Origin of the sequence: Caulobacter hibisci (assembly GCF_016135805.1) — a bacterium.
Classification (GTDB): Bacteria; Pseudomonadota; Alphaproteobacteria; order Caulobacterales; family Caulobacteraceae; genus Caulobacter; species Caulobacter hibisci.
The window spans coordinates 395702-451378 of sequence record NZ_JADWOX010000002.1; the positions used below are offsets into that span (position 1 = coordinate 395702).

50 protein-coding genes and 2 pseudogenes (2 of these 52 only partly in view) are annotated in these 55677 nt (G+C 69.0%); 29 read left to right on the forward strand and 23 right to left on the reverse strand.

What is annotated here, in order from left to right; all coding sequences use genetic code 11:
* The 3 genes from I4Q42_RS04920 to I4Q42_RS04930 form a co-directional block, all read right to left on the reverse strand.
* On the reverse strand, nt 1-1286 hold the 5' portion of the coding sequence (locus I4Q42_RS04920) for an enoyl-CoA hydratase-related protein (protein WP_198574947.1). It extends 1039 nt beyond the left edge of the window; 1286 of the gene's 2325 nt are visible here — the first part of the coding sequence; its start codon is at nt 1284-1286; the stop codon falls past the left edge of the window.
* Nucleotides 1287-1375: 89 nt separating this feature from the next.
* Nucleotides 1376-2605, reverse strand: a complete 1230-nt coding sequence (locus I4Q42_RS04925) for a flavin monoamine oxidase family protein (RefSeq protein ID WP_198574948.1) — start codon at nt 2603-2605, stop codon at nt 1376-1378.
* 106 nt (nt 2606-2711) lie between these two features.
* Nucleotides 2712-3344 (reverse strand): hypothetical protein, encoded by a 633-nt coding sequence (locus I4Q42_RS04930; RefSeq protein WP_198574949.1) that lies wholly within the window; start codon nt 3342-3344, stop codon nt 2712-2714.
* Between the two features lie 311 nt (nt 3345-3655).
* Here I4Q42_RS04930 and I4Q42_RS04935 point away from each other — a divergent pair, with 311 nt between their 5' ends.
* Together I4Q42_RS04935 and I4Q42_RS04940 are read left to right on the forward strand one after the other, a co-directional pair.
* Complete coding sequence (locus I4Q42_RS04935) at nt 3656-4885, forward strand: class I SAM-dependent RNA methyltransferase (protein WP_198574950.1); 1230 nt, start codon at nt 3656-3658, stop codon at nt 4883-4885.
* Between the two features lie 102 nt (nt 4886-4987).
* On the forward strand, nt 4988-5974 hold the full coding sequence (locus tag I4Q42_RS04940; protein WP_332873020.1) for a class I SAM-dependent methyltransferase: 987 nt from the start codon (nt 4988-4990) through the stop codon (nt 5972-5974).
* A gap of 151 nt (nt 5975-6125) precedes the next feature.
* Here the strand turns inward: I4Q42_RS04940 and I4Q42_RS04945 are convergent, their stop codons facing one another.
* The 3 genes from I4Q42_RS04945 to I4Q42_RS04955 form a co-directional block, all read right to left on the reverse strand.
* Nucleotides 6126-6908, reverse strand: a complete 783-nt coding sequence (locus tag I4Q42_RS04945) for a VOC family protein (protein ID WP_198574952.1) — start codon at nt 6906-6908, stop codon at nt 6126-6128.
* 92 nt (nt 6909-7000) lie between these two features.
* A complete protein-coding gene (locus I4Q42_RS04950; RefSeq protein ID WP_232792856.1) occupies nt 7001-7426 on the reverse strand; it encodes a GFA family protein in 426 nt (141 codons plus the stop codon).
* A gap of 221 nt (nt 7427-7647) precedes the next feature.
* Entirely contained in the window at nt 7648-8754 is a 1107-nt protein-coding gene (locus I4Q42_RS04955) for a PA0069 family radical SAM protein (protein WP_198574953.1), read from the reverse strand.
* A gap of 80 nt (nt 8755-8834) precedes the next feature.
* Between I4Q42_RS04955 and I4Q42_RS04960 the strand changes: the two genes are divergently transcribed.
* Together I4Q42_RS04960 and I4Q42_RS04965 are read left to right on the forward strand one after the other, a co-directional pair.
* The gene (locus tag I4Q42_RS04960; protein ID WP_198574954.1) at nt 8835-9326 is read left to right on the forward strand and encodes a cell wall biosynthesis glycosyltransferase; all 492 of its coding nucleotides are present in this window, start codon (nt 8835-8837) and stop codon (nt 9324-9326) included.
* A gap of 121 nt (nt 9327-9447) precedes the next feature.
* A complete protein-coding gene (locus I4Q42_RS04965) occupies nt 9448-11214 on the forward strand; it encodes a chloride channel protein (protein ID WP_198574955.1) in 1767 nt (588 codons plus the stop codon).
* 152 nt (nt 11215-11366) lie between these two features.
* Here I4Q42_RS04965 and I4Q42_RS04970 read toward each other — a convergent pair whose 3' ends face one another.
* Entirely contained in the window at nt 11367-12935 is a 1569-nt protein-coding gene (locus I4Q42_RS04970) for a lytic transglycosylase domain-containing protein (protein WP_198574956.1), read from the reverse strand.
* Nucleotides 12936-13000: 65 nt separating this feature from the next.
* On the reverse strand, nt 13001-13822 hold the full coding sequence (locus tag I4Q42_RS04975) for a uracil-DNA glycosylase (RefSeq protein WP_198574957.1): 822 nt from the start codon (nt 13820-13822) through the stop codon (nt 13001-13003).
* Between the two features lie 167 nt (nt 13823-13989).
* Between I4Q42_RS04975 and I4Q42_RS04980 the strand changes: the two genes are divergently transcribed.
* The 5 genes from I4Q42_RS04980 (at nt 13990) to I4Q42_RS05000 (ending at nt 20542) form a co-directional block, all read left to right on the forward strand.
* Nucleotides 13990-15663: an electron transfer flavoprotein-ubiquinone oxidoreductase gene (locus I4Q42_RS04980; RefSeq protein WP_198574958.1), complete on the forward strand. Its 1674-nt coding sequence runs from the start codon at nt 13990-13992 to the stop codon at nt 15661-15663.
* Between the two features lie 216 nt (nt 15664-15879).
* Nucleotides 15880-17616: a tetratricopeptide repeat protein gene (locus I4Q42_RS04985; RefSeq protein WP_198574959.1), complete on the forward strand. Its 1737-nt coding sequence runs from the start codon at nt 15880-15882 to the stop codon at nt 17614-17616.
* 32 nt (nt 17617-17648) lie between these two features.
* On the forward strand, nt 17649-18530 hold the full coding sequence (locus I4Q42_RS04990) for a 4-(cytidine 5'-diphospho)-2-C-methyl-D-erythritol kinase (RefSeq protein ID WP_198574960.1): 882 nt from the start codon (nt 17649-17651) through the stop codon (nt 18528-18530).
* 308 nt (nt 18531-18838) lie between these two features.
* Nucleotides 18839-19786: an IS110 family RNA-guided transposase gene (locus tag I4Q42_RS04995; RefSeq protein ID WP_198574961.1), complete on the forward strand. Its 948-nt coding sequence runs from the start codon at nt 18839-18841 to the stop codon at nt 19784-19786.
* A gap of 111 nt (nt 19787-19897) precedes the next feature.
* The gene (locus I4Q42_RS05000; protein WP_198574962.1) at nt 19898-20542 is read left to right on the forward strand and encodes a peptidylprolyl isomerase; all 645 of its coding nucleotides are present in this window, start codon (nt 19898-19900) and stop codon (nt 20540-20542) included.
* Nucleotides 20543-20740: 198 nt separating this feature from the next.
* On the opposite strand, the gene I4Q42_RS05005 is transcribed toward I4Q42_RS05000, so the two are convergent.
* Nucleotides 20741-22273: an ammonium transporter gene (locus tag I4Q42_RS05005; RefSeq protein ID WP_198574963.1), complete on the reverse strand. Its 1533-nt coding sequence runs from the start codon at nt 22271-22273 to the stop codon at nt 20741-20743.
* A gap of 25 nt (nt 22274-22298) precedes the next feature.
* Nucleotides 22299-22637 (reverse strand): P-II family nitrogen regulator, encoded by a 339-nt coding sequence (locus I4Q42_RS05010; RefSeq protein ID WP_035046383.1) that lies wholly within the window; start codon nt 22635-22637, stop codon nt 22299-22301.
* A gap of 320 nt (nt 22638-22957) precedes the next feature.
* On the opposite strand from I4Q42_RS05010, the gene I4Q42_RS05015 reads away from it, so the two are divergent.
* The 4 genes from I4Q42_RS05015 (at nt 22958) to glyS (ending at nt 27663) form a co-directional block, all read left to right on the forward strand.
* Nucleotides 22958-23308, forward strand: coding sequence for a DMT family protein (locus I4Q42_RS05015; RefSeq protein ID WP_198574964.1), 351 nt, complete (start codon nt 22958-22960; stop codon nt 23306-23308).
* Nucleotides 23309-23410: 102 nt separating this feature from the next.
* Complete coding sequence (locus tag I4Q42_RS05020) at nt 23411-24388, forward strand: fasciclin domain-containing protein (protein ID WP_198574965.1); 978 nt, start codon at nt 23411-23413, stop codon at nt 24386-24388.
* Nucleotides 24389-24486: 98 nt separating this feature from the next.
* Entirely contained in the window at nt 24487-25383 is an 897-nt protein-coding gene (locus I4Q42_RS05025; RefSeq protein WP_198574966.1) for a glycine--tRNA ligase subunit alpha, read from the forward strand.
* Between the two features lie 6 nt (nt 25384-25389).
* The gene (gene glyS, locus I4Q42_RS05030) at nt 25390-27663 is read left to right on the forward strand and encodes a glycine--tRNA ligase subunit beta (protein WP_198574967.1); all 2274 of its coding nucleotides are present in this window, start codon (nt 25390-25392) and stop codon (nt 27661-27663) included.
* Nucleotides 27664-27835: 172 nt separating this feature from the next.
* Here the strand turns inward: glyS and I4Q42_RS05035 are convergent, their stop codons facing one another.
* On the reverse strand, nt 27836-28216 hold the full coding sequence (locus tag I4Q42_RS05035; protein WP_198574968.1) for a hypothetical protein: 381 nt from the start codon (nt 28214-28216) through the stop codon (nt 27836-27838).
* A 50-nt stretch (nt 28217-28266) separates the two neighbouring features.
* On the opposite strand from I4Q42_RS05035, the pseudogene I4Q42_RS26555 reads away from it, so the two are divergent.
* Nucleotides 28267-28348 (forward strand): annotated as a pseudogene (locus tag I4Q42_RS26555) (hypothetical protein); the annotation flags it as partial.
* An 8-nt stretch (nt 28349-28356) separates the two neighbouring features.
* Here the strand turns inward: I4Q42_RS26555 and I4Q42_RS05040 are convergent.
* Nucleotides 28357-29383, reverse strand: a pseudogene (locus I4Q42_RS05040) (NUDIX hydrolase); the annotation flags it as partial.
* Nucleotides 29349-29990: a YfbR-like 5'-deoxynucleotidase gene (locus I4Q42_RS05045; protein ID WP_198574970.1), complete on the reverse strand. Its 642-nt coding sequence runs from the start codon at nt 29988-29990 to the stop codon at nt 29349-29351. The pseudogene I4Q42_RS05040 and the gene I4Q42_RS05045, both read right to left, overlap by 35 nt.
* Before the next feature lie 181 nt (nt 29991-30171).
* On the opposite strand from I4Q42_RS05045, the gene I4Q42_RS05050 reads away from it, so the two are divergent.
* Nucleotides 30172-30984, forward strand: coding sequence for a universal stress protein (locus tag I4Q42_RS05050; protein ID WP_198574971.1), 813 nt, complete (start codon nt 30172-30174; stop codon nt 30982-30984).
* A gap of 35 nt (nt 30985-31019) precedes the next feature.
* Nucleotides 31020-31391 (forward strand): hypothetical protein, encoded by a 372-nt coding sequence (locus I4Q42_RS05055; protein WP_198574972.1) that lies wholly within the window; start codon nt 31020-31022, stop codon nt 31389-31391.
* A gap of 149 nt (nt 31392-31540) precedes the next feature.
* On the opposite strand, the gene I4Q42_RS05060 is transcribed toward I4Q42_RS05055, so the two are convergent.
* The 7 genes from I4Q42_RS05060 to I4Q42_RS05090 form a co-directional block, all read right to left on the reverse strand.
* The gene (locus tag I4Q42_RS05060; protein ID WP_198574973.1) at nt 31541-33880 is read right to left on the reverse strand and encodes a TonB-dependent receptor; all 2340 of its coding nucleotides are present in this window, start codon (nt 33878-33880) and stop codon (nt 31541-31543) included.
* A gap of 156 nt (nt 33881-34036) precedes the next feature.
* A complete protein-coding gene (locus I4Q42_RS05065; protein WP_198574974.1) occupies nt 34037-34876 on the reverse strand; it encodes a hypothetical protein in 840 nt (279 codons plus the stop codon).
* Between the two features lie 76 nt (nt 34877-34952).
* Nucleotides 34953-36110 (reverse strand): hypothetical protein, encoded by a 1158-nt coding sequence (locus I4Q42_RS05070; protein ID WP_198574975.1) that lies wholly within the window; start codon nt 36108-36110, stop codon nt 34953-34955.
* A gap of 79 nt (nt 36111-36189) precedes the next feature.
* Nucleotides 36190-37056 (reverse strand): AAA family ATPase, encoded by an 867-nt coding sequence (locus I4Q42_RS05075; RefSeq protein ID WP_198574976.1) that lies wholly within the window; start codon nt 37054-37056, stop codon nt 36190-36192.
* A gap of 96 nt (nt 37057-37152) precedes the next feature.
* Nucleotides 37153-37296, reverse strand: a complete 144-nt coding sequence (locus tag I4Q42_RS05080; protein WP_198574977.1) for a hypothetical protein — start codon at nt 37294-37296, stop codon at nt 37153-37155.
* A 78-nt stretch (nt 37297-37374) separates the two neighbouring features.
* A complete protein-coding gene (locus I4Q42_RS05085; protein WP_198574978.1) occupies nt 37375-37761 on the reverse strand; it encodes a primosomal protein in 387 nt (128 codons plus the stop codon).
* Nucleotides 37762-37837: 76 nt separating this feature from the next.
* Nucleotides 37838-39631: a tetratricopeptide repeat protein gene (locus I4Q42_RS05090; protein WP_198574979.1), complete on the reverse strand. Its 1794-nt coding sequence runs from the start codon at nt 39629-39631 to the stop codon at nt 37838-37840.
* Nucleotides 39632-39822: 191 nt separating this feature from the next.
* On the opposite strand from I4Q42_RS05090, the gene flbT reads away from it, so the two are divergent.
* The 12 genes from flbT to I4Q42_RS05150 all read left to right on the forward strand — a co-directional run bounded on the left by flbT (nt 39823) and on the right by I4Q42_RS05150 (nt 52676).
* Nucleotides 39823-40248: a flagellar biosynthesis repressor FlbT gene (gene flbT / locus I4Q42_RS05095; protein ID WP_198574980.1), complete on the forward strand. Its 426-nt coding sequence runs from the start codon at nt 39823-39825 to the stop codon at nt 40246-40248.
* Complete coding sequence (flaF, locus tag I4Q42_RS05100) at nt 40208-40570, forward strand: flagellar biosynthesis regulator FlaF (RefSeq protein ID WP_198574981.1); 363 nt, start codon at nt 40208-40210, stop codon at nt 40568-40570. Before flbT ends, flaF begins: the two co-directional genes overlap by 41 nt.
* Before the next feature lie 257 nt (nt 40571-40827).
* Entirely contained in the window at nt 40828-41652 is an 825-nt protein-coding gene (locus tag I4Q42_RS05105; protein WP_198574982.1) for a flagellin, read from the forward strand.
* A 360-nt stretch (nt 41653-42012) separates the two neighbouring features.
* The gene (locus I4Q42_RS05110; protein ID WP_198574983.1) at nt 42013-42834 is read left to right on the forward strand and encodes a flagellin; all 822 of its coding nucleotides are present in this window, start codon (nt 42013-42015) and stop codon (nt 42832-42834) included.
* A gap of 144 nt (nt 42835-42978) precedes the next feature.
* The gene (locus tag I4Q42_RS05115) at nt 42979-43293 is read left to right on the forward strand and encodes a hypothetical protein (RefSeq protein ID WP_232792860.1); all 315 of its coding nucleotides are present in this window, start codon (nt 42979-42981) and stop codon (nt 43291-43293) included.
* A gap of 200 nt (nt 43294-43493) precedes the next feature.
* On the forward strand, nt 43494-44330 hold the full coding sequence (locus I4Q42_RS05120) for a flagellin (protein ID WP_198574985.1): 837 nt from the start codon (nt 43494-43496) through the stop codon (nt 44328-44330).
* A 170-nt stretch (nt 44331-44500) separates the two neighbouring features.
* Complete coding sequence (gene pseH / locus I4Q42_RS05125) at nt 44501-45055, forward strand: UDP-4-amino-4,6-dideoxy-N-acetyl-beta-L-altrosamine N-acetyltransferase (RefSeq protein WP_198574986.1); 555 nt, start codon at nt 44501-44503, stop codon at nt 45053-45055.
* Between the two features lie 106 nt (nt 45056-45161).
* Nucleotides 45162-47999, forward strand: coding sequence for a hypothetical protein (locus I4Q42_RS05130; RefSeq protein WP_198574987.1), 2838 nt, complete (start codon nt 45162-45164; stop codon nt 47997-47999).
* Nucleotides 48000-48056: 57 nt separating this feature from the next.
* Entirely contained in the window at nt 48057-48740 is a 684-nt protein-coding gene (locus tag I4Q42_RS05135; protein ID WP_198574988.1) for a hypothetical protein, read from the forward strand.
* A gap of 91 nt (nt 48741-48831) precedes the next feature.
* Nucleotides 48832-49221: a hypothetical protein gene (locus I4Q42_RS05140; RefSeq protein ID WP_198574989.1), complete on the forward strand. Its 390-nt coding sequence runs from the start codon at nt 48832-48834 to the stop codon at nt 49219-49221.
* Between the two features lie 160 nt (nt 49222-49381).
* Complete coding sequence (ssb, locus tag I4Q42_RS05145) at nt 49382-49915, forward strand: single-stranded DNA-binding protein (protein WP_198574990.1); 534 nt, start codon at nt 49382-49384, stop codon at nt 49913-49915.
* Between the two features lie 433 nt (nt 49916-50348).
* The gene (locus tag I4Q42_RS05150) at nt 50349-52676 is read left to right on the forward strand and encodes a TonB-dependent receptor family protein (RefSeq protein ID WP_198574991.1); all 2328 of its coding nucleotides are present in this window, start codon (nt 50349-50351) and stop codon (nt 52674-52676) included.
* Here I4Q42_RS05150 and I4Q42_RS05155 read toward each other — a convergent pair.
* Genes I4Q42_RS05155 through bioF form a run of 3 tightly spaced genes read right to left on the reverse strand, consistent with a single transcriptional unit; the run spans nt 52673 to nt 55379 of the window.
* Complete coding sequence (locus tag I4Q42_RS05155) at nt 52673-53560, reverse strand: Gfo/Idh/MocA family protein (RefSeq protein ID WP_198574992.1); 888 nt, start codon at nt 53558-53560, stop codon at nt 52673-52675. The genes I4Q42_RS05150 and I4Q42_RS05155 overlap by 4 nt on opposite strands.
* Before the next feature lie 5 nt (nt 53561-53565).
* The gene (bioD, locus tag I4Q42_RS05160; protein WP_198574993.1) at nt 53566-54228 is read right to left on the reverse strand and encodes a dethiobiotin synthase; all 663 of its coding nucleotides are present in this window, start codon (nt 54226-54228) and stop codon (nt 53566-53568) included.
* Nucleotides 54225-55379, reverse strand: a complete 1155-nt coding sequence (bioF, locus tag I4Q42_RS05165; RefSeq protein ID WP_198574994.1) for an 8-amino-7-oxononanoate synthase — start codon at nt 55377-55379, stop codon at nt 54225-54227. The genes bioD and bioF overlap by 4 nt, the downstream gene beginning before the upstream one ends.
* Before the next feature lie 81 nt (nt 55380-55460).
* Here bioF and I4Q42_RS05170 point away from each other — a divergent pair, with 81 nt between their 5' ends.
* Nucleotides 55461-55677 carry the 5' portion of an adenosylmethionine--8-amino-7-oxononanoate transaminase gene (locus I4Q42_RS05170; protein ID WP_198574995.1) on the forward strand. The gene runs 1070 nt beyond the window's last position, so 217 of the gene's 1287 nt are visible here — the first part of the coding sequence; the start codon lies at nt 55461-55463; its stop codon lies off the right edge, out of view.

Genomic DNA, 55677 nt, shown 5'->3' on the forward strand with positions numbered 1-55677 from the left:
CCGTCATAGCGCTCGACCAGGGGCGGGACGGGACCGCGCGCGGCGTCGGCGGCCGCCTGCACCGAATAGTCTTGCGCCAGGGGCTGCGGCGGCGGGCGCACGCCGACCACCAGGGCGTGGTGCTTGTTGACGTAGCCGCCCTGGCCGTAGAGCAGGCCCAGGTCTTCGGGGTTCTTCCGCAGCCGCCGGACCATCGCCGCCGCCGCATGGCCCATGTAGTTGTTGAGCGGCGCCCCGAAGAAGGTCAGGCCGCCGGTCACCGTCGGGCTGACCTTGGCCGGGTCGAGCCCCAGGGTGCGCAGCGCCATCTTCGGCACTACGGGGAAGCAGCTGTAGAGCTCCAGATGGGCGAAGCGCTCGGCCCCGCCGACCTGGGCCGCCGCTGTCTCCAGCACGGTCTGCTGAGCGGTGGAGTGGGCGTAGGTGTCGCGCAGCAGGTAGTCCTCGGGCTCGCGCGCGGCGGCCCCGCCCCACAGGTGGACGATCCGGTCTTCGGGGACGCCCAGCTCGCGGGCCAGGGCCAGGCTGGTGACCAGGATGGCGGCGGCCTGGTTCACCTGCGGATTGGCGACCATCAGCTTGGGATAGGGCCAGTTGATCAGCCGGTTGCCGGGGGTGACCGCGCCGATGGCCTCGGCGTCGGGCGCGGTGCGGATCCAGGCCGAGGGATTGTCCCGCGCGACCTGCGCGTAGCGCGCCCACAGCTGCGCGGACTCCGCCTGGCCCTCGGCCGGCGTCTGGCCCCAGGCGGCCTGGGCGGCCATTTCGTAGAACGGATAGACCTGGGCCGGGTCCTGCATGCCCAGCGCCACGGCCGGCGGGCTCATGGCGAAGCGGCTGGAGGGGAAGCGCACGGCGTCCTCGCGCGAGGCCAGCGGCGTCCAGGGAGGAACAACTTTATCACGCCGGGCGCGGGCGGCGCTTTGGCCGGCCTCGCCGCCGACGATCGCGGCGGCCTGCACCTCGCCCAGGGCGATGGCGACAGCGGCGTCGTGGATCAGGCGGATCGGCGTCTCGCCGCCCATGCTGGCGTTGGTCTTGCGGGCCGGATCGACGCCCAGGCGCTGGGCTAGCAGGGCCACTGGATCGGCGTAGCGCCAGGAGACCAGGCCGACCAGGTCCAGCGAGTCCAGCCGCGCCAGCACCGGCCCGCCGGCGTCGGCCTCGGCCGCGCGCAGGGCCGCCTCCATCAGGGCGACGGGTTCGAGCGCCTGGATCAGGTCGTCCTGGCGATCGACCGCTTCGCCGACGCCGATGATGACCGGAACCCGCCGAGGATCTTGCATCGGATTTCCCCCTGATCGTTGGTCGCGCGCTCGTGCCGGCGGCGTACAAACTAGGTAATCGATCGGACGGGGACCGGCGAGGGTGCCGTTCAGGCAAGCGCCGCCAGGGCCGCGCGGCCGGCGGCCTGGCCGGTCAGCCAGGCGCCGTGCGCGGTCGAGAAGGCGTCGGGCGAGCAGGCCTCGCCTGCGAAGAACAGCCGGTTGTCGATGGGCGTCGCCAATCGAGCCCGATCGCCGGCGCGGCCGGGCAGGGCGTGGGAATAGGAGCCGCCGGCGAAGGGATCGGCGGCCCAGGCGGTCTGGGCCAGCACATGCACCCGCGACCGCAGGCCCGAGCCGTAGAGGGCGACCAGTTCCTCGATCGCGAAGGCGGCCGCCGCCCCGGGGCCTTCGCCCTCAAGGGAGCGGGCATGGGCGCCGCCTAGAAACACCTCGATCATCGGCCGGTGCAGCGGCCGCAGGTGATAGGCTCCAGTGGCCGTCTTGCGCGGATCGCCAAACAGCTGGCTCTCGGGCGGGAAGGCCTCGGGCTCGTCGAGCTGGAGGAACACCTTGTCGGCCAGGCCCAGCGGCAGGCCGGCGGCGGCGTTCAGCGTGTCGGGCAGTTCGGGAACGAAGCGTAGAGCCCCCGAGGTCAGGATGGCGGTTGGCACGCAGACAATGGCTGCCCGGGCCGAGATCGCGCCGCGCGGCGTTTCCAGCACCAGGCGCGGCCCATCGTGGCGGATCGTCGTCACCGGCAGGGACAGGTGCGTCGGCAGGGCGGGCGCCAGGCGGATCAGGCCCGTCCCGTAGCCCTCGGCCACCCGCCAGTCGACCTCGCTGTCCTGATAGGCGGCGTAGTCGTGGAGCGAGACCTCGTCGAACTCCGCGCCATTGTAATAGGCGCTGAAGGCGTTCAGCAGCGGGTTCCAGGGATCGCCGGGCGCGAGCAACTGCGCGGCCGGGCGGTCGGGGCCGCCATCCTCGGCGGCCGCCGCGAGACGCTCGTCCAGGGCCATGAAGGCGTCGCCGAACGCCGCGCGTTCCTGGGCGCTGAGGCCGGGACTGTCGGCGATGTCGGACCAGGGCGGCGGGGTGCGGTCGATGGTCAGGCCGATGGCCTCGAACCGGGCGACCAGCGGATTGCGATCGGCCGAATGCAGCCACTCGCAGCCGAGATCCAGCGGGCCGACGGGGGAGGGAATGGTCCAGCCGCGACCGCCCAGGCGGTCGCGGGCCTCGAGCAGCACGCCCGAGCATCCGCTGGCGGCGACTTCCCCGGCGGCGGCCAGGCCGGCCGCGCCGGCGCCCACGATCGCGATGTCGACTTCGGTCATTGGAGGCTCAATCGCGGCGGCGGGCGGTGGTTCCGGCCAAAGAAAAAGGCCGTCCGCGCGGGGCGGACGGCCTTCAGTATCGGATTCCGGGGAGGGGATCCTAGAGCTAGTCGACGACCTGGTAGCGGCCCGAGGCGTCGGGGCAGACGCGGACGAAGCGCTTCTGGGTGCGGCCGTCGGGCAGGTAGATCGGGCTTTCGGCCAGGGTGCAGCCGTTGGCGTCGGCGCGGCCCTCGGTCACCCGGTAGGAGCGCTCGGACTCGTAGCTGTAGCCGCCGCGACGGTCGTACTGGGCCTCGTCATAGGCGCCGCTGCGGTCGTAACCGCGGTCATAGTCGTCGTAGCGGTCGTTATAGGCGCGCGGCGGGGGAGGCGGCGGCGGAGTCGCGCCGGGGGCGCAGGCGGCCGAGCTCTTGCCGATGTTGCCGCCGATGACCGCGCCGAGCAGGCCGCCCAGCACCGCGCCTTCGGTCTTGGCGCCGCGGGCCGCGACGCCGCTGCCGATCGCCGCGCCGATGCCCGCGCCGGCCAGGCCGCCGCCGGTGGCGCGGTTGGTCGTGCTGCGACGGCAGGGATCGTAATAGTAGCCGCCCTGGTCGTAGGCGCCGCCACCCTGATAGGCGCCCTGGTACGAGCCCTGGCCGTAGCCATAGGCCTGGGCCGAGGCCACGGTCGGCAAGGCCGCGCCCGCGAGGGCCGCGCCGGCGACGAGGGCGCTGATGGCGGTCCGGATCATCATCGAAATACTCTCCCTGAAGGCGGGGCCAGAAAGCCGGGCCAGAAAGCTTGCCTGACGATCGGGGGACCGTCCGTTGTTCGCACCATGCCAAGCGCTAGCTGAACGGCCGTTGACCGGACCGTTCATCTTCGTTCACGCACCAGTTCGTCCACGCACGCGGGCGCCGAATAGGGTATGGACGCGCTCGAACAGGCTTCTTCGGCGTCGAACTTGGCGCGGACGAGGCGAAATTGCGGCCACGCCCACGGCGAGGCTTGAACGGATCGGAGCCCGAAGCGGTTCCCCTGAGGCGATTGCCAAGGCGACTTTGAATGCGTGAACTGACTATCGACGCCATCGGCGGCCAGGGCGACGGCGTGGCCGCCGGCCCGGCCTTCGTGCCGCTGACCCTGCCGGGCGAGAAGATCACCGCCCGGATGGAAGGCCCGCGCGGCGAGCTGGTCGACATCCTCGAGGCCAGCCCCGAGCGCGTCGCGCCGCCCTGCAAGCATTTCGGCCACTGCGGCGGCTGCGCCCTGCAGCACTGGGACATGACGCCCTATCTCGACTGGAAGCGCGACCAGGTGCGGTTCGAGCTGAAGCGCGAGCGGATCGAGACCGAGATCCTGCCGACCATCGCCTCGCCGCCGGCCTCGCGTCGCCGGGTGGCGCTGCACGCGCGCGGCGGCAAGGGCGGGGTGCGCCTGGGCTTCAAGGAGCGCCGCTCCTGGAACCTGGTCAAGATCGAGGAATGCCCGGTCACCCACCCGAAGATCGTCGCCGCCCTGCCGGGCCTGGCGCGTCTGGCCCAGCCGTTCCTGGAGCACCCCAAGTCGGCCCCGACCCTGCACGTCACCCTGACCGGCACGGGCCTGGACATCGACGTCACCGGCGTCGAGCGCAAGAGCGGCGGGCTGTCGGCCGACGCCCGGGTGCAGGCGGCGATGATCGCCGGCGAGTTCGACTTCGCCCGCGTCACCCTGGCCGGCGAGGTGCTGTACATGGCCCGCCAGCCGCTGGTGAAGCTGGGGCCGGCCATCGTGCCGCTGCCGGCCGGCTCGTTCCTGCAGGCCGTGCCGGCCGCCGAAAAGGCCATGGCCGACTTCGCCGTGCAGCACGTGGCGGGCGCGGCGAAGGTCGCCGACCTCTTTAGCGGCGTGGGCACCTTCACCTTCCGCCTGGCCCAGGAGTCGGGCGTCTATGCCGCCGACTTCGCCGAGCCGGCCATCGCAGCGCTGAAGGCGGCCGTGGGCTCGGCCCCGGGCCTGAAGGCCATCGTCGCCGAGGCCCGCGACCTGACCCGCCGGCCGGTGCTGTCGAGCGAGCTCAACAAGATGGACGCGGTGGTCTTCGACCCGCCGCGCGCCGGGGCGCTGGAGCAGACGCGGGAGATCGCCATCTCCAAGGTCTCGCGCGTGGTCGGGGTGTCGTGCAATCCGGCCACCTTCGCCCGCGACGCCGGCATCCTGATCGACGCCGGCTTCAAGCTGGAGAAGGTGTTGCCGGTGGACCAGTTCCTGTGGTCGCCGCATATTGAGCTGGTCGGGGTGTTCTCGCGATGAGGCGACATGAGCCGAGGCCGGAGCGATAGGGACTTAGGCGAGAGAGAAGGGGGCGGGCGAGGAGCCTTCGCGCTCGACGCCGCCGCCCAGCGGAGCAAGGCCGTGGCCAAGGCCGCCTGGTGGACCGCCGCCGGGGGCCTGGCCAAGTTCATGACCCGGCCGACCGAGGGCAAGGCCGCGCCGCGCTTTGCCTCCGACGCCCCGCCGGTGTCGCAGGGCCGCCTGCGCCGCGCCTATTTCGCCGCCTTCGAGAAGGACGCCGCCGACGTCGCCGCCGGCCTCTATCCGCCGATGGAGGACGCGCCGGTCGATCCGGCCGCCTCGATCCTCAAGGCCTGGGACTTCCTGGCCGACGCCCGCGAGGTCGACCAGCGCCGCCGGCGCGGCGACGGGGTCGAGGTGCGCGACGATCCTAAAAGCCAGGGCTATCCGGCCTATTACCGGCAGAACTTCCACTATCAGTCGGGCGGCTGGTTCACCGCCGAGAGCGCCCGTCGCTACGACGCCCAGGTCGAGGCGCTGTTCTCCGGCGCGGCCGGCGCCATGCGCCGCCGGGCGCTGTCGCTGCTGGCCAGGCATTGGCGGGGGCGAGACCAGCGGGTCCTGGCGGCGGTCGATGTCGCCTGTGGTTCTGGCGCGTTTCTGCGCGATCTCGCCCAGGCCTTCCCGCGCGCGGCCCTGGCGGGCGTCGACCTGTCGCCGGCCTATCTGAGCGAGGCGCGCACGCGCTCTGGCCGGGGTACGGTGCAGGCCAATGCCGAGCATCTTCCCTTCGGGGACGGCAGCCTGGACGCCGTCACCTGCGTCTACCTGTTCCACGAACTGCCGCCGCGCGTGCGCCCGATCGTCGCCGCCGAACTGGCCCGGGTGCTGAAGCCCGGCGGCGTCATGGCCTTCGCCGACTCCGTCCAGCCCTCCGACGAGCCGCAGCTGGCCCGGATGCTGGAGGCCTTCCCGGCCTATTTCCACGAGCCGTTCTACGGCAGTTATGCAGAGGAAGACCTGCCGGCCCTGTTCGCCGCGGCGGGGCTGCGGGTGGTGGGGCAGGACAAGGCGTTCCTGACCAAGGCGTTGCTGCTCGCCAAATGATCCTTCTCCCCTTGCGGGAGAAGGTGTCGTCCGAGGGACGACGGATGAGGGGTAGAACTTGGACGCCACGCCCGGTCGTTCCGCCTTGGCGGCTGATCGGCCCCTCACCCGACCCGCTTCGCGGGCCACCCTCTCCCGCAAGGGGAGAGGGCTATTGGTTGGTGCTCACCACGGCGAACCCCGCCCCCTGCGGGTCGCTCCCCATGTAGATCCAGCTGCCGTCGGGCACCTGGTGGACGTCCATCATCGTGGTGGCTCCGGCGGCCAGGGCGCGGTCGCGGGCGGCCGAGGCGCTGTCGACCTGGGCGTAGTAGTTCCAGAACGACACCGGCAAGTCGGCCGGCTTGGTCATCATGCCGCCGGCGTCCGGACCGCCGGCCTCGTAGGCGAACAGCTGGTAGGTGCCCATCGGACCCATGTCGATGGCCTGGGTCTTCACCCAGCCGAACAGGCCCGAATAGAAGGCGAAGGCGCCGTCGAGGTCGCCGGCCATCAACTCGCGCCAGCCGAAGGTTCCCGGCGTCAGGTCCGGCGCTTGCGGCGGGGCCTGGTCCTGCGGGAACGGCTTGAACAGGGTGAACACCGCGCCGTACGGGTCGGCGACCACGGAAAAGCGGCCGACCGCGGGGATGTCGTCGGCGGGGATGAACACCGAGCCGCCGGCGGCGGTGACCTTTTCCACATAGGCGTCGACGTCATCGACGAAGATGTAGCCGATCCAGCCGGGGCGCGAGCCCTCCGGGCAGCCGCTCTCGGGCGTGAAAACGCCGCCGACCGGGGCCGCCCCGGCATTGAGGATGGTGTAGGGCGTGGGGCCGGGCAGGCCGGAGTCGGTCGGCGTCCAGCCCACGACCTTGGCGTAGAAGGCGCTGGCGGCCTCGACGTCGGTGGTCATCAGCTCGTACCAGCCGAACTTTCCGCTCGTTTCCGTCATGCCCGTTCTCCCTTTTCTGGCGCCCCGACTCGGGCGGTTCTTGGCCAGGACGAACGGGGCGCGTCCGTCCCGAAAGCTGTGTTGATGATTTTCTAGTCCGGCATGGTCTCGAAGGTCGCCAGGCCCTCGGGCAGCGCCACCCAGGCGGGTTTGTCGCGCAGGAAGAGGGCCATGGTCGGCGCGAACTGCGTCGCGTCGTCCAGCGAGCCGGCATAGATCGTGTGGCTGGCGTCGACCCCGACCTCGCCGCCGAACACCAGGCCGCCGCAGGTCGGGCAGGCGTTGCGCAAGGCGATCCCGCCCTTGAAGGTCGGCGACCGGACCTTGAGGGTTTCGCCGGTGATGGTCACGACGGCGGCCGGGAAGCCCATGAACGGCACAAAGCCCGAGCCGGACGCCTTGCGGCAGTCGGCGCAGCAGCAGAAGCCCTGATACAGCGGCGCGCCCGTGGCGCTCCAGCGCACGGCGCCGCACAGGCATCCGCCAGCGTAACGGTGTTCGGTCGTCATGGTCGGCATTGGTGGGCCTCCGTGTGACAGACGCAAGCGTGGACGTTCATCCTCCGCTCCCTCCACCGTCGTCATCCCGGCCGGAGCGCAGCGTAGAGCCGGAACCCAGGGGACTGGGCGCGGCGCTGGGACTGGCCACCAGCGAGATGGCCGGTACACTGCGGCGGCCCCTGGGTCCCGGATAAGCGCCATGCGCTTTCCGGGATGACGCGGGAGGGTGGATACGCGACCTAGAACAAACTCAGCTGGTCCCCCGCCTTGGGCGGGACGCGAAACTGGGTGATGTCGAGACGGGGCAGGGGCCTGTCGAGTTCGAAGCGGCGCAGGGCGGCGTGGAAGCGCTGGTTCAGCACCTCGGCGATCGGGCCTTCGCCGGTCATGCGCTTGCCGAATTCGCTGTCATAGGCCGCCCCGCCGCGCATCTGGCGCACCAGCGACATCACCCGCTTGGCGCGGTCGGGATGGTCGGAGGCCAGCCACTGCTCGAACAGGCCGTGGATCTCCATCGGCAGACGGATGGCGACATAGCCGGCCGCCACCGCGCCGGCCGCCTTGGCCTTTTCCAGCACCGCCTCCATCTCGTGATCGTTCAGCGAGGGGATGGCCGGGGCGAACATGACGATGGTCGGCACGCCGGCTTCGGAGAGCTGACGCACGGCGTCGAGCCGGCGCTCGGGCGTGGCGGCGCGGGGCTCCATGCTGCGGGCCAGGCGGCGGTCCAGGGTGGTGATCGACACGGCCGCCCGGGCCAGGCCCGCCTTGCCCATCTCGCCCAGGATGTCGAGGTCGCGGGTGATCAGGGCCGACTTGGTGATGATCGAGAACGGGTGGCGAAAGCGGCTGAGCGTCTCCAGCACGCCCCGGGTGACGCGAAGCCCCCGTTCCTGCGGCTGGTAGGGGTCGGTGTCGCCGCCGATATGGACGCTGCCGACCTTGTAGGTCGGCTTGGACAGCTCGCGGTCGAGCAGCTTGCCGGCCTCGAGCTTGAAGAACAGCTTGCTCTCGAAGTCGAGGCCGGGCGAGAGGCCGAGATAGGCGTGGGCGGGCCGGGCGTAGCAGTAGATGCAGCCATGTTCGCAGCCGCGATAGGGGTTGATCGAGCGGTCGAAGCCGACGTCGGGGCTCTTGTTGCGGGCGATGACGGTCTTGGACTTCATGGCCAGGACGCTGGTGGTCAGCGGCCTGGCGGCGTTGTCCTCCTCGGTCCATCCGTCCTCGAAGGGCTCGGAGGTCTGGCTCTCGTAGCGGCCGGTCTCATTGCTGCGCGCCCCGCGACCGCGCAGGGCGGTCGTGCCGGTCTTGTAGGCGGTGTCGGTGAAGGAGCGGCGCGACAGCATGGACGAATGCTACGCCCGAAATGAGAACATAACAAGAACCAAGCTTGACGCCTTTCGACGCGGGCCGCAAAGGCGAGTGCATGATCTCCGTGATCCTTCCCGCCGTCGCGCCCGACTCAGCGTCAGTGCATGCGCTCGCCCAACTGCTGGCTCAGTTGGTCCCGGCCGCTGTCGACGGCCTGGTCAAGGAGGCCGTGATCGTCGGCGTCGCGGAGCCGGGGCTCGACGCCCTGATCGAGGACAGCGGCGCGCGGTTCGTGGCGGCCTCGGGCGACCGGGGCGCGCTGTTGGCGGCGGGCGCGGCCGTGGCGCGGGGCGACTGGATCCTGACGCTGGATCCGGCGCGCGCGCTGCCCGACGCTTGGCGCGGGCCGGTCGAGGCGCATCTGGCCGGCGGCGCGGGGGCGGCGGCCCTGCTGGTTCCGGCTGGCGGGATGCTTGCGCGGCTGACGGCGGCGCCGCTGGGGGTGCTGGTGCGGCGGCTGGACTATGCGGCGGGGGTCGGGTTCGCGGGTTTGGCGCCGGAGAAGGCGTTGGCGGGACGGCTGAAGGCGCGGCGGATCGTTCTCTGATCCCTCTCCGAAGCTTGCGGACAGGGCTTTCGACCCCTCATCCGTCGACTTCGTCGACACCTTCTCCCGCAAGGGGAGAAGGGGCGTTGCAGTCGATATCGTCCCCGCGTTATCGAAGCTCATGTCGCTCGCTCACGCCTCCGCCGCCGTTTCCGTCAAGGGCGTCGGCTGGCTGAGGCGGCGAATCCGGTCGAGCGAGCTATGGCTGATCGCCGTGGCCACCCTGATCGGCATGGCGGCCGGGACCTTCGCGGTCGTGCAGGCCCAGGTGGCCCACGGCCTGCAGATGCTGCTGTTCCAGATCGACGTCAACGAGCGGCTCAGCGCCCAGACCCATGTCGCGCCCTGGCGGCTGCTGGCCATCCCGATCGGCGGCCTGCTGCTGGGCGCGGCGGGCTGGGCCTGGGCGAAGTACCGGCCGCGTCCGGCCGTCGACCCGGTGGAGGCCAACGCCCTGCACGGCGGGCGGCTGTCGATGAAGGACAGCGCCTTCATCTGCGGCCAGACCATGCTGTCGAACGGGGTGGGGGCCTCGGTGGGGCTGGAGGCGGCCTACGCCCAGGCCGGCGCGGCGGCGGCCTCGTTCGCCGGCCAGCGGCTGAACCTGCGCCGAGCGGACATGCGCACCCTGGTCGGAGCCGGGGCGGGGGCGGCGATTGCCGCCGCGTTCGGGGCGCCCCTGACCGGAGCCTTCTACGCCTTCGAGATCGTCATCGGGGCCTATACCGTCGCCAACCTGGCCCCCGTGGCCGCCGCCGCCCTGGCCGCGGTGCTGGTGGCCGGCAAGATGGGCGCGATCCCCTATCTGCTGAAGACCGACACCCAGGCGGTGCAGTCGTGGACCGACTACGGCCTCTACGCCCTGCTGGGCCTGGTCAGCGCGGTGCTGGGCATCGCCCTGATGCGGCTGGTCGCCAATGCCGAGCGGCTGGTAACCCGCTCGCCGATCCCGCGCTGGCTGCGGCCGGCGATCGGCGGCGTCGGGCTCGCCGCCCTGGCCCTGGTGACGCCCCAGACCCTGTCGGCGGGGCACGGGGCGCTGCACCTGAACCTGATGACGGACCTGCCGCTGAAGATGCTGGTGCTGCTGCTGGCGATGAAGGCCCTGGCCTCGGTGATCTCGCTGAGCTTCGGCTTCCGGGGCGGCCTGTTCTTCGCCTCGCTGTTCCTGGGGGCGCTGATCGGCCAGGTGTTCTCGGCGCTGTCGCTTCTGATCCCCTGGGCGCCGAGCCTGGACCCCACGGTGGCGGCCCTGGTCGGCATGGCTGCGCTGGGCGTTGCCGTGGTCGGCGGCCCCTTCACCATGTCGTTCCTGGTGCTGGAGGCGACCGGCGACTTCACCGTGGCGGCGGCGGCCCTGGTGGCCTCGATGATCGCCAGCGCCATGGTCCGCGAGACCTTCGGCTATTCGTTCTCGACCTGGCGGCTGCACCTGCGCGGCGAGACCATCCGCAGCGCCCACGACGTCTCGTGGATGCGGCCGCTGAGCGCCGGGCGGATGATGCGCAAGGACGTCCAGACCGTGCCGGCCTCCACCACCCTGGCCGAGTTCCGCCGCCGCTTCCCTCTGGGTTCGACCAAGCGGGTGATCATGGTCGACGAGGCAGGGCTCTATGCCGGCCTGATCCCGACCGCCAAGGCCTATGTCGAGGGCGGCGACGGCGACAAGGCCGTGTCGAGCCTGGCGATCAACGCCGACACGGTGCTGAAGCCCGACCAGACCATCAAGGACGTCATGCGCGCCTTCGACCACGGCGAGACCGACGAACTGGCGGTGATCGACGACAAGCGCAACGTCCTGGGCGTGCTGTCGGAGGCCTACGCGACGCGGCGCTATGCAGAAGAGCTGGAGAAGGCGCGGCGGGAGCTTACGGGGGAGGCGGGGTAGATCATCAGGAACCTCTCCCTGTGGGGGTAGGCGGCCGAAGGCCGGTGGGGGGACGTTTTCAGCTTCCGCTGTGGTGGAAGTTCAGCGGTCACGCCCCCCACCGATCTCTTCGCGATCACCTCCCCCCACAGGGAGAGGTTCCTTTTGGCGTTCTACATATCCAGCCGGAAATCGATCACCCGCTGGCCGCTGGCCACCGCGTCCAGCGTCTTGGTCTCCGCGCCGAGCAGGCGGCGGTAGGTCCAGTAGGAGGCCATGACCTTTTCGACGTAGTTGCGGGTCTCGACGGCGGGCAGGCTTTCGATCAGCAGCAGGCTGTCGCAGTCGGCGCCCAGCTGCTGCTGCACCTTCAGCAGGGTGCCCGGGCCGCCGTTGTAGGCGGCGACGGCGCGCAGGATGTCGGGGCTCTGCAGGCCGCGGTCCATCAGCCAGGTAAAATAGTCCTGGCCGACCCGCAGGTTAAAGGCCGGGTCGAACAGCGGGGTGTTGTCGGCCAGCAGCTTGTCGTCGCCGGCGGCGCGGGCGGCGGCCACGGGCATCAGCTGCATCAGGCCCACGGCCCCGGCGCCTGAGACGGCCATCGGGTCGAAGCGGCTTTCCTGGCGCACCAGGGCGTAGACCAGGGCCTTGCTGATCGTGAAGCCGCCCTTGGGGGCCAGCTCGGGCAGGGGATAGTCCTCGCCGCCGATCTTCTTGACCGGGCGGCCGGCGTTGAACGGGGCGCGGGCGTTGAGCGCCAGGGTCAGGGCGCTCCAGTCGGCGCGGGCCTTGTCGTCGGCGGCCAGGGAAAGGCCTGCGCGCAGCTCGGCGCCGGCCTCGTTCCAGCGGCCCAGCTGGGCCAGGGAGGCGGCGCGGCGGGCGCGGATGTCCGAGGCCAGCAGCTTGCTGAGCGAAGCCGGATCGGGGCCGCTGTAGGAGACGCGGGTGATCAGGGCGGCGATCGGATCGTCCGGATCGTTGGCGACGGCGAGGCCCGCCATGGCCAGCTGGCGGCCGGCGATCATGCCGTAGAAGGTCTGAGGCGCCTGGGCGGCCTGGTTCAGCAGGGAGCGGACGCCGTCCTTGTCGCCGACCATGCCGGCCGAGCGCGCGGCCCAGAAGGCGGCGGCGGCGCGCAGCCAGTCGTCTTGGCCCTCGTCGTGGGCGACCTGCTCGAAATAGCCGCGCGCGTCGGCGTAGGATTCCAGGCGGAACGACGACAGGCCGGCGATCCAGCGCTCGCCCGACAGCTTGGCCAGCTTCAGGGCGGTCTTCACGTCGCCGGAATAGTAGGCCTCGCGGGCGGCGCGGCCCTTGTCGGCGGGGCCGGCGGCGATCTTGCCGCTCTGGGCGACGCCGACGAACAGTTCGGGGGGCTTGGGCTCGGCCGCGCGGGCCGGCTTGCGCTTCAGGGCCAGGGCGTAGACGCGGTCGGCGCCGGCCTCGTCGCCATAGAGCTTCAGCCAGCCGGTCAGGTCGTCGTAGCTGGCCGAATAGGCGCTGGGGTGCATCAGCCGGGTGAACGACAGCTTGCCGATCAGGCTGCGGTCGCGGGTGTTGGCGAAGGCGGCTTCGGCGGCGTCGAAATCGCCGCGCTCGGCGGCCCCGAAGGCGGCCTGGTAGTAGCGCTGGTCGTTGTCCGACAGGGGCTCGAGCCCCGCGGCCCGCACCGCGGGCGCGGCGAGGTTCAGGCAGAGCGCAAGGGCCGAGACAACGGCCAGAGGGCGAGCGAAAAGCTGCAAATCGTATCCGCGCAAGGCCTCAAGAAGGCGGCGCGCGTCCCCGTTCCGACTGGTCAGCGGTTTGTTTAATGGGGCCTTTCGGGCCGATCAAGCCTTTCGGCCAGCATCAGCAGGTCCTGCCAGGCCTTCTTCTTGGCCGCCGGCTGGCGCAGCAGGAAGGCCGGATGCAAGCTGGGCAAGGCCGGAACGGCGTTTGCGCCGTCCTCGGAGCGCCATTCGAACCAGCGGCCGCGAAGCGACAATATGCCCTCCTCGCGGCGCAGCATGCTCTTTGCCGAGGCGCCGCCGACCAGCAGGATCAGCTTCGGCTTGACCAGAACGATGGCCCGCTCGACGAACGGGGCGCAGACGGCCTGCTCCTGGGGCGTGGGCGTGCGGTTGCCCGGCGGGCGCCAGAAGACGGTGTTGGTGATGAAGGCCCGCTCCTGCAGGCCGGCGGCCTTCAGCATGCGGTCCAGCAGTTGGCCGGCCCGGCCGACGAAGGGCTCGCCGCGAGCGTCTTCTTCGGCGCCGGGGCCTTCGCCGATGACCATGACCGGCGCGTCGCCGGGACCGCGCGAGAACACCGCCTGCTTGGCGCCTTGCGTCTTCAGCGGACAGCCGTCGAAGGCGGCGATGGCGGCGGCCAGGCTTTCGAGGTCGTTGCAGGCGGCGGCCAGTTGCTTGGCCTCCGCGACGGCCGCGCCGATGTCGACGCCGCCGAACGCGCCGGGGCGCGGGGGAGGGGCGGCGACCACGACCGGCTGAGGTTGGCTACGGGCCCGCAGCAGGGCCGCGCCCTCGGCCAGGCGGTCGATCGGCTCGTCGGCGTAGCAGGCCTCGACGCCCGCATCGGCCCAGAAGGCCAGCAGGCTTTCGACGGCGCGCGGATCGACGGCGAGGCTCATGGGGTTTCTCTAGCGAGTATAATGGGCTGCGTCACCGATCTGTCCGCGCTGCGGTGCAACAAAAACTATCCGGTTTTCCTTGACCGCCGTGGCGTCACGTTCGGATAAGGTTCGACTCAAACAGGAAGAAGGCAGGCTCCACTCAAGAGCCTGGGGCGGGAGAAGCCATGAGTGAAGTCCTCGAACGCGAGTCGATGGAATACGACGTCGTCATCGTCGGGGGCGGCCCGGCGGGCCTGTCGGCGGCCATCCGTCTGAAGCAGCTGGCCGCGACGGCCGGAAGCGAAATCAGCGTGGCCCTGGTCGAGAAGGGCTCGGAAGTCGGCGCCCACATCCTGTCGGGCGCGGTCATCGATCCCAAGGCGCTGAACGAGCTGTTCCCCGACTGGAAGGAACGCGGCGCGCCGCTGGAGACGCCGGTCACCAAGGACAAGTTCCTGCTGCTCGGCCCGCAGGGCGAGGCCAGCCTGCCGATGTTCGCCATGCCGCCGTTCATGCACAACCACGGCTGCTACATCGCCTCGCTGGGCAACGTCACCCGCTGGCTGGCCGCCCAGGCCGAAGAGCTGGGCGTGGAGATCTATCCGGGTTTCGCCGCCTCGGACACGGTCTGGCGCGAGGACGGCTCGCTGAAGGGCGTGGTCGTCGGCGTGGTCGGCATCGCCAAGGACGGCCATGAGAAGAGCGACTACCAGCCGGGCATGGAGCTGCACGGCAAGTACGTGTTCATCGCCGAGGGCGTGCGCGGCTCGCTGGCCAAGCAGCTGATCGCCAAGTTCGAGCTCGACGCCGGCAAGTCTCCGCAGAAGTACGGCATCGGCATCAAGGAGCTGTGGCAGATCCCGGCCGACAAGCACCAGCCCGGCCTGGCCCAGCACACCACCGGCTGGCCGCTGGACAACCAGACGGGCGGCGGCAGCTTTATGTACCACTTCGGGGACAACTACGTGTCCATCGGCTACGTGGTGCATCTGAACTACAAGAACCCGTGGATTTCGCCGTTCGACGAGTTCCAGCGCTTCAAGCAGCACCCCTCGGTCAAGCCGCACCTGGAAGGCGGCAAGCGCATCGCCTACGGCGCGCGGGCCATCACCGAGGGCGGCTATCAGTCGATCCCGAAGCTGTCGTTCCCGGGCGGCGTGCTGATCGGCTGCTCGGCGGGCTTCGTCAACGTGCCCCGCATCAAGGGCAGCCACAACGCCATGAAGACCGGCATGCTGGCCGCCGAAGAAGCGTTCAAGGCCATCGCCGCCGGCCGCGAGGGCGACGCCCTGGTCGAGTACGAGACCGCCTTCGAGAACTCTTGGGTCGCCAAGGAACTGAAGGTCGTCCGCAACGCCAAGCCGCTGCTGGGCAAGCTGGGCACCGCCCTGGGCGGCGCCGTCGGCCTGTTCGACATGTGGTGCACGCACCTGCTGGGCGGGTTCTCGTTCTTCGGCACGCTGAAGCACGAGAAGACCGATGCGGCCTCGACCGGCCTGGCCAAGGACTACAAGCCGATCGTCTATCCCAAGCCCGACGGCGTGATCAGCTTCGACAAGCTGTCGAGCGTGTTCCTGTCGGCCACCAATCACGAGGAAGACCAGCCGGCTCACCTGAAGCTGAAGGATCCGTCGATCCCGATCTCGGTCAACCTGCCCAAGTACGGCGAGCCGGCGCGTCTCTACTGCCCGGCCGGCGTCTACGAGGTGCTGTACGACGAGCAGGGCGCCAATCCGAAGTTCCAGATCAACGCCCAGAACTGCGTCCACTGCAAAACCTGCGACATCAAGGATCCGTCGCAGAACATCGTCTGGACGACGCCGGAAGGCGGCGGCGGCCCGAACTATCCGAATATGTAGGGCTCTTTCCCTCTCCCCTTGCTGGAGAGGGTGGCCCCCGCGAAGGCGGGGGTCGGGTGAGGGGTCTCTCAAAAGCAAGACGCCGCGACAGCCGATCAGCTGTCGCGGCGTTTTTCGTTCGTGCGACCCCTCATCCGTCATCCTTCGGATGACACCTTCTCCCGCAAGGGGAGAAGGACGCTTGAACGAGGCCCTGAAACCGAACAGGGTGGCCGGATGATGCGTCTTCGAGTCCTCCTGTCCCTGGCCTCCACCGCCGTGCTGGCCGCCTGCGCAACGTCGGGGCCGACCTTGCGCGGTTCCGCCGACGGGTGGAGCGCGCCGTGGGAGGGGCGTTCGGCCTACGGACAGTTCCTGGCCGGCCAGGCCGCGCTCGAGGACGGCCGCAGCGACGAGGCCGCCGCCTATTTCCAGGCCGCCCGCAACCTGGGCGAAGACCCCGGCCTGCTGGGCGAGCGTGCCTTCACCGCCTCGCTGCTGGCCGGCGATGTCACCCGCGCCGCACAACTGGCGCCGGTCGCGCCGGGCGGGACCGAGGGCGTGCGCCGCCTGGCCCTGCTGACCCAGTCGGTCGACTTCCTGTCGCGCGGCAAGGGCAAGGAAGCCCAGGCCCTGCTCGCCGATCCCGGCCTTGGGTTTCCGCACCGCCCGGCCGTGACCCTGCTGACGCCGTGGGCCGCCGCGGCCGCCGGCGACGCCGCCAAGTCCCAGGTCCAGCCCGAGCTGCGCAACGATCGTCTCGTGCAGTATTTCGGCCGCCTGGGCCGCGCCGAGATCCTGGAGCGGGCCGGCAAGACCGCCGAGGCCGAAACCGAGTTCAAGGCGCTGATGGACATCGAGGCCGTGCGGCCGATGTTCGCCATCGACTACGGCGCGTTCCTGGAGCGCCGCAAGCGCCGCGACGAGGCCGTGGCCCTCTATGATTCCCTGCTGGCCCAGGCGCCGACCGACTCGGCCCTGCTGGATGCGCGCGCCCGCGCCGCCGGCCGCAAGGCTCCGCCGCCTCTGGCCACCGTCCGCCAGGGCGCGGCCAACGCCCTGGTCGCCTGCGCGGCGGTGTTCAGCAACGAGCGGCAGAGCCAGTTCGCCCTGGCCTATCTGCGCCTGGCCCTGCACCTGGATCCCAAGCGCGAGGACGCGCTGCTGATGGTCGGCGACCTGCTCGACCAGGGCGGCGATCCCGAGGCGGCCCGGGCGGCCTACGCCAAGGTGCCGGCCGGCTCGGCCCGCTATGCCGCAGCCCAGGGCAAGATCGCCTGGACGCTGCAGAGCGCCGGCGACAAGGACAAGGCCCTGGCCATCGCGGAGGCCGCCGCCAAGGTTCTCGGCGCGGGCCGCAGCGCCCAGCTGGTCTATGCCGACCTGCTGCGGGCCAACGACCGCTGGGCCGACGCGGTGGCGGTGATCGACCCGCTGGTCGCCGCCGAGAAGGATAAGCCCGACTGGCGCCTGCTCTACATGCGCGGCGTGTCGCTGGAGCGGGCCGGGCGCTGGCCCGACGCCGAGCGCGACTTGCAGCAGGCCCTCAGCCTCAATCCCGAGGAGCCGGAGCTGCTGAACTATCTCGGCTACTCGTGGATCGACCGCAACGAGCGCCTGCCCGAAGCCCTGGCCATGGTCCAGAAGGCCGTGAAGGCCAATCCGCAGTCGGGGGCCATGCTCGATTCCCTGGGCTGGGCCTATCACCGCCTGGGCGACGATAAGGCCGCCGTCGAGATGCTGGAGCAGGCCATCGAGTTCGAGCCCGGCGATCCGGACATCAACGATCACCTGGGCGACGTCTACTGGCGCCTGGGCCGCAAGACCGAGGCCCAGTTCCAGTGGCGTCGGGTGCTGAGCCTGGAGCCGACGCCCGAGCAGAAGGCCGCCGCCGAGGCCAAGCTGAAGGACGGCCTGGGGTCCAAGGGTCCCGCCAAGGCCCCGACCGTGGCCAACGGCGCCGACGCGCTGTAGGGCTTGGCCCTCGAATTCTTCTGGATAGCCCGATGCGCCGTTCCGCCTTCGCCCCGGCCAAGGTCAATCTGTTCCTGCACGTCGGCAGGCCCGATGCGGAGAACTATCATCCGCTGTCGAGCCTGATGGTGTTCGCCGACGTCGGCGACACGGTGTCGATCCAGCCGGCCGATGCGCCGAGCTTCGAGACCACCGGCCGGTTCGGCGGCGAGATCCCGGTCGACGGCGGCAACCTGGTGGTCCGCGCCGCCCGCGCTTTGCACGAGGCGGCCGGCGGGCCGGTCCCGCCGGTGCGGCTGATCCTCGACAAGGCTTTGCCGATCGCCGCCGGCCTGGGCGGCGGCTCCAGCGACGCCGGCGCGGCCCTGCGGCTGCTGCGCGAGGCCCTGGAACTGTCGGTGTCGGACGCGCAGCTCGAGGCGGTGGCCGGATCGCTCGGCGCCGACGGCGTGCCGTGCCTGTGGGGCCGGCCGGTGATCGCGCAGGGCAGGGGAGAGCGGCTGTCGCCGGCTCCCGAGCTGCCGCAGTTGCACGCGGTGCTGGTCAATCCGCTGGTCCCGTCGCCGACCGGCGCGGTCTATCGCGCCTATGACGCCGCCGTCGATCCGCGCGGCGAAGCGCCGCCGCCGACGCCCGACGCCTTCGAGAGCGCCGAAGAGGTCTGCGCCTGGCTGGCGGCCCTAACCCGCAACGACCTGCAGGCTCCGGCCGTGGCGCTGGAGCCGCGTATCGGGCAGGTGCTGGACCTGTTGGCCGGCGAGCCCGAGGCGCTGCTGACGCGGATGTCGGGCTCGGGCGCGACCTGTTTCGCGCTCTGCGCCGGCGACATCGAGGCCGAGGGCCTGGCCGAGCGCATCGAGGCGATGCGGCCCGACTGGTGGGTGAAGCGCTGCCGCCTCGGCGGGCCGTTCTAGCTCATCCCGTCCATCCTCAGCCCGTCATCCCGGGCGAAGGCGCGCGGCGCCGCAGACCCGGGACCCAGAGGGACTGGGCGCCGCGCCAAGGTAGCCGCCCGGCGTGTAGCCCGTGTTGTGCGGCGACCCCTGGGTCCCTGTGTATTGTGATGCATGTCGAGCGCGAGCTTGATGGGTGTCGGGCGTAGCTCGCTGGGTCCCTGGCCTTTAGGCCGTTAGCCGGCAAGGGCGCGCCCGCCAGTCAGCTTTTCCGAACAGTCGCACGGGCGGGACGCCAGGCGTCCGAGCTCGAACACAGGAGCGGAGCCATGACGCATGCGTGCGCGGCCGGCGTGGATGTCGGACGTGATTGGCTGGACGTGGGCCTGGCCCCGTCCGGCAAGGTGTTTCGACTGGCCAATGCGCCAGCGGGCGTGGCCGAGCTGGTGGCGAGGCTGACGCGCGAAGGCGTGGCCAAGGTGGTGCTGGAGTCGATCGGGACCTACGGCGCGCGCCTGGTGCGCGGCCTGGCCCAGGCCGGCTTCGAGGTCGGGGTGGTCGATCCCAAGCGGATCGCGGCCCTGCGGACGGCCGAGGGACGGCGGGCCAAGACCGACAGGCTGGACGCGGGGCTGATCGCGCGATTTGCTCTGCTGATGCAGGACGCCGCTCGACCCGTTCCCAGCGCCAGGGCCTTCGAGATCCGGGCCTTGTCGACCCGCCGCCGCCAGTTGGTGGAGATGGCGGCCATGGAGAAGACCCGCCTCAAGCAGTCCCTCGACGAAGCCGTCGCCGACAGCTGCCGTCGGGCGATCGCCTGGCTGGCCCAGGAACGCGCCGACATCGAGGCCCGGTTGCAGGCCCTGATCCTGGAGGCTCACGACGGTCCTGCCCGCCAGGCCCTGCTGCAGACCATCCCCGGCGTCGGCCCGGCCGTCAGCATGACCCTGCTGGCCGACCTGCCCGAGCTTGGCAGCCTCGACCGCAAGGCCGTCGGCAGCCTGGCGGGCCTGGCGCCCCATCCCAACCAGAGCGGAACCCGAACCGACCAGGCTCACATCGGCGGCGGCCGGCCCTGCGTGCGCGCCGCCCTCTACATGGCCGCCGTCAGCGCCGCTCGTTCCGACAAGGGTTTCAAGCGCGAGTACCAAGCCATGAGGCAAGCGGGAAAACCCGCCAAGGTCGCCCTCGTCGCCCTCGTCGCCATCGCCAGGAAGATCGTCGTCGCCGCCAACGGCATGCTCAAGTCCGGTAAGCCATGGCTCAAGCCTGCTTGAACAAACACAGTCGCCGGCTCTTCGCCGCGCTTCGGCCGGGATGACGATGCTTTTGAGATGGGGTGGTTTCCGCCTAGTCTCCCGGCGTTTGTGTCGTACTGGAGCCAACATATGGACCGTCGCCTGTTCCTCGCCGCCGCGGCTGCGGCCGCCGCCACGTCGGCGCACGCCCAGGAAACGACGCCCGCGCCTCAGCCCGCCGTACCGCCGCAGCCGGCCCCAAAGCCGCCGACCCGGGTCGCCATCGAGACCGCGCTCGGCCGGATCGTCATCGCGCTGCACACCAAGGAAGCGCCGATCACCACGGCCAACTTCCTGCGCTATGTCGACCAGAAGCGCTATGACGGGGCGACCTTCTTCCGGGCTTCGCGGGCCCCGGGCGCGCCGGAATACGGGCTGATCCAGGGCGGGGTGCAGGGCGACCCCAAGCGGGTGCTGCCGCCGATCGCCCACGAGTCGACCACCAAGACCGGCCTCAAGCATGTCAGCGGAACCGTCTCGATCGCCCGTAACGCGCCGGGCTCGGCGACCTCGGACTTCTTCATCCTGATCGGCGACGCGCCGGGGCTGGACGCCAACCCGGCCGCCTCGGGCGACAACCTGGGCTTCGCCGCGTTCGGCACAGTGGTGGAGGGCATGGACGTGGCCCAGAAGATCCTGGCCCTGCCTACACCCGGCAAGGCGATCAATCCGGTGATGAAGGGGCAGATCATCGACCCGCCGCTGAAGATCGTTTCGGCCAGGCGGGTTCCGTAGGGCGGTTTCCCTCTCCTCCGAGGGTCATCGCCCGCTTCATGCGGGCGACCCAAGCTGACTTTGCAGCCTCGGCTTGGGTCGCCCGGACAAGCCGGGCGATGACTTCTTGTGGTGGGGTAACGACAAAGAAAAAGGGCGCGGAGGCCGAAGCTTCCGCGCCCTTCTTTTTCGGACCGCTTACCGGCCGAGCCGTCAGGCTCAGCTGTGGTAGGCGCGTTCCCCGTGTTCGGAGATGTCCAGGCCTTCTTCTTCGGCGTCCGGCGAGGCGCGCAGGCCGATCACCAGCTTGATGACGAGGAAGACGATGGTCGAGGCGATCGCCGACCAGAGGATCGTGACGCCCACGCCCTTCAGCTGGGCGATCACTTGCGTGGCCAAGCTGTAGACGGCGGTGTCGCAGGTCGAGATGTCGCCGTCCTTGGCGCACGAGGTGTAGTCGACGACGCCGGCGCCGCCCCAGGCGGGGTTGACCACCAGGCCGGTGCCGATGGCGCCGACGATGCCGCCGATGCCGTGGATGCCGAAGGCGTCCAGGCTGTCGTCGTACTTCAGGGCGTTCTTAACGGCCGAGCAGAAGACGATGCAGATCGGCGAGACCACGAGGCCCAGGATCAGCGCGCCCATCGGACCGGCGAAGCCGGCGGCCGGGGTGACGGCGACGAGGCCGGCCACGACGCCCGAAGCCAGGCCCAGGGCCGACGGCTTCTTGCGGGTGATCCACTCGACCAGGATCCAGGACAGGCCGGCGCCGGCGGTGGCGATGAAGGTGTTGACCATCGCCAGCGAGGCGTAGCTGTTCGACTCGAGGTTGGAGCCGGCGTTGAAGCCGAACCAGCCCACCCACAGCAGGCCGGCGCCCACCAGGGTCAGGGTCAGCGAGTGCGGGGGCATCGGCTCCTTGCCGAAGCCTTGGCGCTTGCCGAGGATGATGGCGCCGACCAGGGCGGCGATACCGGCGTTGATGTGCACGACGGTGCCGCCGGCGAAGTCGAGGGCGCCGAAGCTCCAGATCAGGCCGGCCTTGACGGGCGCGGTCGGATCAAGGGCGATGGCGTTCGGACCCGGCCACCACCAGACCATGTGGGCCATCGGGTAGTAGGAGAGCAGCGGCCACAGCACGGCGAAGGCGACGATGGCGGCGAACTTCATGCGCTCGACCAGCGAGCCGACCACCAGGGCCGCGGTGATCGCGGCGAAGGTCGATTGGAAGGCGATGAAGGTCAGTTCCGGGATCACGACGCCGGTCGAGAAGGTGGCGACCACGCTGGATGGCGTGACGTCCTTCAGGAACAGACGGCCCAGGCCGCCGACGAAGGTGTCCCAGCCGCCGCCGTCGGTGAAGGCGAAGCTATAGCCCCACAGGAACCAGGCGACGAAGCCGATCAGGGCCACGGTCGAGACCTGCATCATGACCGACAGCATGTTCTTGGAACGGACCAGGCCGCCGTAGAACAGGGCCAGACCCGGCAGGATCATCAGCAGCACGAGCAGCGACGAGGTCAGCATCCAGGCGTTGTCGCCCTTATCCTGCTTGTCGACGATGGTCGGAGCAGCGGCTTCGGCGGGCGCGGCGGCGACCGGAGCAGCGGCGGGAGCCGGCGCGGCCTCGGCGGGCGCGGCGGCGGCCGGCGCGGGCGCGGCCTCCTGGGCGAAGGCGGTGACGCCGATCGGCGCCCCCGCGAGAGTCGCGGCGAGCATCAGCCCGGCCAGCGGCTTAAAGGTAAGTTTCATCGTTGGTATCCCCTTTCCCCGACGATTACAGAGCGGCCGGGCCAGTTTCGCCCGTCCGAATGCGCACGGCTTCTTCGACATTGAGGACGAAGATCTTGCCGTCGCCGATCTTGCCCGTGGCCGCGGCGGCCTTGACCGCTTCGACCGCCTTGGCCGCGGACGCATCGTCCACCACGGCTTCCAGCTTCACCTTCGGCACGAAGTTCACTTGGTACTCCGCGCCGCGATAGATTTCGGTCTGGCCCTTCTGGCGGCCGTAACCCTTCACTTCCGACACCGTCAGGCCTTCGACGCCCGCGGCGACGAGCGCCTCGCGGACTTCATCGAGCTTGAAGGGTTTGACGACCGCTATGATCAGTTTCATCCGCCTTGCTCCGGCCCGCCGCTGCAGGCAGGCCCCCCTTGTTTGGTTGCTAGAGCGCGTTCGCTCACTCGATCACCGCGACGCCGCCGGAATGCGGCCGCGTCGTTTCCCCGGCGCTCGCACGCTATCGGCCACGGTTCCGGGAACGGGGACGCGGGTTAGGGTTTGGGAAACGAAAGGGACGAGGCGCCGTCAAAATGATCATCGAACACTGATATTGCATTTTTATTTGGCAGAATGAACGTCCAGCGGCGCCGTGGCGCGGGGCGTCGCTCAACGTCTACAATCGGGCTTCCCATCTCCCGTTCGGAGGATTCTCCATGCCGCCCCTATGGGCCAAGATCGCCCCCTGGGCGCTGCTGATCTGCTCCAACGTCTTCATGACCTACGCCTGGTACGGCCACCTGAAGGGCAAGCCGCTGGCGCTGCCGGTGGCCATTCTCAGCAGCTGGCTGATCGCGCTTCCGGAGTACATGCTGGCGGTTCCCGCCAATCGCATCGGTCACGGCGTCTATTCCACGGCCCAGCTCAAGACCGGCCAAGAAGCGATCACCTTGATCGTCTTCACGTTGTTCTCGTATTTCTATCTCGGCGAGGCGATCCGCTGGACGACGGCGCTGGGTTTCGTGCTGATCTTCGCCGGCGCGGCGCTGGTTTTCTTCTTCAAGTAACAGCCAAGTCTGGATCACGAGCCCGTGAGGGGCTGCAACGGAGTCGCAATCTGGAGCGTACAGCCGGCCTGGAATTCGAGCGAAAGGACCAAGGCCATGTACGTGACGCGTCTCCTCTCCGCAGCCGCTGCCGTTGCTCTGCTCTCCGGCGCCGCCGTCGCCCAGACCGCGGCTCCGGCCCAAGCCCCCGCCGCTGCTCCGCCGGCGACCAAGGTCTCGCCCAATGGCGACCTGATCGCCACGGCCCAGGCTTCGGGCCAGTTCACGACCTTCCTCAAGGCCCTGGACGCCACCAACCTGACCAGCGTGCTGAAGACCAACCCGAACCTGACGGTGTTCGCCCCGACCGACGCGGCCTTCGCGGCCCTGCCGGCCGGCGAGCTGGATCGCCTGATGCAGCCGGCCAACGCCGCCCAGCTGCAGAAGGTGCTGACCTACCACGTGATCAACACCAAGGTGGACTCCAGCAAGATCAACGGCGCCAAGGGCGAGGTGAAGACCGTCGAAGGCTCGTCGGTCACCCTGGATGGCAGCGGGACCACGGCCATGGTCGACGGCGCCCATATCGTCCAGGCCGACGTGGTCGCCACCAACGGCGTGCTGCACGTGGTCGACAAGGTGCTGATCCCCAAGGACGTGCCGATCCAGGCCGCCGCCGCCACCGATGATGCGGCCACCAGCATGGCCTCGACCACGGCCAGCGCCGACGTGATGTCGGCCACCGACGCCGGCAGCGATGTCGCCGCCCAGGCTGCGCCCGCCGCCAGCCCCGCGCCCGATCAAGCCACGACGCCGTCGGCCACTGACGCCCCGGCCGATCAGGCCCTGAACCCGACGGCCTCGCCGGCCCCGGCCGATCCGACCGCCGCCACGACCGCTCCGGCGGCGACGGGCGCGGCCGCCCCGGCCTCGGCGACCCTGCCGGCCTCGACCTCGACCCCCGAGGAGCAGGCGACCCTTAAGGCCGGCGACCCGAACGTGGTCTCCAACCCGCCGGTCGCCGACACGCCCGAGAACCGCAAGGCCTATGGCAAGCCGATGTCGAACGCCGGCAAGCGCTCGGCCGCCAAGGGCAATTAAGTCGGCAGGCGGTGCAATAAACGACGTCCGCTTCGCTTGAAGCACCGGTCGGCGGGCCCTATGGTCCGCCGACTTTTTCAGGCCCTTGTTCGGACGTCATGCCCGCCGCCCCCAAATCGTTTCAAAGCCTCATCCTGACGCTCCACAACTACTGGAGCGAAAAGGGCTGCGTCATCCTGCAGCCGCACGACGTCGAAGTGGGGGCGGGGACCCTGCACCCGGCCACGGTGCTGCGCGCGCTCGGTCCCAAGCCGTGGAACGCGGCCTACGTCCAGCCCTCGCGCCGTCCGGGCGACGGCCGCTACGGCGAGAACCCCAACCGCCTGCAGCACTATTACCAGTACCAGGTGATCCTGAAGCCGAACCCGGCCGACATGCAGGACCTGTACCTGGGCTCGCTGGAGGCCATCGGCCTGGACCTGCGCACCCACGACATCCGCTTCGTCGAGGACGACTGGGAAAACCCCACCGTCGGCGCCTGGGGCCTGGGCTGGGAAGTCTGGTGCGACGGCATGGAGGTGTCGCAGTACACCTACTTCCAGCAGGTCGGCGGCCTGGACGTCTCGCCGGTGGCCGGCGAGCTGACCTACGGCCTGGAACGCCTGGCCATGTACGTGTTCGGCGTCGACAACGTCTACGACCTGCCGTTCAACGATCCGGATTCGCCGTTGGGCGCCCTGACCTATGGCGACGTCTTCCTGGCCAACGAGCGCCAGCAGTCGGAAGCCAACTTCCACGGCTATGACGTCGCCGTGCTCAAGCAGCAGTTCGAGCAGATGGAGCAGCAGGTGCCGCTGATGCTGGCCCGCTCCTACAAGAACGAGACCCTCGTCCTGCCCGCCTACGACATGGTCCTCAAGGCCAGCCACCTCTTCAACCTGATGAACGCCCGCGGCGCGATCGCCGTCGCCGAGCGCGCCAGCTACATCGGCCGCATCCGCGACCTCTGTAAGATGTGCGCCCAGAAGTGGGTCGAGCTGCAGGAAGCCGCGTAAGTCACGATGCCCCAACTCCTTCTCGAACTGTTCTCCGAAGAGATCCCCGCCCGCATGCAGGGCCAGGCCGCCAAGGACCTGGAACGCCTGGCGCGCGAACACCTGGCCGCCGCCGGCTTCCTGCCCGAGGCCCTGAAGACCTTCGCCGGCCCGCGCCGTCTGACCCTGGTGGCCGAGGGCCTGCCGCTGGCCCAGGCCGACCGCAAGGAAGAGCTGAAGGGCCCGCGCGTCGGCGCCCCGCAGCAGGCCATGGACGGCTTCCTGCGCAAGGCCGGCCTGACCCAGGACCAACTGGTCGAGCAGAACGGCGTCTGGATGGCCTTCGTCGAAAAGAAGGGCCGCCCGACCGCCGAGATCGTCGCCGAGATGGTGGAAGCCATCGTCCGCGGCTTCCCCTGGCCCAAGTCGATGACCTGGGGCACGGGCAAGCTGCGCTGGGTGCGGCCGCTGAAGCGCATCCTCTGCGTGCTCGACCGCGAGGTCGTGCCGTTCGCCATCGACGGCATCCAGAGCGGCGACGTCAGCGAAGGCCACCGCTTCATGGGTGAAGCCAAACCCTTCGTCGCCAAGGACTTCGACGAGTACGCGGCGGGCCTGGAGGCCCACTTTGTCGTGCTCGACGTCGAGGAGCGTAAGGCTCGCATCCTCGAAGGCTGCAAGACCCTGTGCTTCGCGCGTCACCTGGAGCTGGTCGAGGACATCGGCCTGTTGGAAGAGGTCGCCGGCTTGGCCGAATGGCCGACGCCGGTGCTGGGCGACATGGACCCGTCGTTCCTCGACCTGCCGCCCGAGGTGATCCGCACCTCGATGCGCACCCACCAGAAGTATTTCGCCGTGCGCAAGCCGGGCGAGGCGGGTCTGGCCCCGCACTTCATCACCGTGGCCAATATCGAGGCCAAGGACGGCGGCAAGGTGATCGCCGCCGGCAACGCCAAGGTGCTGTCCTCGCGCCTGTCGGACGCCCGCTTCTTCTGGGACGAGGACGTCAAGACCGGCTTCGAACCGTGGCTGGCCAAGCTGGACGGCGTGACCTTCCACGCCAAGCTCGGGACCATGGCCCAACGCGTCGAGCGCATCGTCGCCCTGGCCGGCGAGATCGCGCCGCTGGTCGGCGCCGATGTCGACAAGGCCAAGGAAGCCGCGCGCCTGGCCAAGGCCGACCTGACCTCGCAGATGGTCGGCGAATTCCCCGAGCTGCAGGGGATCATGGGCGGCTACTACGCCCGCCACTTCGGCCTCGACCCTGAGATCGCCGCGGCGATCCAGGACCACTACAAGCCGCAGGGCCCCTCCGACGCCGTCCCGACCGCGCCGCTGAGCGTGGCGGTGGCGCTGGCGGACAAGCTGGACACGCTGGTCGGGTTCTTCGCGATCGACGAGAAGCCGACGGGGTCGAAGGACCCGTTTGCGCTTCGTCGCGCGGCGTTAGGCGTGATCCGGATTATTCTTGAATCTGGTCACGCATTCGCTCTGAGCGATCTTTTGCGCGGGCAGGCGGCGCTTCTGCTGCGTGCAGAAATGCAAGAGGTTTTCAACAGCGTAAGGGCGGGCGTTGTGAACGCTCAATTGGCCGCGCGGGTGTCGGACGCCGAGGTTCAATTGGCACTGACGGATGAAGCTCTTCACGCTTTTGCAATTCTGGACGTGGCGGCGACGGTGCCGGATTCTGCGCCGGAAGCAATCTTGGTCGCGGCCGAACGTATCGCTGGGGCATTTGTTGACCAACGCAGCGGGGTTGAGTGGCGCAACGCTTACCTGCCAGCCATGGACCACCTTCTTGCCTTCTTCGCCGACCGCCTGAAGGTGACCCTGAAGGACCAAGGCAAGCGCCACGACCTCGTCGACGCCGTGTTCGCCCTGGGCGACGACGACCTCGTGCGGATCGTGGCGCGGGTCGAGGCCCTGGACGGCTTCCTGAAGACCGACGACGGCAAGACCCTGCTGGCCGGCTACAAGCGCGCCGCCAACATCCTCAAGGCCGAGGAGAAGAAGGGCGCGCTGCCGGAGGGCGAACCGGAGGAGCCGGCCGCCGACAGCGCCGCCGAGGTCGGGCTCTACCAGGCCCTGCGCCTGCTGAAGGCGCCGCTGGCCGAGGCTCTGGCCAAGGAAGACTTCACCGGCGCCATGGCCCAGCTGGCCGCCCTGCGCGAACCGGTGGACGCCTATCTCGACGGTGTCTTCGTCAACGACCCCGAGCACCGCGACAACCGCCTCAAGACCCTCGCGGCCGTGCGCTCGGCCATGGGCCAGGTGGCGGATTTCGGACTGGTGGCGGGCTGATCCCTGATCCTTCTCCCCTTGCGGGAGAAGGTGTCGGCGACAGCCGACGGATGAGGGGTCTCTCAGAAATGAAACGCCGCGACGGCTTATCGGCTGTCGCGGCGTTTTGCATTCGTGCGACCCCTCACCCGACCTCCTTCGGAGGCCACCCTCTCCCGCAAGGGGAGAGGGGTCATTCACATACATCCGCCCACTTGGCGTTCACCGCGTCGCTGCCGTCGGCTTCCTCGATCACCAGCGCGCCATCGGACCAGACGAAGCGCTCGGGACCGTCGAAGCTGTCCTGCTCCTCCTGGATGTCGACCTGACCGCAGACCGAGATCACCTCGCCGTCCTGATGGGTGAAGACGTGGCCGAAGACGACGGCGGCAGCTTCGGGGAAGCGGTTCTGGACGGCGATCTTGCCGCCGGCGATGGCCAGCTGGTCATCGCCCTTGTCCTGGACGACCTCGGTCTCGGTGTCGCGGAACACGTAGGCGACGAGGCCCACGCCGACGCCGAGCAGGACCACGGCGGCGGCCGCCACGGCGATGATGCGCTTGTCGATGTTCATGGTTGTAGTCGGCCGCAGGTTGCGGGCGCGGTCAACCGTGGCGGCGAAACCTCGTCCTTCGACAAGCTCAGGATGAGGTTTTTGAACGATCTCGCATTTGATCCTCACCCTGAGCCTGTCGAAGGGCGAGGATCAGCCCCTCAGTCCCTAAGCAGCGGCAGCGACAGTCCGCCGGCCTGCCGCGCGCCGAGGATTTCCCGCCGAAATCGAAACAACTCGGCCGGGCGGCCGCCGGTTTCGCTGTCCAGGCGCCCCAGGCCCTCGACCAGATCCTCGCGCTCGACCACGCGGCGGAAGTTCTGCTTGTGCAGCGGCACGCCGGCGATGGCCTCGACGGTGCGCTGCAGGGTCGAGAGGGTGAATTCGGCGGGCGTCAGTTCGAACACCACCGGGCGATACTTGATCTTGCCGCGCAGGCGCGAAAGCCCGGTGGCCAGGATCCGCCGGTGGTCGGAGATCATCGGCTCGCCCAGGGCCGCCGACAGGGCCTCGGGCTCGGCCGGGTCGTGGCCGTCGGCGCGGGCCCGGTCGCGGGCGGCCTCGGGAGCCAGGCCCGCCTCATAGAGCAGCTCGTAGCGCTCCAGCACCCGTTCCTCGTTCCACGGCGCGCCGTCCAGGGCGAAGGCCAGGCGGGCGCGGGAGAGGCGGTCGGCGTCGTCGCCGGCCCAGCGGCGCAGGGCTGGGGCGATGGCCTCGTCGAGCAGGGCGGGGCGGCCGGCGCGCCAGTCTTCCCACGGGAAGAAGCGGGTCCACGGCGCCCAGACGGTGTCGGGCGCCTGGGTGTCGGTGGCCTTGGGCGTCAGGCCCAGATAGCCGATCGAGACGACGCGGGCCGCGCCGGCCCCGACCTCGGCCCGGGGGGCGTCGCGGCCCTTGTCGCCGAAGGTGTAGAGCTGCTCGACATAGCCCAGCTGGAAGCGGGTCTGCTCGGTGACGAAGGCGCGCAGGGCCAGCTCGAAGGTGCGGTGGCCGGCCGGGTCGAACGGGCCGAACGGCAGGCCGGGCAGGGGCGAGGCGATGTCGGTGACGGCGTCGTGCGGCCGCACGGTCAGGACCACGACCTCGCCGTCGCGCACGGCCACGACCACGGCCGACAGGCCGATGACGATCGCGGAGGCGCCGGTAAGGTCCGTCATTCCGTCTCGAACGCGGCGCTGGGCGAGGATTCGTAGCCGGCGGCCTTCGACAGCACGTGGAAGCGCTGGACGTAGCGGGCCTGGGCCTCGAACGGCGGCTGCGGCGTGATCTTCAGGTCGTAACCGGCCGGCGGGGCGCCGAAGATGGCTAGGGACTCAGCGTGTTCGAACCCGGCCAGCTGGGTGGCCTCGAAGAAGGCGCAGGCGCGGTCGGCCTGCTTGATCAGCTTCTTGATCGGGGCCGGGGTCTTCACCGGCAGGCCGAAGCGGATGTGGATGGCGTCTTCAAGCCGGGCCTCGAAGTCCTTGTACGACACGCCCAGCGCCGCCTTGAACGGGCTGATCATGTCGCCGATCACGTATTCGGAGGCGTCGTGCAGCAGGGCGGCCAGGCGCCAGCGCGGCTCCAGGTCGGGCTTGATGTGGGCGGCGATCTCCTCGACCACCAGGCTGTGCTGGGCCACCGAGAAGCCGTGCTCGCCGATCGTCTGGCCGTTCCAGCGGGCCACGCGCGCCAGGCCGTGGGCGATGTCCTCGATCTCGATGTCCATGGGCGAGGGGTCCAGCAGGTCCAGCCTGCGCCCCGACAGCATGCGCTGCCACGCCCTCGGCGGGCCTTTATGCAGCCCTTTGGCCACGAGATCGTTCCTCACGGTGAAGGTGGTTTGAGTGCCGCATCGCTTGATGAAGATCAATGATGGCCCGGCCCGACGCCTGTGGAAATGCGTTTTGTCAGAAAGCGCCCCCGAAGGGCGCGAGGGCTGGACGTTCAAAACGGTTTCGGCGCGCAACCCGCGCCGACGATTTGGAGGACTGATCATGAGCTGGGCGAGAATCATGGCGCCGCTGGCCGGGTCCAAGGCCGATGAGGGCGTGCTGCGCGCCGCCGCCGTGCTGGCCGGCGCCTTCGACGCCGAACTGGCCGCCATCCATGCGCCGGCCGACGTGGCCGACCTGATGCCGTGGATGGGCGAGGGCTTCATGGGCGGGGTGCAGGTTACCGCGCTGGAAAGCCTGAAGGAAGCCGCGGTCGAGGGCGCCCACGCCGTCGAGGCCCTTGTCGCTTCGGTCGGCTATGCCAAGGCCCGCGTCACCACGCTGGAATCGCCGGTCTGGGCGGGCCTGGCCATGGAGTGCCGGCTGTCGGACGTCATCGTGTTCGACGACGCGGCCGCGCGCGGCAAGGGCCCCCTGGCGGAAGCCTTCCAGCAGATGATCGCCGACGAGCAGCGGCCGGTTCTGGTGGCGCGTCCGGGCCTGAAAGTCGGCGGCACGGCCCTGGTCGCCTGGGATGGCGGCAAGGAGGCCAGCCGCGCCCTGCGCACGGCCTTGCCGCTGCTGCAGAAGGCCTCGCGGGTGGTGGTGGCCGGCGCGCCGGGCGCCTCGTCGCGCAGCTTCGAGCTGGCGCGGATGGTCGATTTCCTGGCCGCGCGGGGCGTCAGCGCCCAGGTGCGCGTGCTGGAGGGGTCCAGCGACGCGGCCAAGCTGCTGCTGGAGACGGCGCGTGACGAGGGGGCCGACGTGCTGGTCGCCGGCGCCTTCGGCCACCCGCGCCTGCAGGAGTTCATCTTCGGCGGCACGACCCGCAGCCTGCTGAACGCCGACGGCCCGTCGCTCTTCCTGTCGCACTGAGTTTTACCGTTCAACCAAGAAGAAGGAGGCAGTCCATGTCCCTGTCCCGCATCGTCATGCGCCTGGCCCGCAATCCGGGCACCGAGTTCGCCGGCGGCGACGACCACCGTGGCTACGCCCTGACCGCGCCCCTGACGGCCGACGGTCACCTGGACGAGGCCGAATACGCCAAGGCCAAGAAGGACTGCGCCGTCCGCCGCTTCGCCCCCGACGACGAAATCGCTGACGGCCGCCTGGCCCGTCGCGGCGAGCGCTGGTTCTTCGACTATGACGAGGACGACCAGATCGACGACGAGCCCGTGCATCGCCTGGGCCAGCATCGCTTCGCCATCGGCGAATATGTCACCGTCACCGACGAGGACGGCCGGCCCCTGACCTACAAGGTCATGGAGGTGACGCCGATCTGAGGGGGGAACCTCGTCCCCCCCGGGTCGCGCCGCTGGCGCGGCTCGCCCGAGGCCAGGCTGCGACAGGCTCAGGATGAGGTTTTTCCAATGCCCGGCTGAAAATCGTCCTCACCCTGAGCTTGTCGAAGGGCGAGGACGACGCACCAAGGCTAGTACCGATACGCCAAGCTCACCCCCACCTTCCGCCGGTCCCCCAGGATCGGGATGTAGGTCGTGCCGCCGGTCACCAGCAGCAGGAAGGCGCTGGAGACGTATTTCTCGTCGAAGAGGTTGTCCGACCAGAGCCGCAGGTCGAGCCCGCCCTTGGTGAGGCCGACCGACAGGTCCGAGACCGTGCGCGGCGCGATCCGGGCCAGGTTGGTGGCGTCCACATACTGCGCCCCGACATAGGACGTCGTCCCGTGGGCGTAGGCGGTGTAGCCGCCGGCCAATGACTTTTGCCAGTCGAAGCCGACATGGGCGGTCCAGCGCGGCGAGCGCTCCAGGTCCTTGCCGCCGATCGCGCCGTTGGCCGCGCAGACCAGGCCGTCGCAATAGGCCGTGGTCGCGCTGGCGGCCAGGGCCTTGGAGATCACCCCGTCGCCGTACTGGGCGTCGTTGTAGCTGGCCGAGCCGTGCAGGGTCCACGCGCGGCTGGCCCGGAAGGCGGTCTCCAGCTCGAAGCCCGTGGTCTCCGTCGAGCCGAGGTTGCCGGTCACCGTCGCCGAGGCGGCCGCGGGCGGAGCGACGCGGCGGGCCTCGGTGATCTGGATGTCCTCGGCCTCGATCCGGTAGAGGGCGGCGTTGACCATCAGCCGGCGGTCGACGAGCAGGTTCTTGAAGCCCAGCTCGATCGTGGTGTTGGTCTCCGGCGCGTAGGTGGCCTGGCTGGGGTCGTAGAGCGTGCTGGCGCTGGCGACGTTGAAGCCGCCCGACTTCACGCCCCGCGCGGCCGACAGATAGAGGTTGCTGGTCGGCGCGATCTTCCAGGTCACCGTGGCGCGCGGGGTGAAGTAGTCGAAGTCGGTCGAAGCGCTGGCCGCCGCCGGATAGCGATCGGCGATGGTCTGTTCCTCGTGTGTCTGGCGCAGTTCCAGCGAAGCCTTCCACAGTGGATAGTCGGCCTCGACCAGGCCGAACACCGCCTGGATCTTGGTGGTCGTGGTGCTGTCGGCCTGGAAGGCGACGCCGCTGAGCGACCGGGGCGCGGTCAGGGCGCCCGAGGTCTGGGCGCTCACCGCCTGCGAGCGGTAGAGGGTCAGGTCGTCGGTCTCCGAGGCGTAGACCCCGACAAACCCCCGCAGCGGGCCGTCGCCGTCATGGGTCAGGCGCAGCTCGTGCGAGCGAGCCTCGATCCCGCCATTTCCCGACAGGTCGAGCAGGTTGGAGCCGGCCAGGCCGAACAGCCCGGCGAACAGGCCGGTGTAGCCCAGGGTCTGGTTGCGGGCCGAGGCGCCGCCGCCGATGAAGCTGGCGTCGGTCCAGCCGTAGAGATAGCTCAGCGTCGTGCTGGGGGAGAGCTTCCAGTCGGCGGCGGCGGTGAACACCTGGCTTTCCGTCTCGCCGCCGTCGCTGCGCGGATCGATGACCAGGCCCTCGGGGCGCGGCTCGCCGGCGACCAGGGCGGGCATGACCGGCAGGGCGCCGCAATAGAGCTTGTTGGCGCCGGCCACGGTCGAGCAGTTGAGGCTGTTGTAGCGCTCGAGCACGCTCTGGCTCAGCGTGTAGCCGGCGGCGGCCTCCTGTTCGCGGCGGCTGTCGGAGAAGGTCAGGGCCAGGGTGAAGGCCTCGACGGGCTGGACGTCGAGCGCGGCCAGCACGGCCTTGGTCTCGTAGCCGCCCAGCTTGCCGCTGGTGCGGCCGCCGGCGTTGGCCAGCGGATGGGCGTTGGTCCAGCCGCCGTCATATTCGCCATAGGTTCCGGCGAGGCGGCCGGTGAGCTTGTCGCCGAGCAGCGGTCCCGACAGGCTGGCGACGTACTTGCGGTAGTCGTCGCTGCCGGCCGACGCCGAGGCCTTGGCCGTGAGGGTCGAGGCGGGGCGTTCGGTGACGAAGTTGACCGCGCCGGCGAAGGCGTTGCGGCCCAGGGCCGCCGACTGCGGACCGCGCAGCACCTCGACCCGTTGCAGGTCCAGGAAGCTGGCGTCGACCTGATAGCCCTTCTGCAGATAGACGCCGTTGTAGAAGCTGGCGACGTTCTGCACTGGGTTGGTCAGACGGGTCTGGCTCTGACCGCGGATCACCGGCGTGCCGAACGGGCCGCCGTAGTTCTCGAAGGCCAGGCCCGCCAGCTGGCCGGCTACGCCCTTCATGTCGTCGACGCCGCGGGCCTCCAGCTGAGTCGCGCTGAGCACGCCGGCCGACACCGGCGTCTCCTGCACGGTCTCGGCCAGCTTGCGGGCGGTGATGACCACGGCCTCGACGGCGGTGGGATCGCTTGTCGTCTGAGCGTAGGCCGGCGCAGCGGCGAACAGGGCCGCGCCGGCGAGGAACCAGGTCCTGCGGTTCATGACTTCCCCCTTGGCCCGATCAGGGGAGGCGGCGCCTCGTCGGGCCGAGGGGTATTCCGAACGGCGGGGTCCACGGTCCGTGGACTGATTTCAGTCTGCTCGACCTGCGGTTAAGTCGGCTCGCGCGAGGGTGGCGATGCTTCGAAAACGGGCCTCTCAGCCGCCGACATTGTGGCGCACCAGGGCCTTCATGGCCTTGAACAGGTCGCCGTCCTCGCTGTCGCGGCGCTTGGCGCGGACCACGGCCACGGCCAGGGGACCGCCCTGCGGGCCGCGCGCCTCGTAGCCGGCCAGGTGATAGCCGCTGGGGGCCTTGTCGCTGGCCAGCACCAGGGTGGCGCGCACGCCGTCCTTGGCCTTCTGGCGCTGCTGGATCACCGCGCCGTCGTCATTGGCGTGGATCGAGACGTCGCCATCGCCGTCGCCCTCGTCATGGGCGGTGACCTGGACGGTGCGGCTCTCGTGGCCGCCGTCCTTGCGCTCCTCGACCTTGGTGGTCTTGCCGCCGCCGCTTTCGCTGACGTTCTTGGTGACCCGCACCTGGGCATTGCCGTCGTCGGCGTTGATGGTCATGCCGCCGATACGGATGTCGGCGCCCTCGTCGCGCGCGTCGATGCTGAGGCCGGGCAGCTTGATGTGGGCGTTGTTCTTGCCCTTGCCGCCGGTGGGCGGCGCCGGCGGCTTCAGCTGCGGCATCAGGGCCTTGAGCTCGGCCTCGATCGGGCTGAGCGCGGCCTCGGCGTTCTCGCCCTGGAAATCGACCAGACGCAGGCTGACCTCGGCCCGGTCGCCCTCGTACTGGCACGAGCGGCCGTCGGCGGCGACGCTGACCCGGTGCAGGCTGCCCTGCTTTTCCGGGCAGTCCAGGCGCGAGATGGCCCGCAGCGGCTCGCGCTTGAGCGCGACGCGCTCGTGCTTGTCGCCCTTGACCGAGACCTGCGGCGAGCAGGCGGCGAGCGCCAGGGCGCTGGCGGCCAAAACGAGGATCAGGCGCATCGAATAGGGTCCTTCGGGTTCGGCGCGAAGGTGTGCAAACCGGCGACCGACGTCCAATGAAATCGCGGTAACAGGCTCAGGCGACCGGCGGCTTGACCTGCTCGTCGACGGCGCCCAGCAGGTCCGTGGCCAGGTGCCGGATGTCCGGGGCGGCGGCGTCGGAATAGGTCACCCGCAACTTTGCGAACCAGGGACCGATCTGCATCAGCCACAGGCCCTCGTTTCGCCCCTGCGGATCGCGCCAGAACTTGCCCAGGCGACGGGGGCCGCCGTCGGCCGCGGGATAGGGGTCGGTCACGTCGCTGGCCGCCGGGGTGTGGGCCTTGGCCTGTTGCACATAGGCGTCGAACACCCGGGTCAGGGTGTACTGCTCGGGCAGCTTGGTCAGGTACAGGGTGGCCGTCGCGCCGGACGCGCCATAGCCGCAGCTGACGTCGCGGCCGCCCTGGGCGGCGTCGTAGACTGTCAGGCGGTCGCGCTTGAAGCCGTCCAGCGTGACGGGGCAGGCGAAACCGCTGGCCGGATGCAGGGCGGCGCCGCCAGGCTGCTCCTGGAAGCTGGCGTTCTGCGGCACGGGGCTGGTGACCGGCGGGGCGACCGCCGAGCCCGGCGGCGGCGTGAAGCCGGGCTTGGACTTGGGGCCCTCGTAGGCGTCCATCATGAGGTTGATGCGCACGTTCTTGGTCTTCTCGTCGCGGCTGACCAGCGGCGGAAGCTTGCCCTGCAGCGCGGCCAGGACGTCGGCCTGGAGCGCCGCGCCGTCGGGCGCCGAGCGGTAGACCCGCAGGGCCGAGGCGCCGGCCTTGGTCGAGATCACCAGCAGATAGTTGGCCTCGGCCGCCGGTACGGGGCGCTTCTCGACCTCGGCCATGACGACCGACATGATGTTGGCAAAGGGAACGACGAAGAAGATCGGCGCGTCGGCATCGGCGCTGCGCGCCACCAGGATCGGAGAGGCTTCACCGGTCTCGAACACGGCATAGGGTCGTCCGCCGGCCTCGAAGCCTGGTGCGTCGCACTTGGCCTTGGCCTTCAGCAGGGCCTTGCGTTGGGTGGGCTTGTCCTGAAGCGCCGGGCCCATCGACAACAGGGCGGCCAGGTCGGCCTGCATGTTGCCCGAGGGCAGGGCGATGGCCTGGGTCGCCGGGCGGACGGCGCAAGCCTCACGCGCCGCGGCCGGCGTCGCCGCCAATGCCGCACCCAGCACCACGCCCGCGATCACCAGGAACTTCATGTACGCGCCCTCCACAGCCGGCCGAGCTTGGCCGACGGTAGCGCGGACGTCCAGGCGCAATCTCCCGGCGAGCGAGCCCCTACTGGCCGGGGCGGGCGCCGCCCTCGCGGCGGGCCAGGAAGGCCAGGCGCTCGAACAGGTGGACGTCCTGTTCGTTCTTCAGCAGGGCGCCGTGCAACGGCGGGATCAGCTTGGTCGGATCCTTCTCGCGCAGGACTTTCTCGTCGATGTCCTCGACTAGCAGCAGCTTGAGCCAGTCCAGCAGTTCCGAGGTCGAGGGCTTCTTCTTCAGGCCCGGAACCTTGCGCATGTCGTAGAAGATGCGCAGCGCCTCGGCGACCAGCTTCTGCTTGATGCCGGGGAAGTGGACGTCGACGATCGCCTGCATCGTCGCTTCCTCGGGGAAGCGGATGTAGTGGAAGAAGCAGCGGCGCAGGAAGGCGTCCGGCAGCTCCTTCTCGTTGTTCGAGGTGATGATAATGATCGGCCGCACCTTGGCCGAGATCGTCTCGTTGGTCTCGTAGACGTAGAACTCGTTGCGATCGAGCTCCTGCAGCAGGTCGTTGGGGAACTCGATGTCGGCCTTGTCGATCTCGTCGATCAGCAGCACCGGGCGCTGGGGGCTCTCGAACGCCTCCCAGAGCTTGCCCTTCTTGATGTAGTTGCGGACGTCCTTGACCCGTTCATCGCCCAGCTGGCTGTCGCGCAGGCGGGTGACGGCGTCGTATTCGTAGAGACCCTGCTGGGCCTTGGTCGTCGACTTGATGTGCCAGGTCAGCAGCGGGGCGTTCATCGCCTTGGCGACCTCGTAGGCCAGCACCGTCTTGCCAGTGCCCGGCTCGCCCTTGATCAGCAGGGGGCGTTCCAGGGCCACGGCGGCGTTGACGGCGACCTTGAGATCCTCGGTGGCGACGTAGTCGGCGGTGCCTTCGAAGCGCTGGCTCATGCGGTTTTCCTGACGGCGCGCCCGTCCCCTCCGGGAGAGCGCGCCTCGAACAAGTGTTCAAATCTTCAGGCTAACCTACAGAGCCGCGCCGCGCGATCAAGCCGGGTTCTGCGGCGGCTGGCGGTGACGGCGGGTCACGGACGGCGGATCGCTGGCCGGGAAGCTCTCTTCCAGGCCTTCCTCCAGCTGGTCGTCGAGGTTTTCGGCGTCTTCGACAGGCTCGGGCTTCGGATCGGACATGCGGGCGCTCTCCCTGACCGCAAGTATGGGGCGTGATGATGCGGCAGCTGGCCAGAGCCGGCTAGGACGGATCGACCCTTACCCGCGCTTGTCGTAGCCCAGGGCCTCAATGTCGTCGTCGGCCAGGCGGGTCGACTCGTAGTCGGAGGGCTCTTCGTCGTCGTCGGAGACCAGATCCTCGTCCGACAGGCCGCCGCCGACCGGGTCCAGCGGCTCGCGCTCGACGTCCAGGCCCTCGTCGTCGCGGCCGCCTTCGAGTTCGTCCTCGAGCTCGATCAGCTCGGACTCGTCGAGGATATCAACGTCCTCGTCTTCATCCTCGGCGTCGTCGCCTTCGGCCTGGGTGACGTCGAAGACGTCTTCGATCTCGTCGAAATTGGCGATATCGCCGCCGTCTTCGGTCAGGTTGGTCTCGTCCAGGACCTCGGCGACATCCTGGGCGTCGAAGTCGGTTTCGGCGGGCATCGGGCGTCTCCTGCGGGGACGGCGCGATCGCCGTCCGTCACGGAATCAACCCGTCCCGGCGAAGGGCGTTCCGGGCCTATTTCGCGAACTCGCCCAGGGCCTGGGCCACGTCGGCCATGATCGGCCGCCAGTCGTCGTAGTTCGGCGCGATGAAGCAGCGGGCCTGCGGGTACCAGGGGTAATGGTCGGTGCCCAGCCGCGTCCAGGCGGCCGCGCCGGTCAGCAGCCAGGTCGCGGCGCCGCAGGCCCCGGCCAGGTTGATCGTGGCGTTGGCGAAGCCGATGGTCAGGTCCAGGGCGCAGGCCAGGGCGGCGACGTCGTCGAGGTCCTGCTTCAGGTCGATGCCGGGCGGGGTCCAGATCTCGACGCCCAGCTGCTCGCGGGCATAGGCGATCTCCTCGTCGCAGTCGCCGTATTGCAAGTTCACGAACGAGACGCCGGGGGTCTTCAGCACCGGCTCCCACAGCTCGAACGGCGAGAACTGGCGGGCGCGCTCGGCATTGAGGCGCAGGCTCTTCCACAGGAGGCCGACCTTGGGCCCGGGCGGGGCGTCTTGCAGCACGCGCTTCCAGTGGGCGACGCGCCCGGGACCGGGCGTCAGGAAGCGCTCGCGCGGCGGGAAGGCCTCGGCGGTCGGGCGGAAGGCGCGCAGCAGCGAAGCCATCGGAACCCAGCAGTCGATCTTCGACCAGTCCTCGACGAAGGGGGCGTTGCGATAGGTGCGGCCCTCGTAGGCGACGGTGCGGTGCGCCGTGACGTCGATGCCCGGAAAGCTGCGCTCGAACAGCGGGATCAGGCGGCGCTCGACCACCAACGACAGGGCGCCGTCGGGCCCCAGGGCCTCGATGACGTCGGGCAGGGTGTTGGCGAACATCACCTCGTCGCCCAGGCCCTGTTCGGCCAGCACCAGCAGGCGCTTGCCGGCCAGGTCCTCGCCCGTCTCCCAGGCGCGGACGGGCATCGGATAGTGCGGCGCGCCGGGCAGGTCGGGGTCGAGGCGGGCCTTGTAGGCGTCCCAGCCGTCGGCCACGCGGCCCAGGGCCAGCAGGATGGTCGAGTGGGCGAAGCGCATGGTCGCCAGGTCCTCGACCGAATCGGCCGAGGCGATACCGGCCTCGCAGTCGGCCAGGGCGCCTTCGACGTCGCCGAGGTCCAGGCGGGCGAAGGCGCGGTTGTGATGGCCCTTGCCGAAGTTCGGGGCCAGGCGAAGCGTCTCGTCGAAGAAGGTGAGGGCGGTGCGGCCCTCGCCGAGGCTGCACATCACCGTGCCCAGGGTGTTCCACAGGGCCGGAACCTCTGGGTTGGCCTGGATCGCGGGCTTGAGCACGTCGATCGCCGCCGATTCCTGGTTCAGGTCGCGTAGGGCGCAGGCCAGGTTGTTGACCCCCTCCAGGTCGCCGGGGCGCTCCTTGAGGTAATGCATGAACAGCTTGGCGGCGATGTCGGGCATCTCCAGCCGGAAGGCCAGGCGGCCCAGATCGCCCGCCACCGCGCCTTCGCTGGGCAGAAGTTGCAGCGCCGCCTCGTAGCACTGCATCGACGAGGCGAAGTCGCCGAGCTTCTCGCGGGCCACGGCCAGGACGTGCCAAGCCACGCCCGTGCGTTCGTCCTTTTTCAGAGCCTTCAGCGCCTGCTTCTCGGCGTTGGCGTAGTCGCCGTTCTGCACGGCGACGATGGCCTTGTTGAGCAGCTTTACGCTCTGCTGGTCGCGGACCGCGCGGGCTTCGCGATTCAGCCGGGCGATCGAATCGGAGGAGGCGGAATCACCCAGTTGCGCGGCCCGCAGGCCCAGATGCACGCCTTGACCGGCCGCCTCGTCGGCGGCGGCGAGGGCGGCGGCCGAGATTCCTGAGCCGAGATTGCGGGTCATGCGGTCACCTTGGCGATTGGGAGGCTTCATCCACTGGGCGAGTATGCTTAATTGAGTCCTAAGCTGCGACTTACGGTCGCGCGGTCGGCAATAGGGCGTTAACCCACGGCGACCTAGGGTCCGATCCGAACGCCATTCCGGCGAACCGCCACTATGGCGGACGGGCGCAGCGATGGAAGGAGCGGCCAAAAGTGCCTTTGAAGCTGTCGCTGAAGCCCGGCGAGAAATTCGTGTTGAACGGGGCGGTCGTGCAAAACGGCGATCGTCGCGGCGTGCTGGTCCTCCAGAACAAGGCCTCGGTGCTGCGTGAGAAGGACATCATGCAGCCGGACCAGGTCACTACGCCATCTCGTCGCATCTACTTCCCGGTCATGATGATGTATCTGGAAGAAGCTGGAGCGGAAAAATACTACGACGAGTTCGCCACCCGCCTGACCGAGTTCATGGGCGTGGTGCGCAATTCGGCCGTTCTGGCCGACTGCATCGCGATCTCGAAACACGTCATGGCGCGCGAGTACTACAAGGCGCTCATGCTGAGCCGTAAGCTGATCGATTACGAAGACGAGAGGTTGGGGAATGTCTCTTCGGGCCTACCAACAGGCGGCGACCAGGACTGAGAATCCGCGTGAGGTCGAGTACCGTCTGTTCGGACAGGTGACTCGGGCCCTCATGGAGGCTTCCCAGGCTGACGAGAGCGATATCCAGACGCGCATCAAGGCGCTGGACTGGAACCGTCGTGTCTGGTCGGCGCTGGCGACCGATTGCGCGCTGCCTGAGAACACCATGACGAAAGAGCTCCGCGCGAGCATCATCTCGCTGAGCATCTGGGTGGGTCGCCACTCGAGCCTGGTCATGCGCAAGGAAGAGGACTTCGAGCCTCTGATCGAGATCAACCGCATGATCATGCAGGGGCTGGCCGGCCGCGCCGAAGCGGCCTGATCCCACGCCCTCCGGCATCCCACGGCGCCGCTCGGCGCCGATTGCCGCCTCTCCCGGAAAAACCTGCCGCCCGGCGAATGTTGCATTCGCCGGGCGGTTTCGTTTCCGGTCTGCCGCTTCACATTTCCCTTTAATTTCAAGGCATTGCGATTTGGCGCCGAGGTGGTCCGAGCTGGCCCGCCGCTTGCGATGGTTCCCGCGGGCAAAACGCCCGGCCGGCAAAATGCCGGGGCTCTCCACCAAAACGGTAGGTTCCTATGATCGCCAACTCCATCAACACCAATGCCGGCGCGATGATCGCGCTGCAGAACCTGAACGCCACCAACTCGGAGCTGACCACCACCCAGCAACGCATCAACACCGGCAAGAAGATCTCGAGCGCTAAGGACAACGGCGCGATCTGGTCGATGGCTGAAATGCAGAGCGCGACGTCGAGCTCGTTGAACGCCGTGAAGGATTCTCTCCAGCGCGGTCAGTCGACGATCGATGTTGCTCTGGCTGCAGGCGACACCGTCACCGATCTGCTGGGCAAGATGAAGGAAAAGGCTCTGGCCGCCTCCGACACCTCGCTCAACACCGCCTCGTTCAACGCCCTGAAGGCGGACTTCGACTCGCTGCGTGACCAGATCACGAAAGCGGTGACGAATGCCAAGTTCAACGGCGCCAGCGTTGTCGACGGTTCGACGACCAAGCTCGAGTTCCTCGCGAACGAAACGGGCTCGGCCTTCACCGTCTCCTCGCGGACCCTGTCCCTCACGGGCATCGGTCTGTCGGCGACCACGAGCTTCACGAGCGCCGCCGCCGCCAAGACGATGATCGCCACGATCGACACTTCGCTGCAGACGACGACGAACAAGCTGGCTTCGCTCGGCACCAACTCGGTCGGCCTGGACATGCACTTGACCTTCATGGGCAAGCTGCAGGACAGCCTGGACGCGGGTGTCGGCAACCTCGTCGATGCGGACATGGCCAAGGAAAGCGCCAAGCTGCAGTCGCTGCAAACCAAGCAGCAACTGGGCGTGCAGGCACTGTCCATCGCCAACCAGGCGCCCCAGTCGATCATGTCCCTGTTCAAGGGCTGATCGAAGAAGCGCCAGAGCGGCGGCAAGCGCCGGGCGATCGCAAGATCGCCCGGCGTTTTCTTTTTTTCCGATCAGGTTCCGTGGGCGGACTTTCGGTGAGCACTGGTCGATTTTCAGATGGGCAAAACGGTCGCATCTGCTGAAACCTGCCCGGCAAATATTGCCGACGGGCGCTCAAAGTAGGCAGGAAGTGCCGGGTGACGGCATCCTAAACGAACATATAACGCAGTAATTTCAACGACTTAAAAATTTTGCGCGAGTGGGCAGGTTTGGCCCGGTAGTTGCTTCCTAGTTCAGCGAGCAAAACGCTCCCGGCAGTCAAAATGACGTCGGACAACCTGAAATAGGAACATATTCGTTATGGCGCTGAACAGCATCAACACGAACTCGGGCGCGATGATCGCCCTGCAAAACCTGAACTCGACCAACAGCGATCTCGCCGTTACGCAACAGCGTATCAACACCGGCAAGAAGATCGGTAGCGCCAAAGACAACGGCGCCATCTGGGCCACCGCCAAGAACCAGTCGGCCACCGCCTCCTCGATGAACGCCGTGAAGGACTCGCTGCAACGCGGTCAATCCACGATCGACGTCGCTCTGGCCGCCGGCGACACCGTCACGGACCTGCTCGGCAAGATGAAGGAAAAGGCCCTGGCCGCTTCCGACACCTCGCTGAACACTGCCTCGTTCAACGCTCTGAAGTCTGACTTCACCTCGCTGCGCGACCAGATCACCAAGGCCGTGAGCAACGCCAAGTTCAACGGCGCCAGCATCATCGACGGTTCGACCACGAAGCTCAGCTTCCTGGCCAACTCGGACGGCACCGCCATCACGGTGAACTCCAAGACCCTGTCGCTGGCTGGTATCGGCCTGAGCACCAGCACCACCTTCGCGGACGCCGCTGCTGCCAAGACGATGATTGCGACCATCGACACGGCCCTGCAAACGACGACCAACAAGCTGGCTTCGCTGGGCACCAGCTCGACCGGCCTGGACACCCACCTGACCTTCGTCGGCAAGCTGCAAGACAGCCTCGACGCGGGCGTGGGCAACCTGGTCGACGCCGACCTGGCCAAGGAAAGCGCCAAGCTCCAAGCTCTGCAAACCAAGCAGCAGCTCGGCATCCAGGCGCTGTCTATCGCCAACCAGTCGACCGGTACGGTCCTGAGCCTGTTCCGATAAGGAACGAGCAGGGGGCGGTCCTCACGGGCCGCCCCCGCCTTTCTTCGGCCTTCGCCGGGGAGGGGATAACAGAGGCGCCGCCGAGAACCGGCGGCGATGGGAGAGATGGAAAGCCAAGCCGCGCTGACGGCTCCTGTTCAAGAGATGTCCGCGCAAAACCCGATCGTTCCGCCCACCGTCCCAGGCAAGACCTCGGACGGCGAAGTCGTGTCCGACGTCCGCCAGGCCGAGGCCCGCAAGGGCTCCGCCAGCGCCGCCGAGCAGAAGGTCGACAACGGCCCTCAGCCGGGCGACCTGCGCCTGGTGATCGAGGAGGACGCCGACAGCGGCGTCTACGTCTACAAGACGGTCGACCGGCGCACCGGCGAGACGCTGAAGCAGTACCCGCGTGAAGACGTGTTGAGGTTCAAGGACAACGCGTCCTACGGCCCCGGCGCGATCTATGACGGCCTGACCTAGGGGCGTTCGCGCCCAAAGGCCTGTCGAGCAAGGGTTTTCCGGATCACGCTTGCGGCGCGACGTCGCAGGCGCGTTATGGTTTACGCGCGTTAACCATATTCTTACTCCCTCAGCCGCAAGTTCACGGTCGATCCGCTCGGCCGCCGAATCGCGTACCGAGCTCCCTCGTAAGTCGGCGAGAACGCCGTTCGGAGATCGTGATGACGCTGAGCGTGAACACCAATCAGCCTGCGCTGATCGCCCTGCAGAATCTGAACAAGACCAACGACGAGATGCAGGGCGTCCAGACCCGCATCAACACCGGCCTTGCGATCTCGAGCGCCAAGGACAACGCCGCCGTCTGGTCGATCGCCCAGGACCAGCAGGCCGACCGTTCGGCCCTGTCCTCGGTCAAGATCAGCCTCGACCGCGCCACCTCGATCGCCGACGTCGCCCTGACCGCCGGCGAGACGGTCTCCGACCTGCTCAACCAGATGCGCGAGAAGGTGGTCGCGGCCAAGGACAGCTCGCTGTCGACCTCGTCGCGCAAGGCCCTCGACGCCGATTTCCAGGGGCTGCTGAGCAACCTGAGCCAGGTTGTCGACAGCGCCACCTTCGACGGCGCCAACATCCTCAACGGCAGCCAGACCAGCGCCATCACCTTCCTGGCCGACGCCGACGCCCAGACGGTCATCTCGCTGAACCTGCAGACCCTGTCGCTGGGCAGCCCCAACAACAGCCTGGTCGCCGGCGACAGCATCTCGACCCTGACCCAGGCCACCAACGTCCTGGCGCGTCTCGACGCGACCATCGCCTCGGTCAACCAGGCGGTCGGTTCGATCGGCTCGCAGGCCAAGCAGATCGACGGCCACAACACCTTCGTCTCGAAGCTTTCGGACGTGCTGGAGACCGGCGTGGGCAACCTCGTCGACGCCGACATGGCCAAGGAAAGCGCCCGCCTGCAGGCCCTCCAGGTCAAGCAGCAGCTCGGCGCCCAGGCGCTGTCGATCGCCAACGGCGCGCCGCAACTGATCCTGTCGCTGTTCGGCAATAGCTAAGGCGCTCGAAGCCTAGGCATGCGCGCCTGACGACGCGCCGCGCGCCGCAAATATCCGCGAGCGTCGCTCTCCTAACGTAATTGTACGATAGAACGCCGGTCTTGCCCTAGGCCGGCGTTCTGCACGTCGGTACTGTTACCCAGGGCGATGTGTGTGGGGATTCGCGCGGCATGATCGATCTGCGGGACTTGAAGGACGAAGACGAGGCGGTGCTGTTTCGCTGGCGCGCCGAGCCCGAGGTCGATCGCTGGATGTCCGACGCGGCGTTCCCCAGCCGCGACGCCCACGCCGCCTGGTTCGAGGCGCTGCGCCGCGATCCCGACATGCAGGGCTGGATGATCGTGCGGGGCGGCGAGCCGGCCGGCCTGCTGACCCTGACGGGCCTTTTGTCGCACCATCGCCGCGCCGGCTGGAACTGGTTCGTCGGCGCCGCCGACGCCCGCCGTCGCGGGGTAGGGCGGGCCGCCCAGGTGCTGGGTCTCGACAAGGCCTTTGGCGAGCTGGGCCTGCACAAGGTCTTCGCCGAGGTCATGGCCGACAACGACGCGGCGCTAAAGGCCCAGTCCGCCTCGGGTTTCCGCCGCGAAGGCTATCTGCGAGGCCACGTGCTGAAGAACGGCGAGCCGCGCGACGTGGTGCTGCTGGGCATCCTCGCCGAGGAGTGGGCGATCCTGCGCGAAGAGGCCCGGCGCTCGCTCAGCGACGCCCACCTGATCGCGGCCTGATCTGGGGCCTCGGGCCGAATTCGATTCACACGTCTTAACGAAACGTCAGCGTTCATAACCGTAGATTGCCGCTGTGTGGCGCATTGCGCCTTCCGTGGAAGCTGTCGTGATCACTTTCGACACCAGTTCGTTGCTGAGCTACTATCAGGCCAAGGTCGGCCTGACGGGCGCCAGCACGTCCACGGCCACGACCGGCACCACCTCGTCCTCGTCCAGCAAGAAGGCCATTCCGGCCGCGCCCTGGACCACCGTCAGCACCCAGGCCAGCGATCTGGTCAAGTCGGCGCTGAACGGCCGCAAGTTCGTCGACGAAGGCGCCGCCGAGGCGGCCTCGCCGGGCATCAGCGGCGACTACAAGAAGCTTTTCACTGCCTACCAGGCGCTCAACACCCTGACGGCCCTGGCCAGCCGGTCCAGCGAGAAGAACGTCTCCGACAGCGAGATCAAGCGCCTGCAGACGGCGATGACCAAGGGGCTGACGGAGCTGACCAACTACGTTCAGAACCTGAACGGCGAGAACATGCGCCTGACCACCGGCGCGGCCATGACCACCGACAAGTCCACCGTCGGCATTCCCAAGAACGTCTATGGCTACGTCACCAGCACGCTCTATACCGGCCAGGTCGACGACGAGGTCCCGCAGTTCAAGGGCAATGTCAGCTTCGACATGGCGGTGACCAAGTTCGGCGAGACCACGACGCTGAAGATGGACCTGTCGGAGATGGGGACCAAGCCGCGGACCATGGCCAACGTGGTCAGCTTCTTCAACGAGAAGCTCTCGACGGCCGGCTACAACACCACCTTCGCCGTCGAGCGCACCGCCGGCGTGGCGCGCACCACCACGGTCAACGGCCAGACGGTGAAGCTGCCGGCCACCGGCGACGACTTCGCTCTGCGGATCCGCGGCGACTCGATCGAGAAGGTGAATTTCACGGCCACGGCGACCAAGCCCGCCATCTACGTCACCACCGAGGCCGGCAACCCCGACCCGGACAAGGACACCAAGACCGACGACGCGGTCATCGAGAACACCCTGACCAAGTACGGCGCCGGCTCGGGCGCGACGGCCGGCACCAAGGTGTTCTCCGACACGCTCGAGGGCACGGTCGCCAAGGTCCACAAGACCGTGACCGGAGCCGACGGCTCGATCTACGTGTTGGCCGACGTCGAAAAAAGCGTCGAGAGCCAGACCATCAAGGGCGACCAGGACGTCGCCCTGCTGAAGTACGACTCGGCCGGCAAGCTGCTCTACGCCCGCAGCCTGGGCGCGGCCGACACCGCCACCGGCTATTCGATCGCCGTGTCTAGCGACGGCAAGGTGGCCGTGGCCGGCTCCGTGGCCGGGACCCTGACCGGCGCCACCACCGGCCCGATCAACTCCGACAGCAACGGCACGGTCACCGACAGCTTCGTCTCGCTCTACGACGCCGCCGGCGACGAGGCCTGGACGGTGCGTCGCGGCGGCCTGCTGGAAGACGAGGCCACCGCCGTCGCCTTTGGCCAGGACGGCGTCGTCTACGTGGCCGGCCGCACCAAGTCGGACCTGCCCGGCGCGACCGGCTCGGCCTCGAAGGGCGGCTACGACAACTATCTGACGGGCTTTGCGACCGACATCGCGGGCACGCCCAAGGCGCTGTTCACGACCCATTTCGGCAGCGCCGAGAACGACACCGTCTCGGGCATGGTCGTCGATGGCGGCAAGGTCATCGTCGCCAGCAAGGAAGGCAGCGAGGCGATGCTGCGCAGCTTCAACGTCGCCACCACCGTGGTGACCGAGAACCGCACCGCGCTGAACTCGGCCGGGGCCTACGAGACCAAGCCGGTCACCTACACCAAGGCCGCGACCATGACCGTGGGCGCGACGCGCGACCTCGGCACGCTGAAGGGCGGCGACATCGCCGGCCTGGCCATCGACAACGGCCAGCTCTATGTCGGCGGCTACACGACCAACGGCTCGCTGGCCGTGAACAACGTCAAGTCGGCCGCCTCGGGCGGTTCGGACGGCTTCGTGGCCCAGCTGTCGCTCGACCTGACCAACACCTCGGGCGACACCCTGGCCTATTACGGCGGGACCGGCGACGACACGGTCACCGGCATGGCGGTCTCCAACGGCCAGGCCTGGCTGGTCGGCTCGGCCGGCAAGGACCTGGCGGGCCAGGCGACGGTCGGCACCAAGGACGGCTATGTCGCCCAGATCGACATGGCCACCGGCGACGCCACCTGGGAACAGCGCCTGACCGGCAAGGACGGCTACGCCACCCCGACCTCGATCGCGGTCGACGCCTCCGGCTCCAGCGCCCTCGACATCTTGGGCCTGCCGCGCGGGACGATGAACTACGTCCAGTCGGATAAGATCGTCTCGGCGACCTCGGCCCGTCCTGGCGACACCTTCCAGATCCGCACGCGCGAGCGCGGCCCGCTGACCACCATCACCATCGGCGCCGAAGACACGCTCGACACCCTGGCCGACAAGATCCGCCGGGCCTCGGGCTACGCCGCCAAGGTGTCGATCTCCAGCGACGGCAACATGCGCAAGCTGAAGATCACCCCGGCCTACAACACCTCGACGGTGGAAGTGCTGCCGGGCAAGGGCGACAGCAACGTGCTCAGCGCTCTGGGCCTGGCCTCCGGCATCGTGCGCAACACCAAGACCGACGACGGCCGCACCGTCTCGGCCGACGGCAAGGGGCCGGTCTACGGCCTGAAGCTGCCGACCGAGCTCAGCCTCGTCGACGAGACCGCCCGCGCGACCACGGCCGACCTGCTGAAGTCGGCCACGGCCGCCATCCGCAACGCCTATCGCGAGATGGCCGACATCGCCAACGGCGTGAAGGCCGACGGCTCGACCGCGACCTCGGGCAAGACCGGCGGCACCGCGCCCGCCTATCTGACCAACCAGATCTCCAACTACCAGGCCGCCCTCGACCGTCTGACCGGCGGCTAAGCCCCGCAAACCCTCGCGGCGCTTGAAACCGTCATCGACGCGTCGTAGCCAGGGGGCATGGAACTTCTCAAAGATCGACGCGTGCTGCTGGGCGGCGGAGCGGCCCTGGCGGTGATCGCTGGCCTGGCCGTGGCCTTCGGCCTGATGGGCGGCAAGGATCGCAAGCCGGCCGAGGATCCGCCGGCCTCGCGCGGCGGCCTGATCGTCGAGACCGGCCGTCCCGACGACGGCAAGCTGAACGATCCCGCCCGTCCGCTGCGCTGCTTCGTCGGCGGCCAGTTCGTCGGCGAGACCACCCTGGCCGACTGCGCCAAGAAGAACGGCGTGGCCACCGGCGCCCTCGACGTCGGCGTTGACGAGACCGGGGCCCTGGCCGCCGCCGACCAGGCCGGCACGGTGCTGACCCCGCTGCCGCCGCCGACCGTGGCCGCGCCCGTCGCCACGCCCGCGCCGACGCCCACCGCCTCGGGCGCGATCCCGGCCTCCAGCGCCCCCCTGGGCGTCTGCCAGCGCTATGCGGGCGGCCAATGGAACAAGCTGCCGGGCGAGATCACCCAGAACGCCTGCATCCAGCAGCTGTTCGCCGGCAAGTGCGAGCGCCCGGGCGGCGCCACCTACGGCCGCTGGGGCGACGAGACCCTGCGCCTGCTGCCGGGCCGGGTGGAGGCCTCGTCCGACAACCGTTCGTTCCACCTCGTCGTGGAACAGGCCGCCACCTGCGCCATTCCCAGCGTCGGCTGAGCGCGCCTTGGGGCGCGCCCAGGCGCGCTCCAGCTATCTGAATAAAGGTCCTTCCCGTCGGGAGGGGCTCTTGGGCCTAAGGAGTTTTCCGATGCGCGTTTTCCCCATCGTCGCCGTCCTGGCCCTGGGCGTCGCGGCCGCCGGCCTGTCGGGCTGCGTCAAGGCCACCCCCGCGCCTTTCGACCAGGGCGTCTGCAACCACGTGGTCGAGAAGAAGGACGGAACGCTGCAGTTCAACCCCGTCGAGCGCAACGTGCCGAACATGGAGACCTGCGCGGCCACGCTCGAGGGCATGCGCATCCGCTTCCTGCGCATGGGTCTGCGGAAGGAGCAACTGACCGGCTCCTACCAGGGCAAGTTCATCTTCGTGGAGCGCGAAGGCATCTATCTGGGCGACAGCTACGAGGGCGCCCGGTTCATGTCGCTGGTGCGCACGGGTGACGGCCGCCTGGCGGTGCCGGGCGCGCTGCCGGCCCGCTGAGGCGTCGACCGCGAGGCGAGGAGAGGGCGGTGGATAACCGCCCTCTGTTCACAGGAACGTTTAGTGAACAATTCTTGATTTCCGCCTTGCTGAGTCGTTAACGTCTCCGCTCGAGATTCCGGCGCATAGGGTCGCCGGGCGAGAACAGGGCATTCGCCAAATGGCTGGCAGCGTCAACAAGGTCATCCTCGTCGGCAACCTCGGGGCCGACCCCGAGATCCGCACCCTCAATTCGGGCGACCGCGTCGCCAACCTGCGCATCGCCACGTCCGAGACCTGGCGCGACCGCTCCAGCGGCGAGCGCAAGGAAAAGACCGAGTGGCACCGCGTCGTGATCTTCAACGACAACCTGGTGAAGGTGGCCGAGAGCTACCTGCGCAAGGGCTCGACCGTCTACATCGAGGGCGCGATCCAGACCCGCAAGTGGACCGATCAGCAAGGCCAGGAAAAGTACTCCACCGAGATCGTGCTGCAGAAGTTCCGCGGCGAACTGACGATGCTGGGCGGCCGCGGCGACGGCGCCGGCGCCGCGCCGGGCGGCGGCTATGACGAGGGTTACGGCCAGGGCGGCGGTGGCGGCGGCTACGGCGGCGGCCAAGGCGGCGGCAACTTCGGCGGCGGCGCCCCGCGCAGCCAGCCCAGCGGCCCGCGCGAGAGCTTCTCGGCCGACCTGGACGATGAAATCCCGTTCTAGAGCCGGACAAGGCTCGAACGACAGACAGGCGGCCGGTTCCCCGCGGGACCGGCCGCTTTTTCTTTGCGCGTCTTCCCTGGGCGTTCCGACGCCTCCGGCGCCGTGGCGAGCGGCATCGGGAGATGATCCGTGTGGGGAGCGATGTCGGCCTTTGACGCGGCCGGCGTGGCGGGTTGGACTGGCGTCGCCTCGATCCCGCGAGACAAGCCGGATTTCAGGTTAGAGCGAACTGTTTCCCGTATGCGTTCAATACGCGCGGCGGGATCGCCATACTCTGTTGCCCGCTGTCGAGTAATGGTGGGCTTGCATATTAAATCATCTCGTTTGTCACGCGGGGCGACACCCAGAAAAGTGGGCTGAAGTAATGGCGATTTCTGTTTTTTGACCTGCGGTCGGGAGCCAGGCTCGCCGGGGTCAACAGCAGGGGATAGCCATGATCCAAGCCGTGTCGAACCATCGGGGCGACGTCCGCCGCCTCAGAGCCGCCTTGCTCGCCGCCAGCGTTCTTGGCGTGGCGACGCCCGCCCTGGCCGCCGAGCCCGACCCGGATCCCGCCGAGGTCGAGGCCGTGGTCGTCACTGGCCGGCGGGTTTCGGAGGCCAGCGTGGCCATCGGCACCGACCAGGCCACGGCCACCGTCTCGATCACCCGCGACGCGCTGCTCTCGGCCCCGGCCGGGGTGACCGGCCTGAAGATGCTGGAGAGCTTGCCGGGCTTCAACGTCCAGGCCAATGACGCCCTGGGCATGTACGAGTTTGGCAACTCGGTGTCGGTGCGGGCCTTCAACTTCCAGCAGATCGGCTTCCTGCTCGACGGCATCCCGATGGGCCGCAGCGACCAGTTCGGCGGCAGCCCGATCTATCGCTATGTCGACAACGAGAACCTGGGGCGTGTGCAGGCCTCGGCCGGGGCCGGCGACGTCTCCCTGCCCAGCTACGCCTCGCTGGGACCGATCGTCGACTACTTCACCAAGACGCCCGACGTCGACGCCGGTGGCTCGATCAGCCAGACCCTGGGCGAGGACAATCTTCGTCGCAGCTTCCTGCGCCTCGAAAGCGGCAAGATCGGCAATCTGTCGGGCTATGTCGCCGGATCGTGGATCAAGGGCGACCTGTGGCGCGGCCCAGGCTTCATCAAGCGCGAGCACTACGAGGGCAAGGTCGACTACGCCTTCGAGAGCGGCGGGAACCTGACGTTCCAGACCGTGCACAACGATTATTACGACTACGACTCCCCGTCGATCACCAAGGCCCAGTACCTGGGAACCACCCCCACGCCCGACACCTTCGGGCGCAAGGGCCGCGACTTCGCCTATCTCGGCTATGTGCCGCTGCTTGCGGAGACCACCGCCGGGGTGAAGTATTCGAACGCGGCTTACAACCAGTACTACAAGTTCGCGGTCAACGCCCGGCAGGACCACCTGTACGGCCTGTCGCTGAACAAGCCGATCGGCGAGGCCTTCGAGATCCGCTCGACGGCCTATTACGAGGACAAGGGCGGCTACGGCGTCTCGCCCGAGGCCTATTCGGTCTCCAAGACCAGCTACGACAACGAGAAGGCCTATGTCTCGGGTCTAACCGCGCCCAAGGGCCTGCAATACGGCCTCTCGGGCGTCGACGGCATCCGCAAGGGCGTCACGGTCGGCGGGACCTGGCGGACGGGCGTCCACACCGTCCAGGCCGGCGTCTGGCTGGAGAAGGACGACTACCACCGCACCCAGGCGCGCTATAATACCGTCAATGGCGACCCGGACGGGGTGCCGCTGCTCAACGAACCGGTGCACCTGCAGCGCAACTACGTCTCGACCCGCGAGACCACCCAGTTCTTCCTCAAGGAGACCGTCAAGCTATTCGACGAGCGCTTGAAGGTCGAGCTCGGCTTCAAGTCCACCGACATCGACTACAAGATCAGCGGCTACCGCAACCCGGCCGACTACATCGCCCAGCGCAGGCCGACGATCACCGACAACTGGAAGGACGGCTTCCTGCCGCAGGTGGGGCTGGTCTATTCGATCAACAGCCGCGACCAGGTGTTCACCTCCTATTCGGAGAACCTGGCCCTGCCGCGCGGCGCCGATGACATCTTCTCGGCCGCCAGCCCGACCGTGCCCGGTCCCGAGCCGGAAACCTCGCAGAACCTCGAGGTGGGCTATCGCGCCAACCGCGCGACCTTCAACGCCTCGGCCGTGATCTACTACACCGCCTTCGACAACCGGCTGCAGTCCTACGCCTCGGTGGTGCCGGGCAGCACGACGACCGAAACCTTTTACCAGAACGTCGGGGCCGTGGAGGCGCACGGGGCCGAATTCAGCGGTCAGTGGAAGCCCGAGCTCTTGGGCGGCAAGATCTATTTCAACGCCAACCTGTCGTACAACCGCGCCGAGTTCGAGAACAACTTCGGGACCAACGCCATCGCCGGCAACACGCTGCCCGACTTCCCGACCTGGCTGTTCCAGAGCGGGGTGACCTGGGAGCCGGTCGACTGGGCCGTGGTCAACGTCTCGGCCCGCCACCTCAGCGACCGCTACACCAACATGACCAACACCGAGAAGACCGACGGCTACACGGTCTGGAACGCCTATGTGGATCTCGGCGACGGCTTCGGCGTCGGGCCGCTGAAGCAGGTCAAGGCCCGCGTCAACGTCGACAACATCTTCGACGAGGACTACCTGGGCACGATCACTACCACGGTCAGCACCGCCGCCACCTTCCGGCCCGGCTCGCACCGGACCTTCCAGGTGACGCTGTCGGCCGACTTTTAGGCCGTCAGTTCGGAGACCACCGCCTCGCACAGGCGGTGGGTTTCCAGGGCGTCCAGGGCCGGCAGCCGGCGGCCCTCGCGCACGGCCGAGAGGAAGTGCTCGACCAGGCCTTCGAAGCCGCGCTGGCGGCCGACCGAGGTCCAGTTGCCGCGCCGGGTCAGGCGTTCGCCGCCGGCGTAGTCGATGACGTCGGACAGTTCGGCGACCCGCAGCTTGGCGCCGCCGCCCGAGACCTCCAGAACCTCCTCGTCGGCGCCGCTGTCGCGGTTCATGATCGCGAAGGCGTCGACGCCTGGGCCGGACAGATGCAGGCTGGCGTGCAGCATCTTGCCGTCGACCGCGTGGCCGCTGATCCGCGCCCGCGTCGCCATCGGCGCGAGAAAGCGGATGGTGTCGATCACGTGGATGAAGTCGTCGAACACCGCCCGGCGCAGGCCGTCGGGATAGGCGCGGCGATGCTTCTGCATCACCACCAGCGGCGCCTTGAGGTCGGCGGCGGCGAGATAGGGCGGGGCGAAGCGACGGTTGAAGCCGACCGCCAGCGACACGCCACGGGTTTCGGCGAGATCCACCAGGGCCTCGGTCTGCGCCAGGGTGTCGGCGATCGGCTTGTCGACCAGGGTCGGCACGCCGGCCTCGACCAGCCGGCGGACGATGTCTGGGTGGGCGCTTGTAGCGGCATGGACGAAGGCGGCGTCGATACCCTGGGCCAGGGCCTCGTCCAGATCGGTGTGAAGGCGATCCACGCGCCAGGCCGCGCCCAGCTCGTCGAGGGGGGCGGTGTTGCGGGTGACGAAGGCCAACTGCACGTCGGGACGGACGCCCAGCACCGGCAGGTAGGCTTTGCGGGCGATGTCGCCCAGGCCGATCATCGCCACGCGCATGCGTTTCAGAGCCCCTTGGTCAGGTGTTCCGCCAGAGCCTTTGCGTCCCAATGTTCGTCGCGCGGCGCAAGGAAGATCGGGGTCTCGCGTTCGAAGGCGCGCAGGGCGTCGGCGGTCTGGAAGAGGTCGGGGGCGTCCAGGCTCTCGCTCATGACGATGGCGGCGATGGCGACGTTTCGCGCGCGCAGGGCGACCAGGGCCGTCAGCACGTGGCTGATCGTGCCCAGGTAGGAGCCGGCGATCAGCAACACCGGCAGATCCAGGGCGGCGATCAGGTCGAGATTGGTGGCCTCGTCCGTGAGGGGCGACATCACCCCGCCGGCGCCTTCGACCAGCATCAGCTCGTGGTCGCCGGCCAGGGCCGCGCGGCAGTCGGCGGCGAGGTCTTCGAGGGCGAGGGTGTCGCCCTCCAGCCGCGCGGCGAGGTTCGGGGCCAGCGGCGCGCGGTAGCGGCGGGGCGAGATGCGGGGCAGGGCGGCTGGGTCGCCCAGGGCTTCGGCCAGGCGGGCGGGATCGCTGGCGGCGGGGGCCTCGGGATCGAAGCCGCTGACGACCGGTTTGAAGGCGTCCACTGCGACGCCGCGCGCCTTGAGAGCCCGGATCAGGGCGCAGGCGACGTGGGTCTTGCCGATGTCGGTGCCGGTTCCGGCGACGAACAGGGCGGTCACTGGCCGGCCTCGACATAGGGGCGGACCAGGGCGGCCAGGCGCAGGACCTCGTCGTCGGGGTGGTCGGCGCTGAAGGCCAGGCGCAGACGGGCCGTGCCGGCCGGCACGGTCGGCGGCCGGATGGCGACGACCAGAAAGCCCTCGGCCTCCAGGGCGGCGGAGGCGGCCAGGGCCGCGTCGGCCTCGCCGATCACCACCGGCACGATCGGGCTCTCGGCAGGCGGCAGGCCGGCGGCTTTCGTGAACAGTCGGGCCTTGCGCAGCGGCTGGGCGGCGAAGGCGGGATCGGCCTCGATGAGGTCGATGGCGGCGATGGCGGCGGCCGCCGAGGCCGGCGGCAGGCCGGTGGTGTAGACGACGGTGCGGGCCCGGGTCTTCAGGAAGTCGACCACGCTCTGCGAGGCGCACAGATAGCCGCCGTACGAGCCGAGGGCCTTGGACAGGGTGCCCATCTGCAGCGGGATCGCCGCGTCGGGGAACAGGGCGGCCGTGCCCTTGCCCTCGCCCAGCACGCCCACGCCATGGGCGTCGTCGACCAGCAGCCAGGCGTCGTTGGCCTCGCAGACGGCCGACAGCCAGTCCAGCGGCGCGACGTCGCCGTCCATCGAGAACACCCCGTCGGTGGCGACGATGGCGTGGCGGAAGGCCGAGCGGTGCTCCGCCAGCAGCTCGGCCAGGGCGTCGCTGTCGTTGTGCGGGAAGCTGACCACCTTGGCGCCGGACAGCTGCGCCCCGGCCCAGATGCAGGCGTGGGCCAACTCGTCGACGAAGACGACGTCCTGCTTGCCGGCGAAGGTCGGGATCACCCCGGTGTTGGCCAGATAGCCCGAGCCGAACACCACGCAGGCCTCGGTTCCCTTCAGGCGGGCCAGGCGACTCTCCAGTTCCGAGATCAGCGGGCTGTCGCCGGTGACCAGTCGCGAGGCGCCCGAGCCCGCGCCGTAGTCGGCCACGGCGGCCTGGGCGGCGGCGATCACCGCCGGATGCTGCGACAGGCCCAGATAGTCGTTGCAGGAGAAGGACAGCAGCCGCTTGCCGTCGCGCTCGACGATCGCGCTGGGCAGGCGGCGGGTGGGCTTCAGCCGGCGGCGCAGGCTCATGGCCTCCAGGGCCGCGAGCTTGCCGCTCGCGAAGGCGTCCAGACTGTGCATGCCGATTCAGATTCCCGTTTGCCCTTGGGGGGCAAGTGGCTCTAGGCAAGCGGCCCCCTCGGCGCAACGCAAAGGATCGCCATGACCACCCCAGACTGGCTCGCCGAAGGCGCCAAGCACGTGTGGCGGCCCTACTGCCAGATGAAGACGGCCCCGGCGCCGCTTCCGGTGGTGCGCACCCATGGCTCGAGGCTCGTGCTGGCCGACGGGCGCGAGCTGGTCGACGGCATCGCCAGCTGGTGGACGGCCTGCCACGGCTACAACCACCCCCACATCGCCGCCGCCGTGCGCGAGCAGC

What these genes read in the sequence shown, in the direction of transcription:
- I4Q42_RS05055 (WP_198574972.1), top strand. Translation starts at nt 31,020, where the DNA reads ATGTCCCTGTCCCGCATCGTCATGCGCCTGGCCCGCAATCCGGGCACC.
- I4Q42_RS05135 (WP_198574988.1), top strand. Translation starts at nt 48,057, where the DNA reads ATGGAACTTCTCAAAGATCGACGCGTGCTGCTGGGCGGCGGAGCGGCC.
- I4Q42_RS05000 (WP_198574962.1), top strand. Translation starts at nt 19,898, where the DNA reads ATGGACCGTCGCCTGTTCCTCGCCGCCGCGGCTGCGGCCGCCGCCACG.
- I4Q42_RS05065 (WP_198574974.1), bottom strand. Translation starts at nt 34,876, where the DNA reads ATGCGCCTGATCCTCGTTTTGGCCGCCAGCGCCCTGGCGCTCGCCGCC.
- pseH (WP_198574986.1), top strand. Translation starts at nt 44,501, where the DNA reads ATGATCGATCTGCGGGACTTGAAGGACGAAGACGAGGCGGTGCTGTTT.
- flaF (WP_198574981.1), top strand. Translation starts at nt 40,208, where the DNA reads ATGTCTCTTCGGGCCTACCAACAGGCGGCGACCAGGACTGAGAATCCG.
- I4Q42_RS05105 (WP_198574982.1), top strand. Translation starts at nt 40,828, where the DNA reads ATGATCGCCAACTCCATCAACACCAATGCCGGCGCGATGATCGCGCTG.
- I4Q42_RS05015 (WP_198574964.1), top strand. Translation starts at nt 22,958, where the DNA reads ATGCCGCCCCTATGGGCCAAGATCGCCCCCTGGGCGCTGCTGATCTGC.
- I4Q42_RS04925 (WP_198574948.1), bottom strand. Translation starts at nt 2,605, where the DNA reads ATGACCGAAGTCGACATCGCGATCGTGGGCGCCGGCGCGGCCGGCCTG.
- I4Q42_RS05140 (WP_198574989.1), top strand. Translation starts at nt 48,832, where the DNA reads ATGCGCGTTTTCCCCATCGTCGCCGTCCTGGCCCTGGGCGTCGCGGCC.
- I4Q42_RS04990 (WP_198574960.1), top strand. Translation starts at nt 17,649, where the DNA reads ATGCGCCGTTCCGCCTTCGCCCCGGCCAAGGTCAATCTGTTCCTGCAC.
- I4Q42_RS04955 (WP_198574953.1), bottom strand. Translation starts at nt 8,754, where the DNA reads ATGCTGTCGCGCCGCTCCTTCACCGACACCGCCTACAAGACCGGCACG.
- I4Q42_RS05075 (WP_198574976.1), bottom strand. Translation starts at nt 37,056, where the DNA reads ATGAGCCAGCGCTTCGAAGGCACCGCCGACTACGTCGCCACCGAGGAT.
- I4Q42_RS04945 (WP_198574952.1), bottom strand. Translation starts at nt 6,908, where the DNA reads ATGACGGAAACGAGCGGAAAGTTCGGCTGGTACGAGCTGATGACCACC.
- I4Q42_RS05110 (WP_198574983.1), top strand. Translation starts at nt 42,013, where the DNA reads ATGGCGCTGAACAGCATCAACACGAACTCGGGCGCGATGATCGCCCTG.
- I4Q42_RS04985 (WP_198574959.1), top strand. Translation starts at nt 15,880, where the DNA reads ATGATGCGTCTTCGAGTCCTCCTGTCCCTGGCCTCCACCGCCGTGCTG.
- I4Q42_RS05080 (WP_198574977.1), bottom strand. Translation starts at nt 37,296, where the DNA reads ATGTCCGATCCGAAGCCCGAGCCTGTCGAAGACGCCGAAAACCTCGAC.
- bioF (WP_198574994.1), bottom strand. Translation starts at nt 55,379, where the DNA reads ATGCACAGTCTGGACGCCTTCGCGAGCGGCAAGCTCGCGGCCCTGGAG.
- I4Q42_RS05120 (WP_198574985.1), top strand. Translation starts at nt 43,494, where the DNA reads ATGACGCTGAGCGTGAACACCAATCAGCCTGCGCTGATCGCCCTGCAG.
- I4Q42_RS04960 (WP_198574954.1), top strand. Translation starts at nt 8,835, where the DNA reads ATGATCTCCGTGATCCTTCCCGCCGTCGCGCCCGACTCAGCGTCAGTG.
- I4Q42_RS04935 (WP_198574950.1), top strand. Translation starts at nt 3,656, where the DNA reads ATGCGTGAACTGACTATCGACGCCATCGGCGGCCAGGGCGACGGCGTG.
- I4Q42_RS04995 (WP_198574961.1), top strand. Translation starts at nt 18,839, where the DNA reads ATGACGCATGCGTGCGCGGCCGGCGTGGATGTCGGACGTGATTGGCTG.
- I4Q42_RS05060 (WP_198574973.1), bottom strand. Translation starts at nt 33,880, where the DNA reads ATGAACCGCAGGACCTGGTTCCTCGCCGGCGCGGCCCTGTTCGCCGCT.
- I4Q42_RS05025 (WP_198574966.1), top strand. Translation starts at nt 24,487, where the DNA reads ATGCCCGCCGCCCCCAAATCGTTTCAAAGCCTCATCCTGACGCTCCAC.
- I4Q42_RS05150 (WP_198574991.1), top strand. Translation starts at nt 50,349, where the DNA reads ATGATCCAAGCCGTGTCGAACCATCGGGGCGACGTCCGCCGCCTCAGA.
- I4Q42_RS05050 (WP_198574971.1), top strand. Translation starts at nt 30,172, where the DNA reads ATGAGCTGGGCGAGAATCATGGCGCCGCTGGCCGGGTCCAAGGCCGAT.
- I4Q42_RS05010 (WP_035046383.1), bottom strand. Translation starts at nt 22,637, where the DNA reads ATGAAACTGATCATAGCGGTCGTCAAACCCTTCAAGCTCGATGAAGTC.
- I4Q42_RS05035 (WP_198574968.1), bottom strand. Translation starts at nt 28,216, where the DNA reads ATGAACATCGACAAGCGCATCATCGCCGTGGCGGCCGCCGCCGTGGTC.
- glyS (WP_198574967.1), top strand. Translation starts at nt 25,390, where the DNA reads ATGCCCCAACTCCTTCTCGAACTGTTCTCCGAAGAGATCCCCGCCCGC.
- I4Q42_RS04980 (WP_198574958.1), top strand. Translation starts at nt 13,990, where the DNA reads ATGAGTGAAGTCCTCGAACGCGAGTCGATGGAATACGACGTCGTCATC.
- I4Q42_RS04965 (WP_198574955.1), top strand. Translation starts at nt 9,448, where the DNA reads ATGTCGCTCGCTCACGCCTCCGCCGCCGTTTCCGTCAAGGGCGTCGGC.
- I4Q42_RS05070 (WP_198574975.1), bottom strand. Translation starts at nt 36,110, where the DNA reads ATGAAGTTCCTGGTGATCGCGGGCGTGGTGCTGGGTGCGGCATTGGCG.
- I4Q42_RS05085 (WP_198574978.1), bottom strand. Translation starts at nt 37,761, where the DNA reads ATGCCCGCCGAAACCGACTTCGACGCCCAGGATGTCGCCGAGGTCCTG.
- I4Q42_RS05005 (WP_198574963.1), bottom strand. Translation starts at nt 22,273, where the DNA reads ATGAAACTTACCTTTAAGCCGCTGGCCGGGCTGATGCTCGCCGCGACT.
- I4Q42_RS05155 (WP_198574992.1), bottom strand. Translation starts at nt 53,560, where the DNA reads ATGCGCGTGGCGATGATCGGCCTGGGCGACATCGCCCGCAAAGCCTAC.
- I4Q42_RS04950 (WP_232792856.1), bottom strand. Translation starts at nt 7,426, where the DNA reads ATGCCGACCATGACGACCGAACACCGTTACGCTGGCGGATGCCTGTGC.
- I4Q42_RS05090 (WP_198574979.1), bottom strand. Translation starts at nt 39,631, where the DNA reads ATGACCCGCAATCTCGGCTCAGGAATCTCGGCCGCCGCCCTCGCCGCC.
- ssb (WP_198574990.1), top strand. Translation starts at nt 49,382, where the DNA reads ATGGCTGGCAGCGTCAACAAGGTCATCCTCGTCGGCAACCTCGGGGCC.
- I4Q42_RS04975 (WP_198574957.1), bottom strand. Translation starts at nt 13,822, where the DNA reads ATGAGCCTCGCCGTCGATCCGCGCGCCGTCGAAAGCCTGCTGGCCTTC.
- I4Q42_RS04930 (WP_198574949.1), bottom strand. Translation starts at nt 3,344, where the DNA reads ATGATGATCCGGACCGCCATCAGCGCCCTCGTCGCCGGCGCGGCCCTC.
- I4Q42_RS05115 (WP_232792860.1), top strand. Translation starts at nt 42,979, where the DNA reads ATGTCCGCGCAAAACCCGATCGTTCCGCCCACCGTCCCAGGCAAGACC.